This window comes from Serratia sp. TSA_130.1 (assembly GCF_052691795.1).
Map to the genome: position 1 here is coordinate 111,639 of NZ_JBQZFS010000005.1, position 56,380 is coordinate 168,018.

Annotated in this window: 51 protein-coding genes, 1 tRNA gene and 1 riboswitch (2 of these 53 only partly in view); of the genes, 28 read left to right on the forward strand and 24 right to left on the reverse strand. The window is 61.4% G+C overall.

Going from position 1 to position 56,380, the window contains the following annotated elements:
* A protein-coding gene (uxaC, locus tag ACUTQY_RS18000; protein WP_046687866.1) for a glucuronate isomerase crosses the window boundary here: on the forward strand, window positions 1–195 show its end. The gene continues 1,218 nt to the left of window position 1, outside the view; only the last 195 of its 1,413 coding nucleotides appear in the window; the start codon falls outside the window, past its left edge; its stop codon occupies window positions 193–195.
* 20 nt (window positions 196–215) lie between these two features.
* Window positions 216–1,703 carry a UxaA family hydrolase gene (locus ACUTQY_RS18005; RefSeq protein WP_033644529.1) on the forward strand — a complete coding sequence of 496 codons (1,488 nt, stop codon included), beginning with the start codon at window positions 216–218 and terminating at the stop codon, window positions 1,701–1,703.
* A gap of 52 nt (window positions 1,704–1,755) precedes the next feature.
* Here ACUTQY_RS18005 and sstT read toward each other — a convergent pair whose 3' ends face one another.
* From sstT to ACUTQY_RS18040, 7 genes are all read right to left on the reverse strand, one after another.
* Window positions 1,756–2,991, reverse strand: coding sequence for a serine/threonine transporter SstT (gene sstT, locus ACUTQY_RS18010; protein WP_028128305.1), 1,236 nt, complete (start codon window positions 2,989–2,991; stop codon window positions 1,756–1,758).
* Between the two features lie 263 nt (window positions 2,992–3,254).
* Complete coding sequence (locus ACUTQY_RS18015) at window positions 3,255–4,223, reverse strand: TerC family protein (protein ID WP_016930179.1); 969 nt, start codon at window positions 4,221–4,223, stop codon at window positions 3,255–3,257.
* A gap of 252 nt (window positions 4,224–4,475) precedes the next feature.
* On the reverse strand, window positions 4,476–5,207 hold the full coding sequence (locus ACUTQY_RS18020; protein ID WP_033644531.1) for a glutamine amidotransferase: 732 nt from the start codon (window positions 5,205–5,207) through the stop codon (window positions 4,476–4,478).
* Between the two features lies 1 nt (window position 5,208).
* The gene (locus tag ACUTQY_RS18025; RefSeq protein ID WP_046687865.1) at window positions 5,209–6,189 is read right to left on the reverse strand and encodes a Gfo/Idh/MocA family protein; all 981 of its coding nucleotides are present in this window, start codon (window positions 6,187–6,189) and stop codon (window positions 5,209–5,211) included.
* Window positions 6,190–6,239: 50 nt separating this feature from the next.
* Window positions 6,240–6,752: a M48 metallopeptidase family protein gene (locus tag ACUTQY_RS18030; RefSeq protein ID WP_042785417.1), complete on the reverse strand. Its 513-nt coding sequence runs from the start codon at window positions 6,750–6,752 to the stop codon at window positions 6,240–6,242.
* Window positions 6,745–7,068, reverse strand: a complete 324-nt coding sequence (locus tag ACUTQY_RS18035; protein ID WP_015379150.1) for a HigA family addiction module antitoxin — start codon at window positions 7,066–7,068, stop codon at window positions 6,745–6,747. The genes ACUTQY_RS18030 and ACUTQY_RS18035 overlap by 8 nt, the downstream gene beginning before the upstream one ends.
* Before the next feature lie 14 nt (window positions 7,069–7,082).
* Window positions 7,083–7,373 (reverse strand): type II toxin-antitoxin system RelE/ParE family toxin, encoded by a 291-nt coding sequence (locus ACUTQY_RS18040; protein WP_042785415.1) that lies wholly within the window; start codon window positions 7,371–7,373, stop codon window positions 7,083–7,085.
* Between the two features lie 230 nt (window positions 7,374–7,603).
* Between ACUTQY_RS18040 and rlmG the strand changes: the two genes are divergently transcribed.
* Entirely contained in the window at window positions 7,604–8,743 is a 1,140-nt protein-coding gene (gene rlmG, locus ACUTQY_RS18045; protein WP_046687864.1) for a 23S rRNA (guanine(1835)-N(2))-methyltransferase RlmG, read from the forward strand.
* A gap of 194 nt (window positions 8,744–8,937) precedes the next feature.
* Here the strand turns inward: rlmG and ACUTQY_RS18050 are convergent, their stop codons facing one another.
* Window positions 8,938–10,959: an oxidoreductase gene (locus tag ACUTQY_RS18050; protein WP_046687863.1), complete on the reverse strand. Its 2,022-nt coding sequence runs from the start codon at window positions 10,957–10,959 to the stop codon at window positions 8,938–8,940.
* Window positions 10,960–11,383: 424 nt separating this feature from the next.
* Here ACUTQY_RS18050 and ACUTQY_RS18055 point away from each other — a divergent pair, with 424 nt between their 5' ends.
* Window positions 11,384–13,003, forward strand: a complete 1,620-nt coding sequence (locus ACUTQY_RS18055; RefSeq protein ID WP_046687862.1) for an ABC-F family ATP-binding cassette domain-containing protein — start codon at window positions 11,384–11,386, stop codon at window positions 13,001–13,003.
* A 22-nt stretch (window positions 13,004–13,025) separates the two neighbouring features.
* Here ACUTQY_RS18055 and pdxR read toward each other — a convergent pair whose 3' ends face one another.
* The gene (gene pdxR / locus ACUTQY_RS18060) at window positions 13,026–14,498 is read right to left on the reverse strand and encodes a MocR-like pyridoxine biosynthesis transcription factor PdxR (RefSeq protein WP_033644537.1); all 1,473 of its coding nucleotides are present in this window, start codon (window positions 14,496–14,498) and stop codon (window positions 13,026–13,028) included.
* Between the two features lie 121 nt (window positions 14,499–14,619).
* Between pdxR and ACUTQY_RS18065 the strand changes: the two genes are divergently transcribed.
* From ACUTQY_RS18065 to ACUTQY_RS18075, 3 genes are read left to right on the forward strand one after another with little or no spacing between them, the layout of a single operon-like run.
* Window positions 14,620–15,885, forward strand: a complete 1,266-nt coding sequence (locus ACUTQY_RS18065) for a 4-aminobutyrate--2-oxoglutarate transaminase (RefSeq protein ID WP_033644538.1) — start codon at window positions 14,620–14,622, stop codon at window positions 15,883–15,885.
* 12 nt (window positions 15,886–15,897) lie between these two features.
* Window positions 15,898–17,352 carry an NAD-dependent succinate-semialdehyde dehydrogenase gene (locus ACUTQY_RS18070; protein ID WP_046687860.1) on the forward strand — a complete coding sequence of 485 codons (1,455 nt, stop codon included), beginning with the start codon at window positions 15,898–15,900 and terminating at the stop codon, window positions 17,350–17,352.
* A gap of 58 nt (window positions 17,353–17,410) precedes the next feature.
* A complete protein-coding gene (locus ACUTQY_RS18075; protein ID WP_103101387.1) occupies window positions 17,411–18,652 on the forward strand; it encodes an aromatic amino acid transport family protein in 1,242 nt (413 codons plus the stop codon).
* 73 nt (window positions 18,653–18,725) lie between these two features.
* Here ACUTQY_RS18075 and yfcF read toward each other — a convergent pair whose 3' ends face one another.
* On the reverse strand, window positions 18,726–19,361 hold the full coding sequence (gene yfcF, locus ACUTQY_RS18080) for a glutathione transferase (protein ID WP_046687858.1): 636 nt from the start codon (window positions 19,359–19,361) through the stop codon (window positions 18,726–18,728).
* A gap of 162 nt (window positions 19,362–19,523) precedes the next feature.
* On the opposite strand from yfcF, the gene ACUTQY_RS18085 reads away from it, so the two are divergent.
* Window positions 19,524–20,240: an HPP family protein gene (locus tag ACUTQY_RS18085; protein ID WP_046687857.1), complete on the forward strand. Its 717-nt coding sequence runs from the start codon at window positions 19,524–19,526 to the stop codon at window positions 20,238–20,240.
* On the opposite strand, the gene aac(6') is transcribed toward ACUTQY_RS18085, so the two are convergent.
* Window positions 20,241–20,681, reverse strand: a complete 441-nt coding sequence (gene aac(6') / locus ACUTQY_RS18090; protein ID WP_046687856.1) for an aminoglycoside 6'-N-acetyltransferase — start codon at window positions 20,679–20,681, stop codon at window positions 20,241–20,243.
* 175 nt (window positions 20,682–20,856) lie between these two features.
* Between aac(6') and ACUTQY_RS18095 the strand changes: the two genes are divergently transcribed.
* The gene (locus ACUTQY_RS18095) at window positions 20,857–21,492 is read left to right on the forward strand and encodes a hypothetical protein (protein ID WP_046687855.1); all 636 of its coding nucleotides are present in this window, start codon (window positions 20,857–20,859) and stop codon (window positions 21,490–21,492) included.
* A 593-nt stretch (window positions 21,493–22,085) separates the two neighbouring features.
* On the opposite strand, the gene ACUTQY_RS18100 is transcribed toward ACUTQY_RS18095, so the two are convergent.
* A tRNA-Ile gene (locus tag ACUTQY_RS18100) sits at window positions 22,086–22,161 on the reverse strand.
* A 146-nt stretch (window positions 22,162–22,307) separates the two neighbouring features.
* Here ACUTQY_RS18100 and mug point away from each other — a divergent pair.
* On the forward strand, window positions 22,308–22,796 hold the full coding sequence (gene mug / locus ACUTQY_RS18105; protein WP_096242606.1) for a G/U mismatch-specific DNA glycosylase: 489 nt from the start codon (window positions 22,308–22,310) through the stop codon (window positions 22,794–22,796).
* A 16-nt stretch (window positions 22,797–22,812) separates the two neighbouring features.
* Entirely contained in the window at window positions 22,813–23,265 is a 453-nt protein-coding gene (locus ACUTQY_RS18110) for a nuclear transport factor 2 family protein (RefSeq protein WP_084710309.1), read from the forward strand.
* Between the two features lie 55 nt (window positions 23,266–23,320).
* On the opposite strand, the gene rpoD is transcribed toward ACUTQY_RS18110, so the two are convergent.
* The 3 genes from rpoD to rpsU all read right to left on the reverse strand — a co-directional run bounded on the left by rpoD (window position 23,321) and on the right by rpsU (window position 27,420).
* Window positions 23,321–25,162 (reverse strand): RNA polymerase sigma factor RpoD, encoded by a 1,842-nt coding sequence (gene rpoD, locus ACUTQY_RS18115; protein ID WP_025304326.1) that lies wholly within the window; start codon window positions 25,160–25,162, stop codon window positions 23,321–23,323.
* A 157-nt stretch (window positions 25,163–25,319) separates the two neighbouring features.
* Window positions 25,320–27,068 (reverse strand): DNA primase, encoded by a 1,749-nt coding sequence (dnaG, locus tag ACUTQY_RS18120; protein WP_046687830.1) that lies wholly within the window; start codon window positions 27,066–27,068, stop codon window positions 25,320–25,322.
* A 136-nt stretch (window positions 27,069–27,204) separates the two neighbouring features.
* Window positions 27,205–27,420 (reverse strand): 30S ribosomal protein S21, encoded by a 216-nt coding sequence (gene rpsU / locus ACUTQY_RS18125; RefSeq protein ID WP_001144069.1) that lies wholly within the window; start codon window positions 27,418–27,420, stop codon window positions 27,205–27,207.
* Between the two features lie 325 nt (window positions 27,421–27,745).
* On the opposite strand from rpsU, the gene tsaD reads away from it, so the two are divergent.
* Entirely contained in the window at window positions 27,746–28,759 is a 1,014-nt protein-coding gene (tsaD, locus tag ACUTQY_RS18130) for a tRNA (adenosine(37)-N6)-threonylcarbamoyltransferase complex transferase subunit TsaD (protein WP_004937199.1), read from the forward strand.
* Between the two features lie 30 nt (window positions 28,760–28,789).
* Here the strand turns inward: tsaD and plsY are convergent, their stop codons facing one another.
* Window positions 28,790–29,434, reverse strand: coding sequence for a glycerol-3-phosphate 1-O-acyltransferase PlsY (plsY, locus tag ACUTQY_RS18135; protein WP_033644590.1), 645 nt, complete (start codon window positions 29,432–29,434; stop codon window positions 28,790–28,792).
* Window positions 29,435–29,541: 107 nt separating this feature from the next.
* Here plsY and folB point away from each other — a divergent pair, with 107 nt between their 5' ends.
* Both folB and bacA read left to right on the forward strand, forming a co-directional pair.
* Window positions 29,542–29,901 carry a bifunctional dihydroneopterin aldolase/7,8-dihydroneopterin epimerase gene (gene folB / locus ACUTQY_RS18140; RefSeq protein ID WP_015379095.1) on the forward strand — a complete coding sequence of 120 codons (360 nt, stop codon included), beginning with the start codon at window positions 29,542–29,544 and terminating at the stop codon, window positions 29,899–29,901.
* Window positions 29,902–30,033: 132 nt separating this feature from the next.
* Window positions 30,034–30,858, forward strand: coding sequence for an undecaprenyl-diphosphate phosphatase (gene bacA / locus ACUTQY_RS18145; protein ID WP_033644592.1), 825 nt, complete (start codon window positions 30,034–30,036; stop codon window positions 30,856–30,858).
* Window positions 30,859–30,898: 40 nt separating this feature from the next.
* Here the strand turns inward: bacA and ACUTQY_RS18150 are convergent, their stop codons facing one another.
* Both ACUTQY_RS18150 and ACUTQY_RS18155 read right to left on the reverse strand, forming a co-directional pair.
* Complete coding sequence (locus tag ACUTQY_RS18150) at window positions 30,899–32,143, reverse strand: multifunctional CCA addition/repair protein (RefSeq protein ID WP_033644593.1); 1,245 nt, start codon at window positions 32,141–32,143, stop codon at window positions 30,899–30,901.
* A gap of 122 nt (window positions 32,144–32,265) precedes the next feature.
* On the reverse strand, window positions 32,266–32,886 hold the full coding sequence (locus ACUTQY_RS18155) for a TIGR04211 family SH3 domain-containing protein (RefSeq protein ID WP_033644594.1): 621 nt from the start codon (window positions 32,884–32,886) through the stop codon (window positions 32,266–32,268).
* Window positions 32,887–33,163: 277 nt separating this feature from the next.
* Here ACUTQY_RS18155 and ACUTQY_RS18160 point away from each other — a divergent pair, with 277 nt between their 5' ends.
* The 3 genes from ACUTQY_RS18160 to hldE all read left to right on the forward strand — a co-directional run bounded on the left by ACUTQY_RS18160 (window position 33,164) and on the right by hldE (window position 38,862).
* Complete coding sequence (locus tag ACUTQY_RS18160; RefSeq protein ID WP_046687829.1) at window positions 33,164–34,471, forward strand: CYTH domain-containing protein; 1,308 nt, start codon at window positions 33,164–33,166, stop codon at window positions 34,469–34,471.
* Between the two features lie 45 nt (window positions 34,472–34,516).
* A complete protein-coding gene (gene glnE / locus ACUTQY_RS18165; RefSeq protein ID WP_046687828.1) occupies window positions 34,517–37,354 on the forward strand; it encodes a bifunctional [glutamate--ammonia ligase]-adenylyl-L-tyrosine phosphorylase/[glutamate--ammonia-ligase] adenylyltransferase in 2,838 nt (945 codons plus the stop codon).
* A 77-nt stretch (window positions 37,355–37,431) separates the two neighbouring features.
* Window positions 37,432–38,862 carry a bifunctional D-glycero-beta-D-manno-heptose-7-phosphate kinase/D-glycero-beta-D-manno-heptose 1-phosphate adenylyltransferase HldE gene (gene hldE, locus ACUTQY_RS18170; RefSeq protein WP_046687827.1) on the forward strand — a complete coding sequence of 477 codons (1,431 nt, stop codon included), beginning with the start codon at window positions 37,432–37,434 and terminating at the stop codon, window positions 38,860–38,862.
* Window positions 38,863–38,913: 51 nt separating this feature from the next.
* Here the strand turns inward: hldE and ubiK are convergent, their stop codons facing one another.
* A complete protein-coding gene (ubiK, locus tag ACUTQY_RS18175; protein WP_004937216.1) occupies window positions 38,914–39,189 on the reverse strand; it encodes a ubiquinone biosynthesis accessory factor UbiK in 276 nt (91 codons plus the stop codon).
* Window positions 39,190–39,336: 147 nt separating this feature from the next.
* Window positions 39,337–39,497: riboswitch (FMN riboswitch) on the forward strand.
* Window positions 39,498–39,606: 109 nt separating this feature from the next.
* Between ubiK and ribB the strand changes: the two genes are divergently transcribed.
* The gene (gene ribB / locus ACUTQY_RS18180) at window positions 39,607–40,260 is read left to right on the forward strand and encodes a 3,4-dihydroxy-2-butanone-4-phosphate synthase (protein WP_033636071.1); all 654 of its coding nucleotides are present in this window, start codon (window positions 39,607–39,609) and stop codon (window positions 40,258–40,260) included.
* Window positions 40,261–40,312: 52 nt separating this feature from the next.
* On the opposite strand, the gene ACUTQY_RS18185 is transcribed toward ribB, so the two are convergent.
* Entirely contained in the window at window positions 40,313–41,845 is a 1,533-nt protein-coding gene (locus ACUTQY_RS18185) for an alkaline phosphatase (RefSeq protein WP_046687826.1), read from the reverse strand.
* Between the two features lie 325 nt (window positions 41,846–42,170).
* Between ACUTQY_RS18185 and ygiD the strand changes: the two genes are divergently transcribed.
* The gene (ygiD, locus tag ACUTQY_RS18190; protein ID WP_033644599.1) at window positions 42,171–42,953 is read left to right on the forward strand and encodes a 4,5-DOPA-extradiol-dioxygenase; all 783 of its coding nucleotides are present in this window, start codon (window positions 42,171–42,173) and stop codon (window positions 42,951–42,953) included.
* A 47-nt stretch (window positions 42,954–43,000) separates the two neighbouring features.
* Here the strand turns inward: ygiD and ACUTQY_RS18195 are convergent, their stop codons facing one another.
* Both ACUTQY_RS18195 and ACUTQY_RS18200 read right to left on the reverse strand, forming a co-directional pair.
* Window positions 43,001–44,161, reverse strand: a complete 1,161-nt coding sequence (locus tag ACUTQY_RS18195; RefSeq protein ID WP_033644600.1) for a glutathionylspermidine synthase family protein — start codon at window positions 44,159–44,161, stop codon at window positions 43,001–43,003.
* A 3-nt stretch (window positions 44,162–44,164) separates the two neighbouring features.
* Entirely contained in the window at window positions 44,165–44,833 is a 669-nt protein-coding gene (locus ACUTQY_RS18200; RefSeq protein WP_033644601.1) for a DUF1190 family protein, read from the reverse strand.
* Between the two features lie 353 nt (window positions 44,834–45,186).
* Here ACUTQY_RS18200 and ACUTQY_RS18205 point away from each other — a divergent pair, with 353 nt between their 5' ends.
* From ACUTQY_RS18205 to dhaM, 4 genes are read left to right on the forward strand one after another with little or no spacing between them, the layout of a single operon-like run.
* Entirely contained in the window at window positions 45,187–46,287 is a 1,101-nt protein-coding gene (locus tag ACUTQY_RS18205) for a glycerol dehydrogenase (protein ID WP_046687824.1), read from the forward strand.
* Between the two features lie 50 nt (window positions 46,288–46,337).
* Window positions 46,338–47,408 (forward strand): dihydroxyacetone kinase subunit DhaK, encoded by a 1,071-nt coding sequence (dhaK, locus tag ACUTQY_RS18210; protein WP_033644603.1) that lies wholly within the window; start codon window positions 46,338–46,340, stop codon window positions 47,406–47,408.
* Window positions 47,409–47,417: 9 nt separating this feature from the next.
* Window positions 47,418–48,050, forward strand: coding sequence for a dihydroxyacetone kinase subunit DhaL (gene dhaL / locus ACUTQY_RS18215; protein ID WP_033644604.1), 633 nt, complete (start codon window positions 47,418–47,420; stop codon window positions 48,048–48,050).
* Window positions 48,051–48,061: 11 nt separating this feature from the next.
* A complete protein-coding gene (gene dhaM, locus ACUTQY_RS18220) occupies window positions 48,062–49,492 on the forward strand; it encodes a dihydroxyacetone kinase phosphoryl donor subunit DhaM (protein WP_033644605.1) in 1,431 nt (476 codons plus the stop codon).
* On the opposite strand, the gene dhaR is transcribed toward dhaM, so the two are convergent.
* Window positions 49,489–51,438 carry a dihydroxyacetone kinase operon transcriptional regulator DhaR gene (gene dhaR / locus ACUTQY_RS18225; protein ID WP_033644606.1) on the reverse strand — a complete coding sequence of 650 codons (1,950 nt, stop codon included), beginning with the start codon at window positions 51,436–51,438 and terminating at the stop codon, window positions 49,489–49,491. The genes dhaM and dhaR overlap by 4 nt on opposite strands.
* A 150-nt stretch (window positions 51,439–51,588) precedes the next feature.
* Window positions 51,589–53,106, reverse strand: a complete 1,518-nt coding sequence (gene hasF, locus ACUTQY_RS18230; RefSeq protein ID WP_046687823.1) for a multidrug efflux transporter outer membrane subunit HasF — start codon at window positions 53,104–53,106, stop codon at window positions 51,589–51,591.
* Window positions 53,107–53,453: 347 nt separating this feature from the next.
* On the opposite strand from hasF, the gene nudF reads away from it, so the two are divergent.
* The 5 genes in view from nudF to parE are tightly spaced (at most 46 nt apart) and all read left to right on the forward strand, a layout consistent with a single transcriptional unit that may run on beyond the window.
* Window positions 53,454–54,086 (forward strand): ADP-ribose diphosphatase, encoded by a 633-nt coding sequence (nudF, locus tag ACUTQY_RS18235; RefSeq protein WP_004937242.1) that lies wholly within the window; start codon window positions 53,454–53,456, stop codon window positions 54,084–54,086.
* Window positions 54,086–54,511, forward strand: coding sequence for a DUF1249 family protein (locus ACUTQY_RS18240; protein WP_033651295.1), 426 nt, complete (start codon window positions 54,086–54,088; stop codon window positions 54,509–54,511). The genes nudF and ACUTQY_RS18240 overlap by 1 nt, the downstream gene beginning before the upstream one ends.
* Window positions 54,512–54,538: 27 nt before the next feature.
* Window positions 54,539–55,366 carry a 3',5'-cyclic-AMP phosphodiesterase gene (gene cpdA, locus ACUTQY_RS18245; protein ID WP_004937250.1) on the forward strand — a complete coding sequence of 276 codons (828 nt, stop codon included), beginning with the start codon at window positions 54,539–54,541 and terminating at the stop codon, window positions 55,364–55,366.
* Window positions 55,366–55,950, forward strand: coding sequence for an esterase YqiA (gene yqiA, locus ACUTQY_RS18250; RefSeq protein ID WP_004937252.1), 585 nt, complete (start codon window positions 55,366–55,368; stop codon window positions 55,948–55,950). The genes cpdA and yqiA overlap by 1 nt, the downstream gene beginning before the upstream one ends.
* 46 nt (window positions 55,951–55,996) lie before the next feature.
* On the forward strand, window positions 55,997–56,380 hold the 5' end (the start) of the coding sequence (gene parE / locus ACUTQY_RS18255; protein ID WP_025304305.1) for a DNA topoisomerase IV subunit B. 1,512 nt of this gene lie beyond the right edge of the window; only the first 384 of its 1,896 coding nucleotides appear in the window; it begins with the start codon at window positions 55,997–55,999; the stop codon falls past the right edge of the window.

A 56,380-nucleotide genomic window follows, 5' to 3' on the forward strand; every position in this document is an offset into this window, starting at 1 on the left:
GTCGGCATGCTGACCGACAGCCGCAGCTTCTTGTCTTATACGCGCCATGAATACTTCCGCCGCATCCTTTGCCAGATGCTCGGCCGCTGGGTGGCGGACGGCGAAGCGCCGGCGGATATCGCGCTGCTGGGCGAGATGGTGAAAAACATCTGTTTCGACAACGCCAAAAACTATTTCGCCATTGAACTGGCGTAGCCGTTATCCGGGACCGGTTTATGCAAAGTACGATAAAGATTCACGAGCAGGATAACGTGGCGGTGGCGCTGCGCGATCTGGCTGCCGGAGAGCGCGTTGAGCTGGAAGGCGCGGTCGTCAAACTGGCGCAGCCGGTGGCGCGCGGGCACAAGTTTGCACTCGGCCCGATCGCCGAGGGTGAAGACATCATCAAATATGGCCAGCCGATCGGCCATGCGCTCGCGGCCATTGCGCCTGGGGAGCATATTCATTCGCAAAACGTCAAAACCAACCTGAGCGATCTGGACAGCTACCGTTACCAGCCGCAGTTCCCGACGCTGCCGCCGCAGGCGGCGGATCGCGAGGTGCAGCTGTACCGCCGGGCCAACGGCGAAGTGGGGATCCGCAACGAGCTGTGGATCGTGCCGACCGTCGGCTGCGTCAACGGTATCGCTCGCCAGATCCAGCAGCGCTTTTTGCAGCAAACACAGGCGGACGGGATCGACGGCGTGCATCTGTTCAGCCACCCGTTCGGCTGCTCGCAGCTGGGGCAGGATCATGCCAACACCCGCATCATGCTGCAGAACATGGCGCGCCATCCCAACGCCGGCGCGGTGCTGGTGATCGGGCTGGGGTGCGAGAACAATCAGGTGGATGCCTTTCGCGCCACGCTGGGGATAGGGGACGAGCGGCGGTTGCGCTTTATGGTGTGCCAACAGCAGGACGATGAAGTGGAGGCCGGGCTGGCGCTGTTGCACGAGCTGTATCGGGAGATGCGCCACGATCGCCGCGAGCCGGGCCGCCTGAGCGAGCTGAAGTTCGGCCTGGAATGCGGCGGTTCGGACGGGCTGTCGGGCATTACCGCCAACCCGCTGCTGGGGCGCTTTTCCGACTATGCGATCGCCAACGGCGGCACCACGGTGCTGACCGAAGTGCCGGAGATGTTCGGCGCCGAGCGCATTCTGATGAGCCGCTGCCGCGATGGAGAAACCTTCGACAAAACCGTCGACATGATCAACGATTTCAAACGCTATTTCATCGCCCATCAGCAGCCGATTTATGAGAATCCGTCGCCGGGCAACAAGGCCGGCGGCATCACCACGCTGGAGGAGAAGTCGCTTGGCTGCACCCAAAAGGCGGGGCTAAGCCAGGTAGTGGACGTGCTGAAATACGGCGAGCGGCTGCGCGTGCCGGGGCTGAATCTGCTCAGCGCGCCGGGCAACGACGCGGTGGCGACCAGCGCGCTGGCCGGCGCCGGCTGTCATATGGTGCTGTTCAGCACCGGGCGCGGTACGCCGTACGGCGGCTTTGTGCCGACGGTGAAGCTGGCGACCAACAGCGAGCTGGCGGCGAAGAAACCGCACTGGATCGATTTTGACGCCGGCAGCCTGGTTCACGGCGTGGCGATGGAGACGCTGCTCAGCCGCTTCATCGATCTGATTGTCGAGATTGCCAACGGGCGTCCGGCGCGTAATGAAACCAACGACTTTCGCGAGCTGGCGATCTTTAAAAGCGGGGTGACGCTGTAAAGCTGACAAAAAAGGCGCTCGAGGGAGCGCCTTTTTATGAAGCAACGCGCGATTAACGCACCTTCAGCGGGTCTTCGTTTGCCAGCCGCTGGTCTTCCGCCTGGCAGGCGGCGGCGGTGAACAGCACGTCGGTGGAGGAGTTGAGGGCGGTTTCCGCCGAATCCTGCAGTACGCCGATGATAAAGCCGACCGCCACCACCTGCATCGCCACGTCATTCGGAATGCCGAACATGTTGCACGCCAGCGGGATCAGCAGCAGCGAGCCGCCGGCCACGCCGGAGGCGCCGCAGGCGCACAGGGCGGCCACCACGCTCAGCAGCAGGGCGGTCGGGACGTCCACCGCGATGCCCAGCGTGTTTACCGCCGCCAGCGTCAGCACGGTGATGGTGATCGCCGCGCCGGCCATGTTGATGGTGGCGCCCAGCGGGATGGAAACCGAGTAGGTGTCCTCATTCAGGTTCAGCTTTTTGCACAGCTCCATGTTCACCGGGATGTTGGCGGCGGAGCTGCGGGTGAAGAAGGCGGTCACGCCGCTCTCGCGCAGGCAGGCGAACACCAGCGGATACGGGTTGCGGCGGATCTTCCAGTACACGATCAGCGGGTTGAGCACCAGCGCTACCAGCAGCATGCAGCCGATTAACACCATCAGCAGTTGCGCATAGCCCCACAGCGCGCCGAAGCCGGTTTCCGCCAGCGTGGAGGCCACCAGGCCGAAGATGCCGAGCGGCGCACAGCGGATCACCGCGCGCACCACCAGCGTGACCGCATGGGACATGTCGTTGATCAGCCCCTTGGTGGTTTCGGAAGCGTGGCGCAGCGCCAGCCCCAGCCCGACGGCCCACGCCAGAATGCCGATGTAGTTGGCGTTAATCAGCGCATGGAACGGGTTGGCCACCACGCTCATCAACAGGCCCTTCATCACGTCCACGATGCCGCCTGGCGGGGTGATGTCGGTTGCGCCGGTGGTCAGCGCCAGCGTGGAAGGGAAGATAAAGCTGACGACGACCGCCACCAGCGCCGCAGCGAAGGTGCCCAGCAGGTAGAGGAACAGGATGGGGCGAATGTTGGTTTTCTGCCCCTGTTTATGGTTGGCGATCGAGGCCATCACCAGTATCAGCACCAGCAGTGGCGCTACCGCCTTCAGCGCGCCGACGAACAGGGTGCCGAGCAGGCCGACGGCCGCCGCGGCCGCCGGCGAAACCAGCGCCACCAGAATGCCGGCCACCAGGCCGACCATGATTTGTTTAACCAGGCTGCCCTGAGTCATCCTTTGTAGTAGTTTTTGCATAGTGCTTCTCTTCCTGATGTTATCTGGCCGCCGCGGCGGGAACGACGCCGGGCAGCTTTATATGATTCTGTAACTAAGTGTGTTTGCCGAATCAGTATTCAGTAATCGAATGATGTTGGAAAGAGGCGAGGGTGAAATTCTGAGCGCGGATCAACACTTGATAACATACTGGTTACATTTGTGTGATCGTAATAACGTTTGGCGTTTTGGGGGAATTGCCAAACAATCGCGGGGCGACTAGCGCCCCGGATAACAGATTATGGTTATTTCTTCGCCAGGCGATCGTTGCGGCGATTGACCCAGGCGTTGATCAGCAAGGTGAGCGTCAGGATGCCCGCCACCACGCCGAGCGAGATACCGATCGGGATGTGGAAGAAGTCGATTATCAGCATCTTGATACCGATAAACACCAGGATCACCGACAGGCCGTATTTCAGCATCGAGAAACGTTCCGCCACGTTGGCCAGCAGGAAGTACATGGCGCGCAGGCCCATGATGGCGAACAGGTTAGAGGTCAGCACGATGAACGGGTCGGTGGTCACGGCGAAAATCGCCGGGATGCTGTCCACCGCGAAAATCACGTCGCTCAGTTCCACCAGGATCAGCACCAGCACCAGCGGGGTGGCGAACAGGATGCCGTTGCGGCGCACGAAGAAACGCTCGCCTTCCAGGCTGTCGGTCATGCGCAGGCGGCTGCGCAGCCATTTCACCAGCGGCTTGTCGCCGATTGCCGAGTCGTCTTCCTTCGCCAGCGCCATCTTGATACCGGTGAACAGCAGGAAAGCGCCGAACAGGTACAGCAGCCACTGGAACTGGCTGACCAGCCAACTGCCGGCGAAGATCATGATGGTACGCAGCACGATCGCCCCCAACACGCCGTAGATCAGCACCCGCCGCTGCAGGTTGGCCGGCACGGCGAAGTAGCTGAACAGCATCAGCCAGACGAACACGTTATCCACCGCCAGCGCTTTTTCGATCAGGTAGCCGGTCAGGAAGGCCAGCGCCTGGGTATCGGCGACGGCGCGCCCGGCGGTTTCATTCAGGTAGTACCAGAAACCGAAATTGAACAGCAGAGAGAGGCTGACCCACACCAGCGACCAACTGGCAGCCTGCTTCATAGTCATGGTGTGCGCGCCTTTACGGCCCTGCAACAGGAGATCGATTGCGAGCATCACGACTATGACGGCGGCGAAGCTGCCCCATAACCACGGTGTGCCAACGGAATTCATCATCAGAGGTATCCTTCAAAAACAAAAACGGCCAACGTCGGAAGACGCCAGCCGCTCTGTGAACGCTGCAAGCAAACCTCGCCTTCCGGCAAGGTCTCACTTACAACGTTGATGAAGGTGGTTACACCTTTGACATCAGGTTGCCCGGTAACCGGATGCTTGCGCATCGTAATGACGATTAACCGGCAATGAAGTTACTCCCCTTTGCAGAGCAGAAAGTAATGCAAAATGTGTCGGCGGTCAACGTGAATCGCGTTAGCCGGCCAACGCTTTTTGCGCGCCCAGGCTGACGACGAATCCCTGCAGCAGCAGGCGGCTGAACGGCGTGTCGCTAACCTGTTGTTGTTGTTGCTGATAGCGGGCCTGCTGCTCGGGATGCAGCTCGCCGAGCCACTGCAGATACTGGCTCATCACCGCGCCGTTGAATTCCGGGTGGAACTGGGTGGTCAGGGCATGATCGCCATAGCGCAGGATCTGGTGCGCGTCCTGCTGCGAACGCGCCAGCGTCTGCGCGCCGGCGGGCGGCGTCAGCACGCTCTGCGAGTGGATCAGGTTGGCTTTGAAGCGCGGCGGCAGCAGGGTGAGCCGCCGGTCTTCGGCCGCGGCGGGCAGCAGTTCGATCTCCAGCGTGCCCACCTCCATGCCCTGCGGGTGGTAACCCACTTCGCCACCGAGCGCGTAGGCCAACAGCTGGTGGCCGTAGCAGACGCCGAATAGCGGCAGTTTGATCGCCATCGCCTGGCGCAGCCACTCGGCCGCCGCCTCGCTCCACGGCAGCTGTTCGGTCACCATCGCCGGCGAGCCGGTGATGACCACGCCGCAATAGGCGGCCGGCGGCAACGGCCGCTCGCCGGCGGGCAAGTGTACGATGTGCGCGCGTTCGGCGTCGATATTGCCCTGTTGCAGGAACATGCCATCAAAGTTGGCCAATTCCTGACGAATGGCCTGCGGCGCGTCGCCGGTTTGCATCACGAGCAGCGGTTTCATCTCATTCTCCGTCGGCGGGGAAGACGACGCCGGTCTGGCGGCGGATATCGGTCAGCAGGCGGGCGACGATCAGCGAATTCTCCAGCCCCGGATGTTCCACCTGACGTTTCTCAACCAACTCGGCGAAGGCCAGCGCTTCATACAGCATGGTGTTGATGTGCTGCGGCTGGCTCAGATCCTGGCGGTTGCCGCCGCGCGGCGTCAGCGCCACGCCCTGGCACTCGGAAATCTTGTCGATAATCAGCGTGCCTTCCTCTCCCTGGATCTCGCTGGGGATCGCCGAGTCGCTGACCTTGGAATGGGAAAGCGTGACGTCGAAATCGCCGTAGTTCAGGCAGACGGTGCCGTGGGCGTCCACGCCGGTCTCCAGCAGCGTGGCGCTGGCGAGCACCGACTGCGGCGCGCCGAACAGCGCCACCGCGCTGGCCAGGCAGTAGTAGCCGATATCCATGATGGAGCCGTTGGAGAACTGCGGGTTAAACGTGTTGGGGTTCTCGCCGGCCAGGTAGCGCGGGTAGCGCGAAGAGTATTGGCAGTAGTTGATGAAGGCTTTGCGCAGCCGGCCGACTTTCGGCAATGCCTGCTGCAGCGCCAGAAAATTCGGCAGATAGGCGCTTTTGAACGCTTCGAACAGCACCACCTGATTTTCCCGCGCGCAGGCCGCCAGCTGTTCCGCTTCGCGCTGGTTGGAGGCCAGCGGTTTTTCACAGATCACGTGCTTTTTATGGCGCAGGAACAGCAGCGATTGCGGGCAGTGCAGGGAATTGGGGCTGGCGATATATACCGCGTCTATGGCGTCGGACTGGGCCATCGCCTCGAGCGAGTCGAAAAACTGCGTGACCTGATAGTTGGCGCCAAACGCCTGCGCCTGTTCCAGCGAGCGTGAATACACGGCGCTCAGCGTGAGTTTGCCGCTTTCATGGGCGGCATCGATAAAACGTTCCGTTATCCAGTTGGTGCCGACGACGGCAAAGCGAATCATGGCGAGCTCCGGTCCAGGCTTAAAACCGCAGATTATCACGCCCTCACTCGCTATGCATACAGCTCGCCGAACAGCGAAAGGTGCGTCAGATACAGCCGGGTATCGAACTCCAACTGGTGGTAATCCGGTTCCATATGGCAACACAGGCTGTAGAACGCCTTGTTGTGATCTTTCTCTTTCAGGTGAGCCAGCTCATGCACCACGATCATGCGCAGGAACGGTTCGGGCGCGACCTTGAACACCGTCGCCACGCGAATTTCCGCCTTGGCTTTCAGCTTTCCGCCCTGCACGCGGGAGATGGCGGTGTGCAGGCCCAGCGCGTGCTTCATGACGTGGATCTTGCTGTCGTAGGCCACCTTGCTCAGCGGCTGGGCGTTGCGCAGATACTGGTTTTTCAGATCGACGGTAAACTGATACAGCGATTTGTCGGTGGTGCAGTCGTGCACCTGCGGATAGCGCTGCAGCAGCACGTCTCCCAGCCGGTTCTGGTGGATCAATTGCTGCACCTGACTTTGCAGATGCGCCGGGTAGCCTTGCAGGTAGGCGAGTTCGATGTCATGCATGAGTGATATTGCGTCCCAGTATTTCTTTGATTGGCCGCAGCCGCACACGCTGCGCATCGGCCTGTCTGGCTTCCCAGCGATCGTGTGCCGCCTGCAGGTTTAGCCAAAAGTCGGCGGTCGTTTCGAACAGATCGGCAAACAGATTGGCCTCGGCAACGCTCATGCGTCGATGCCCGTTGCACAGGCGATTGACGGTGGCGCGGGTGACGCCCAATACCTTTGCCAGTTCTTCTTGGCCGATGCCTAACGGCGTTAAATATTCTTCCTGCAGCACTTCTCCCACCGTGGTGGGTTCGCGAGTCGTGGTTTCCAAAATAGGTTCCCCCTCGTTCAGGTATCTTGGTGAGGATCGAGGTAAATTTTTTCGGCGGCATCATGCCGCCACTGGAACATCAGCCGCCAGTGCATATTGACGCGCAGACTCGACCATCCCTGAAATGGCCCGGATAGCCGCTTGTAATAGTTACCCTTGGGGTGATGCAAATCACGCTCTTGCTGCGCGGCGGCTAACATATCGAGCTTTCTGGCCAACTGCCGCTCGAGCGCGCCGGGGATAAGACGGCTGCGCCTGCCTTCCAGATAGAACTGCTCCAGATAGCGATCGCGGAAAGATTTAATCATGCTTTCCCCCTTCCATAGGGACTGGCAGTGTAACATTTAAAGTTACACCCCGTCAGGTTAAAAAAACATCGGCATGGGTGCTCGGGAGGGAAAGGTTAATGTTGTTGAAGGAGAAAAGGGGCGCAGGTTTTCAGATACGCGGCGCAATACGCAATTTATCCGAAAAAACATTTTACTGACGGGCGTTTTTAGGGGATAAACAGCCCAAATTTTATCAGTCAGGAGGGGCAATGAGCCAACTCGATCTGGGAACACAGCAACTTGAGCTGGAGCGTTATCCCCAACAGGAAGAATCCACCCAACTGCAGGCGTGGGAAGCGGCGGACGAATATCTGCTGCAACAGCTTGAAAACGTAGATATCGGTGGCCGCCCGGTGCTGATTTTCAACGATAACTTCGGCACCCTGGCCTGTGCGCTGCACGCGCATCGTCCTTACAGCGTCAGCGACTCGTACATGAGCCAGCTGGCGACGCGTCACAACCTCAAGCTCAACGGTCTGGATCCTGAGCAGGTCACACTGTTGGACAGCCTGGCCGAGCTGCCGGCGGCGCCGGCGGTGGTGCTGATTCGCGTGCCGAAAGCGCTGGCGCTGCTGGAACAGCAGCTGCGCGCGCTGCGCCACGTCGTGACCGAAGACACGCTGATCGTCGCCGGCGCCAAAGCGCGCGACGTGCATACTTCGACGATGCAGCTGTTTGAAAAGGTGCTGGGCCCGACGCGCACCAGCCTGGCGTGGAAGAAGGCGCGCCTGATCTTCTGCCAGGCGGCGGACATCGTCCCGGCGGCGGCGGCGGAAACCACCAACTGGACGCTGGACGGCACCGATTGGCTGATCCACAACCACGCCAACGTCTTCTCGCGCGGCAGCCTGGATATCGGCGCGCGCCTGTTCCTGGATCATCTGCCGCGCGGCCTGAACGGCCATATCGTCGATCTGGGCTGCGGCAACGGCGTGATTGGCCTGACGGCGCTGGCGCAGAATCCGGACGCGCAGGTGACTTTCGTCGATGAATCCTACATGGCGGTGGCCTCCAGCGAGCTGAACGTGGAGCACAACCTGCCGCAAGAACTGGACCGCTGCCAGTTTGAGGTGAACAACGCGCTGGCGGGCATCGAGCGCGAAAGCGTGCAGGCGGTGCTGTGCAACCCGCCGTTCCACCAGCAACACGCCATTACCGATCACACCGCCTGGCAGATGTTCTGCGACGCCAAGCGCTGCCTGCAAGTGGGCGGCGAACTGCGCATCGTCGGCAACCGTCACCTCGACTACCATCAGAAGCTCAAACGTTTGTTCGGCAACTGCACGCTGGTGGCCTCGAACAAGAAGTTCGTGATCCTTCGAGCGGTGAAATCCGGCGCGCGTCGCTGAGCGTGAATAACAAGGGGCGCGATGCGCCCCTCAGGCTGTAGACAAAGGGGGAAAAAGCGTGGTTTTTCCCCCTTTGTGGTTATCAGCCGAAAATCAATAAATTGATTTTCCTTGTTTTCTATTCGCTGCTCTCTGCCACCCCGGCATAGGGATGAGGTTTGTCATCAATATCAGGGGCGCGGTGCGCCCCTTTTTTACAGCGCCATCGCCAGCCGCGTGCCCTGATCGATCGCGCGGCGGGCGTCCAGCTCGGCGGCCACGTCGGCGCCGCCGATCAGATGCACGGTTTTCCCCATCGCCAGCAGCGGCTGCTGCAGTTCGCGGCGCGGTTCCTGCCCGGCGCAAATGACCACCGTGTCCACCGGCAGGCAGCTGTCTTGCTCGGCGCGGGTGATGTGCAGCCCTTCGTCGTCGATCAGCCGATAGCTGACGCTATTGAGCATCTTCACGCCGCGCATCGCCAGGCTGGCGCGGTGGATCCAACCGGTGGTTTTCCCCAGGCCTTCGCCCACCTTGCTGGTTTTGCGCTGCAACAGGTAGATCTGCCGGGCGGCGCGCGGTGCCTGCGGGCCTTGCGCCGCCAGCCCGCCGCGTTGTTCAAGGCGGCCGTCGATGCCCCATTCGCGGTTGAATTCCGCCTGATCCAGGCTGCTGGAGACGCCGTGCTGGCTAAGGTACTCGGCGGTGTCGAAGCCGATGCCGCCGGCGCCGATGATCGCCACCCGCTGGCCGACCGGTTTTTTATCGCGCAGCACATCCAGATAGCTCAGCACCTTGGCGTGCCCGATGCCGGGAATATCCGGGGTGCGCGGCACGATGCCGCAGGCGAGGATCACCTCATCGAATTCGCTTAAATCCGCCGCCTCGACTTTGGCGCCCAGTTTGACCGTCACTTCACGCAGCGCCAGCTGACGGCGGAAGTAACGCAGGGTTTCATGGAATTCTTCCTTGCCGGGGATTTGCTTGGCGATGTTGAACTGGCCGCCGATCTGCTCGGCGGCGTCGAACAGCGTTACCTGATGACCACGGCTGGCGGCGGTGGTGGCAAACGCCAGCCCGGCGGGGCCGGCACCGACCACCGCCAGTTTTTTCGGCTTTTCCGCCATCGTCAGCGGCATTTCGGTTTCACGGCAGGCGCGCGGGTTGACCAGACAGGAAGTCAGCTTGCCTTCAAAGATCTGGTCGAGGCAGGCCTGGTTGCAACCGATGCAGGTATTGATCTCGTCGGCGCGCCCCTCGGCGGCTTTCTGCACAAAGGCGGCGTCGGCGAGGAACGGACGCGCCATCGACACCATGTCGGCGCAGCCGTCCGCCAGCACCTGCTCGGCCACCGCCGGATCGTTGATGCGGTTGGTGGTGATCAGCGGGATGCTGACCTTGCCCATCAGCTTGCGGGTCACCCAGCTGAATCCGGCGCGCGGTACCATGGTGGCGATGGTCGGGATGCGCGCTTCGTGCCAGCCGATGCCGGTATTGATGATCGTGGCGCCTGCCTGTTCGACCGCCAGCGCCAGCTGCTCGATCTCCTGCCAGCTGGAGCCGTCTTCCACCAGATCGAGCATCGACAGCCGGTAGATCAGAATGAATTCCGGGCCCACGGCCTGGCGTACTGCCCTGACGGTTTCGACGGCGAAGCGCATGCGGTTGGTGAAGCTGCCGCCCCATTGGTCGTCGCGCTGATTGGTGCGCGTCGTCAAGAATTGGTTGATCAGATAACCCTCGGATCCCATCACCTCAACGCCGTCATAGCCGGCCTGCTGCGCCAGCGCCGCGCAGCGGGCGAAGTCGGCGATAGTCTGCTCGATCTCCGCTGCGCTGAGCGCGCTCGGCGTAAACGGGTTGATCGGCGCCTGCAGCGCGGAAGGGGCCACCAGCTTGGGTTGATAGCTGTAGCGGCCGGTGTGCAGGATCTGCAGCGCAATTTTGCCGCCCGCCCGGTGGACGGCTTCAGTCACCGGGCGGTGGTGAGGCAATTGCTCCTCGCTGTTGAGGATCGAACCGCCGCGAAACACCACGCCCTGTTCGTTCGGGGCAATACCGCCGGTGACGATCAGCGCCACGCCAGCGGCGGCGCGCTCGGCATAGAACGCGGCCAGGCGCTGCGGGCCGTCGGGCAGCTCTTCCAGGCCGGTATGCATCGATCCCATCAGCACCCGGTTTTTCAGGGTGGTGAAGCCGAGATCCAGCGGCGCCAGCAGGTGAGGGTAATTGCTCATTGCACTCTCCATCGTTCATCCCCCGCCTCTTTCAACCTGCAGCGTTGTTGCCTGCGTTCGCTCGCCCCAGTCACTTACTTGAGTAAGCTCCTGGGAACGCCCGAACTTGCCGCCTAGCTGCAGGTTGAAAGCGATTGGGGATGAGCATCTGTTATTATTATGTGAACACAAGTGGTCGGATGAGATAAATCTAGCCGTTGTCGCGCCGCTTGGGAATCTGCGTTGCGCCGAATGTGATAGATGTCATGAATCTCAGACTCTGTTTGCATAACGAACAAAAGATCGGTTAGCCTTTACGCGTTGTAAATTCCTTCTCTCTGCGGAGCCATTACCGAAAATGAACACCCACACCTGTTGATATCGTGTCCCACGCTGTGCGCTCTCGCGCCCTGTGGGGATGTTTTGATCTCATTCAGGAGTGCTTATGGCTCATTCAGCGCAGTCCCCTTATTTCGTTTTACATCAACTGACCTGCCAATTTGCTGACGGCGAAACGCTGTTCGGCCCGCTGGATCTTGCTTTCGACCGGCAGCGCTGCGGCCTGGTAGGGCGCAACGGCGTCGGCAAAACCCAGCTGCTGCGCCTGATCGCCGGGCTGGATCAACCGGGCAACGGGCACGTCGAATCCCATGCCGCATTGGCTTACGTTGCGCAGCAGCTGGAGATCGCCGCGGACACCACGCTGGCCCAGCTGCTGGGCTATGGCGAGGTGTTCGCCGCGCTGGCGCGTCTCGAGCAGGGGCAGCCGCTGGCGGACGATATCGATCGTCTGGAAGGGCGCTGGGATCTCAACGATCGTCTGCAAAACGCCTTTGTCGCCGCCGGGCTGCCGGCCTTCGATCCGTTGCGATCCGCAAGCTCTCTGAGCGGCGGCGAGCGGATGCGCGCGGCGCTGTGCGGCGCGTTGCTGGGCGAAGCGGATTTTCTGCTGCTGGACGAACCGACCAACCACCTCGACAGCGTCGGGCGCGCCTGGCTGTATCAGCAACTGGATCAGTGGCGGGGCGGGTTGCTGATCGCCAGCCATGACCGGCAGCTGCTGGCGCACATGGAGCGCATCGTCGAACTGACGCCCGGCGCGCTGCGCAGCTACGGCGGCAACTATGATGACTACCGTCGCCAGCGCGATACGGAGCAGCAGGCGGCGCGCGCCGATCTGGAGCATGCGCGCGAGGAGCGCCGCCGCACCCGCGCCCGCCAACAGAAAGAGCACGACATGAGCCAGCGGCGCTCGGCGCAAACGCTGCGCGTCGTCGATACGCTGAATATCGCCTCTTTCGAGCGGGTGGCCTACAAGTCGGCGGCGAAAGAGAGCCTCGGCACGCTGCGCAAACAGCATCAGGATCGGCGCGACAGCCTCGATGCGGCGGTGCGCGAAGCCTACCAGCGGGTGGAAGAGGAACAGCCGGTGTTGCTGGCGCTGCCGGGCAGCGAAGTGAACGCGAACAAGCAGGTGCTGGTGCTCGAGCGGCTGCAGCTGCCGTTCGTCAGTGCGCCGCCGCTCGATCTGCGTATCGACGGCCCGATGCGCGTGGCGTTGACCGGCCCCAACGGCTGCGGCAAATCCACTTTGCTGAAGACTATTCTCGGCCGGCTGGCGACGCTTTCCGGCCATTGTCATTGTCCGCTGTCGACCGCCTACCTCGATCAAACCCTGTCGCAGCTCGACCCGAATCTGTCGGTGATGGAGCATCTGGGGCTGCAGGATTCACCGTTGGCGGAAGGCGCGTTGCGCACCCGGTTGGCGCAGTTGCAGCTTGGCGCGGATCGCATCGCGCTGCCGCTGGGCTCGCTGAGCGGCGGCGAACGGCTCAAGGCGGCGTTGGCCTGTGCGCTGTGGCGGCGACAACCGGCGCAGCTGCTGTTGCTGGACGAGCCGACCAACCACCTGGATCTGGCGTCGTCGCTGGCGATCGAAACCGCCCTGGCGGATTTCCCCGGCGCGATGCTGGTGGTGTCGCACGACGAAGACTTCCTGCAGGCGCTGCGGCCGACGCACCGCCTGAACCGGCAAGCGGACGGCTGGCGGCTTCAGGCCTGGTGAGGCAGGTGGGCGGCGCTCTGACTTAGTGCGGGGCGTTGATGCACGCCAGCAGTTGGGTAAAGGCGGCGGCCATCTGCTCTTCCGGCACGCAGGCAAAACCCATCAGCAGGCCGCGCCGCCGATTGGGCAGCATGTAGTAGCGCGACAGCGGCCGCACCAGCACCCCTTGCGCGCCGGCGGCGGCGGCGATCGCCACGTCGTCGGCCTCGTCCGGCAGGTTGAGGATCAGGTGCAATCCGGCGTTGCTGTTGAACTCGCTGAGCGCCTGTTTGCCGAGGTGCCGTTCGATCAAGCCGGTCAGGAAGGCGCGCCGCCGGGCGTACAGCAGCCGCATGCGGCGGATATGCGCGGTGTAGTGCCCCGCCTGGATGAACTCCGCCAGCGCGCTCTGGATCAGCAGGTGCCCGCCGCGGTACAGCTCGGCGTGGGCGGTTTTCAGCGCCTGCACCAGTGGCGGCGGCAACACCACATAGCCGAGGCGCAGCGCCGGGTAGAGTGTTTTGCTGAAGGTGCCGATGTAAATCACCGGCGCGTCGGCTTCCAGCCCTTGCAGCGCCGGGATCGGTTGGCCGGAAAAGCGGAATTCGCTGTCGTAGTCGTCCTCGACGATCCAACCGCCGGCGTTGCGCGCCAGCGCCAGCAGCCGTTGGCGGCGCGCCAGGCTCATCACCGAGCCGAGCGGATACTGGTGCGACGGGGTGACGAAGATCAGCCGCGGCGGGTTGGTCGGCTGCTCCGGCGGCACCAGCCCGGCTTCGTCCACCGCCAGCGGGCAGATGTTCAGCGCATTGATGCGCAGGATATTGCGGATCCCCCAATAGCCCGGCTCTTCGATCCAGGCGTCATCCCCCGGATTGCACAACATGCGCGTCACCAGATCGATCGCCTGATGGATGCCCTCGGTGATCAGGATCTGTTCCGGCGAACAGCGCACCGAGCGCGCCACCCGTAAATACTCCACCAACGCATGCTGCAGCTCCGGGCTGCCGCCCTGATTGCTGTAGGTCAGCCGCTGCGGCGTCGGGCGGCGGCTGAGGCGCGCCTGGATCTTGCTGAACAGCTGATGGGGAAAGGCGTTGACGTCAGGCACGCCGGGAATGAACGCCCCCCACTGTTTGGGGCTGGCGCTGGCGTGGTGCAGCAGCGTGGCGCCGCGCTCCGACAGTTCGACGCGCCGCGGTTGCCCGCTGCCGTCCGCCGGGGCGCCGCCGGTGGAGAGGCAGCTGTCCGGCACCGTGTCGGCGACGAAGGTGCCGCTGCCGGCGCGCGCCGACACGTAGCCTTCCGCCAGCAGTTGTTCATAAACGGTTAACACGGTGTTGCGGGACAGGCTGAGTTCCTGCGCCAGATCGCGTGAGGCGGGCAGGCGGCTGGAGGGCGGCAGGCTGCCGTCGAGAATGCTGGTGCGGATCGCGTTGTAAAGCCGCTTGTGCAGCTTGTCATCGGGCTGTTCGCCGAGGCGCTGCAGCAACAGATCACCACTCAATGAGCGCAATTGGATCCCTCAATTATTCGTAACTGGCACTCGATTATAGGGCCACATCCTGTGTAAATAAACGGCATTGTTTCACGAATGTGAACGAAACGTGTAACTGGCACCGACCGGAGAGAACAGCATGAAAAACGCAGAATTGAACCAACGCCGTCAGGACGCCACCCCGCGCGGAGTGGGCGTGATGTGTGGTTTTTACGCCGAGCGCGCAGAGAACGCCACGCTGTGGGATGTGGAAGGCAAAGAAGTGATCGACTTTGCTTCGGGGATCGCCGTGCTGAACACCGGGCACCGTCACCCGAAGGTGATCGCCGCAATTGAAAAGCAGCTGCAGGCCTTCACCCACACCGCCTATCAGATCGTTCCTTACGAAAGCTATGTTTCTTTGGCGGAGCGCATCAACCAGCGCGCGCCGATCGCCGGCCCGTGTAAAACCGCTTTCTTCACCACCGGCGCGGAAGCGGTGGAAAACGCGGTGAAGATCGCCCGCGCTTACACCGGCCGTCCGGGCTTGATCACCTTCGGCGGCGGCTTCCACGGCCGCACCTATATGACCATGGCGCTGACCGGCAAAGTGGCGCCTTACAAACTGGGCTTTGGCCCATTCCCCGGCTCGGTGTTCCACGGCCAGTATCCGAACGCGCTGTACGGCGTGACCACCGAAGACGCGATGAACAGCCTGGATCGCCTGTTTAAAGCGGATATCGATCCCAAGCAGGTGGCGGCCATTGTGCTGGAGCCGGTGCAGGGCGAGGGCGGTTTCAACGTGGCGCCGGCCGATTTCATGCAGGCGCTGCGCACGCTGTGCGACCAGCACGGCATCCTGCTGATCGCCGACGAAGTGCAGACCGGCTTCGCCCGTACCGGCAAGCTGTTCGCCATGGAGCACTACAGCGTTAAGCCCGATTTGATCACTATGGCGAAAAGCCTGGCGGGCGGCATGCCGCTGTCGGCGGTGGCGGGCCGCGCCGAGGTGATGGACGCGCCGGCGCCGGGCGGGCTGGGCGGCACCTATGCCGGTAACCCGCTGGCGGTGGCCGCCGCGCACGCGGTGCTGGACGTGATCGACGAAGAGCAGCTGTGCCAGCGCGCTCAGCGCTTGGGTCAGCACCTGGTGGAAGTGCTCCAGCAGGCGCGCAAAACCAGCCCGGCGATCGCCGATGTGCGCGCGCAGGGATCGATGGTGGCGGTGGAGTTCAACGATCCGGCTACCGGCAAGCCTTCGGCGGAGATCACCCGTCAGGTGCAGCAGAAGGCGATGGAGGAAGGGCTGCTGCTGTTGAGCTGCGGCGTGAACGGCAACGTGATCCGCTTCCTCTACCCGCTGACCATCCCGGACGATCAGTTCACCAAGGCGATGGGCATTCTGTCCCGCGCGCTGGCCCACTAAGGAGCGATCGGCATGAAATTGAATAATCCCGAGCTGTTGCGCAGCCAGTGTCTGATCAACGGCGAGTGGTGCGATGCCCTGAGCGGCAAACGTGAAGCGGTGATCAACCCGGCCACCGGCGTCGAACTGGCCAGCATTCCGCTGGTCAGCGAAGAGGAAACCCAGCAGGCGATCGCGGCGGCGCAGCGGGCGCAAAACGACTGGAAACAGCTGACCGCCAAGCAGCGTTCCGCGCTGCTGTTGGCCTGGGCCGACAAGGTGCTGGCCGCACAGGAAGATCTGGCGCAGCTGATGACCGCCGAGCAGGGCAAATCGCTGGCGGAAGCGCGCGGCGAAGTGGCGTACGCCGCGTCGTTCATCACCTGGTTCGCCGAAGAGGCCAAGCGGGTGGACGGCGCGGTATTGCAGGCGCCGCAGGCTTCGCAGCGTCTGGTGGTGGTGAAGCAGCCGATCGGCGTGTGCGCGGCCATCACCCCGTGGAATTTCCCGGCGGCGATGATCACCCGCAAGGTGGCGCCGGCGCTGGCGGCCGGTTGCGCCATCATCGTCAAACCGGCCGAGCAAACGCCGCTGACCGCGCTGGCGTTGGCGAAGCTGGCGCAGGACGCCGGCATTCCCGCCGGCGTGTTGCAGGTGGTGACCGGCGAAGCGGCGCAGGTGGGCAAGGTGCTGTGCGACAGCCCGGTGGTGCGCAAGCTGAGCTTTACCGGTTCGACCGAGGTCGGCCGCATCCTGATGGCGCAGTGCGCGCCGAGCATCAAGAAACTGTCGCTGGAGCTGGGCGGCAATGCGCCGGTCATCGTGTTTGACGACGCCAATCTGGACGCGGCGGTAGCGGGCATCATGGCCTCCAAGTTCCGCAACAGCGGCCAGACCTGCGTGTGCGCCAACCGTATCTACGTGCAGGACGGCATCTACGAGCGGCTGGCGGAGAAACTGGTGGCGGCGGTCGAGCAGTTGAAAGTGGGAGACGGCAGCCAGGAAGGCACCACCCAGGGGCCGCTGATCGACAGCGATGCGGTGGCGAAGGTGCAGAGCCATATCGACGACGCGCTGATCAAAGGGGCGCAGATCGCCACCGGTGGCCAGCCGCACGCGCTGGGCGGCACCTTCTTCCAGCCGACGGTGGTGACCGGCGTGACGCAGAAGATGCGCTTCGCCAAAGAAGAGACCTTTGGGCCGGTGGCGCCGCTGTTCCGCTTCCATGACGAGGCGGAAGCCATCGCCATGGCCAACGACACCGAATTCGGCCTGGCCGCCTACCTGTTCACGCAGAACGCCCCGCGCCAGTGGCGCGTGCCGGAAGCGCTGGAGTACGGCATGGTCGGCATCAACACCGGGCTGATTTCCAACGAAGTGGCGCCGTTCGGCGGCGTGAAACAGTCAGGGCTCGGGCGTGAAGGATCGCGCTACGGGATAGAAGAATATCTGGAGCTGAAATACCTGTGTATCGATGTGAGCTGTTGAGCGTCAGGACGTTAACCCATCCCGGCGGCCAGCGTCGCCGGGCGATAAAGGATGATGCATGTCTGATAATATCTCTGTTTCTCCGGCGCTTGCCGCCGGGGTGCGAGCACCTGCACCCGCCAAATCGTTAAGTTTCCTCGAAGGGGTGGCGATGATCGTCGGCACCAACATCGGCGCCGGCGTGCTCTCCATCGCCTACGCCTCCAGCAAGGCCGGCTTTCTGCCGCTGCTGTTCTGGCTGGTGCTGGTGGGAAGCCTGACCACCATCACCATGCTGTACGTTGCTGAATCTACGTTGCGCACCCGCGCGCATCTGCAGCTGAGCGGGCTGGCGAAGCGCTACGTCGGTGGCCTGGGCGCCTGGCTGATGTTCGCTTCGGTATGCGTCAACAGCGTCGGGGCGCTTACCGCCTACATGACCGGCAGCGGCAAGCTGCTGCAATCGCTGTTCGGCATCTCCCCGGCGCTGGGCAGCCTGCTGTTCTTCGTGCCCGCCGCCGGCGTGCTGTACCTCGGTTTGAAAGCGATTGGCCGCGGCGAGAAGTTCATCAGCATCGGCATGGTGGTGATGTTGACCGCCCTGGTGGCGGCGACGCTGCTGAAAGACACCACCCAGATGCGCAACCTGTTGGACGGCGACTGGCGCTATATGGTGCCGGTGTTCAACGTGGTGGTGTTCTGCTTCTCGGCGCAGTACATCGTGCCGGAAATGGCGCGCGGCTTTGCCGACAAACCGGAGCAACTGCCGAAGGCGATCATTGTCGGCATGGTGGTGACGTTCATTTTGCTGGCGGCGGTGCCGATGTCGGTGATTGCGCTCAGCGGGCTGAATGACATCTCCGACGTGGCCACCATTTCCTGGGGCCAGGCGCTGGGGCAGTGGGCGTTCTTCTCCGCCAACATCTTTGCGCTGTGCGCGATGCTGACCTCGTACTGGGGATTGGGCGGCAGCTTCCTGACCAATATTTTCGACAAGTTCCGGCTGGGCAACGACGAGCTGCCGCTGCGCCGCTTCGGCGTGCTGCTGCTGGTGGTGGTGCCGCCGTTCGCGCTGGCCTACAGCGGGCTGGTGTCGTTCGTCAACGCGCTCTACTTCGCCGGGGTGTTCAGCGGGGTGATCCTGTCGATCATGCCGATGCTGATCCTGCGCGGCGCGCGCAAACACGGCGACCAAACCCCACGCTGGCAGTGTAACTGGATCACGCATCCGCTGCTGCAGATCAGCATTGTGTTGCTGTACCTGGCCAGCGCGGTGTACGCCATCGCTTCATTGTTAGGCTATCTGCCCTCTGGATGGTGATTTGCCTTCCCTCAAGCAGTGATGTTGTTTCTCGGCATTGAGAACGGCGGCGTCGTGGCCGCCGATTTTTTTCTCACGCGCGCCGCTTTTCCGACAACGCCAGCCAGGCCTGCACCGACGGGCGCTGCCACTGCTTGTGCGCATAGTGGCGCACGCGCTCCGGCACCGGATCGCCGTGCATCACCAGCCGGTTGAGCATCAGCGCCAGATCGGTGTCGGCGATGCACCACTCCCTGAACAGATTGTCCTGCCCGTGGCTCAGCAGCTTTTCCACGGCGGCGATCAGCTTGCGCGCGGCCTCCTGCGCGGCTTCGGACAGCGGCGGGAACTTGCCGTTGTTGAACACCACCTCGGTCGAGCGCTCGGCGCGGATCGGCAGCAGATCGCTGCGCAGCCAGGCCTGGATCTCGCGCGCCTTGGCGCGCAGCTTCACGTCGCGCGGGTATACGGCGTGGGCCGGGTGGATGTCTTCCAGGTATTCGGCGATCGCCGAAGACTCCGAGAGCTGGAACTCGCCGATCGCCAGCGTCGGCACCCGGCGGGTGAGCGACAGCGCCGCGTAGGCCGCCTCTTTGTTCTCTTCTTTCGCCAGGTCCACCGGCTTCACGGTGAACGGAATGTCTTTTTCCGTCAGCACGACAAAGGCGGACATGGCGTACGGGCTGAAAAATTCACTGTCGGTGTAAAGTTCGATGATCGGTTGAGACATCGGCGGTTCCTCGGGGTTAAGGGGGGAACATTCATCATTGTTGAGGGGAGGCTAAAAATCAATCTGTTAGCCTAAAAGTTCTTTTATGACGCGGCGGACGGCGGCGCTGGCGCGACGTGATATATTTGTTGCCAACACGTGAATTGAGCCGTATCGGGTAACATGAAGACGCAGTGGATAGAACGGGTAAGAGTGGGAGTTGCGCGCCTGTGGCCGCACCCGCTGGCGGTGGGCAAGCGAGAGATGCTGATTTCCAGCGTCGGCGCCGGTTTGGGGCTGATGCTCGCCGGCTGGATCAGCCACTTTATTTTGGGTGAGGTGAACCTGTGGTTTATCGCGCCGATGGGCGCTTCGGCGGTGCTGCTGTTCGGCGTGCCCAACAGCCCGCTGGCGCAGCCCTGGTCGATCGTCGGCGGCAATGCGCTGGCGGCGACGGTGGGCGTCAGCGCCGGTCTGCTGATCCCCGATCCGGGCCTGGCCTGCGGCGTGGCGGCGGCGGTGGCCATCGGCCTGATGTTCAAGCTGCGCTGCCTGCATCCGCCGGGCGGCGCGGTGGCGCTGACCGCCATCCTCGGCGGCCCCGGCATTCACCAGATGGGCTATCACTTTGTGCTGTACCCGGTGCTGCTGAACTCGGTGCTGCTGGCGGCGCTGGCCATTCTGTTCAATAACCTGGCCGGGCGACGCTACCCGCACGCGCTGGCGCCGGCGGAGGCCAAGCCGGCCAATCTGCCGATCGATGCCGTTTCCATCACCCGCGCCGATCTGCACGAGGCGCTGATGGAGGGGGATCTGTTCGATATCGATGAGGACGATCTGCAGGAGATCCTGCTGCGCGCCGAGCAGCTGGCGCATCAGCGGCAAAGCAAGATCGCCTGATCAGCCCAGCATTTTGCGGTAAAACACCACCCGTTCCGTTTCGGCAAAGCCCAGCGCCGCATGCAGGCGTTGGGAGTCCAGATTGGCGATGTCGGTATCCGACGCCAGCTCGCTGCACCCCTGTTGCTTCGCCCACTCCTGCACCTGCGCGATCAGGCGCGCGGCCCAGCCCTGGCGGCGGGCGCGTTCGACGGTGTAAATCCCTTCCAAAAACGCCACCGGCGACGATTCGCAGCCGTTGACGTAATCGTAGCGCAGCGCGATCTCGGCAAAGCCAACGAAAGCGCCGTCCAGCCCCCGCGCCATAAACGCGGTGTGGTGCGGCGAAGCCAATATTTCGCGCATTTCTGCGCGGTGTTCTTCCCGCAGGCAGGTGGGCCACAGCGCCGAGCGCAGCGCCAGCCAGGCATCAAGGTTGTCGTGGTCGCAGTTGACGATCATGCAGGGGCCTTATGAGTCGGAATAAATCAGGAATGCCGAGAGGGAAGTGTGGCACGGCAGCGGGAAACAAAAAAGCCATTATGCCGAGGGGCGCCCTTCATTAGGATGAAAGGGGTGTTGATATTTTAAGCGAAGTTAGTATAGGGTACGGCCAGGGCGCTGATAAGGGATTGTTATGGATGCGAAAGCCGTAGCTCAAGGAATTCTTGAGGGAATAGAGTCTTTACCAAGGAGCATTGCCTATAGTGCTCGTGGGACATGGCAGGGAGCAGGGCTCGGCGGTCGAGAGCTTAAGCGCCGCAATGAAATCGAAACGGAACGGTTCATCAAGGTCGTTCGTGCCGGCTATGGTATCGAAGCCCCGCTACGTGAGCTGATAGCGGTGATTATCCGTGACTGCTATCAGCGGATGGATCTGCAAACACAAACCGTGCTAAGCCAAAAATTAAACCATGTAGAGGGTTATCTTACAGGACGTATGGGGACGCAGTTCATTCTGGTTCAGCAAATCACACACCATATTTTGAAAAAGGTTATCGGCAGCACACTTTTCAAATGGGTATTCAAAGGTGTCACCATTGCTGGGCTAAACATCATTCTTTTACAAGGAATTATTGAACAGGCCTCCGTTTCTTCGCGTCGTTTGCGGGAACAATATCCCTCAACGTACCATAAGCTCACGCCACGAAATTTGGACATGATCTACTTTCTGGCGGAGGAGTATCTTGAACCCTTTGTTGCCTATACCAGCAAATCGAAAATGTTCTGTGAAGGTGTGAATCATGAGCTATCTAAAGTCTTGGGGCAGTAAGCTCGGTAAAGGATTGTCGCACCTTGTGGAAGCGATTTTGGGCGGGATATTTTCTGTCGCTGCGTTTGGCTCACTGTTCTGGTTCGACGAATGGTGGCAACGAATTCTGAGCGCGGCAATATTCCTGTTGCTGGTGTTTGTCACTATTGCTTTGTGTAGCCTTGTGAGAGGCGAGCGATAGCGGATAGATCAATCAAAAGCCAGCGGTTGGATTTTAACTAATGGTTAAGTGATGATGACTTCCTATCGTTAAGTAATAAAATCAATGAACTGGCTAAAATCCTTTCTTGTGAAGTTCGTTAAATTTGTTGGCCGACAAACTGCTGACTTGGCTGAGTCCATAGTCATTGGCCTGTTCTCTATAGCGGCATTTGTTGCCTTGTTCTGGTTTGATGAGTGGTGGAAATCTATCGCTGCGGCTGTCGCGATCTTCTTTGCCGGCTTCCTGGTAAGTCTGTCTATAGGCTGGTTAAGAGGGGAAAGATAGCTGAGAGTGTTGGCATACTGCCGCCATTTTACCGCCACTGTGAGCAAGAAATAAAAAAGCCACTTCGAGAAAAGTGGCTTTTTTATATGATTTTAAAGCTAAAATTTGGTGGCCCCTGTTGGGTTTGAACCAACGACCAAGCGATTATGAGTCGCCTGCTCTAACCACTGAGCTAAGGGGCCAAGCCGCGAGATTATAGGGAATCCTTAAGCGGCGGTCTACTGTTACCCGCCCGTATGTTGCTTTTCTGCGCAGTTCTAGCCTGTTGTAATTGCTGGCGGATTTTGCGATAACCGCAGTAAATCCCTGCAATGGACTCACGATACTCATGGAACTTCTGGCGCCTGGCCTGCGGGTGGTGTTTTGCGGCATCAACCCCGGCCTTTCTTCCGCCCATCAGGGCTACCCTTTCGCCAACGGCAGCAACCGCTTCTGGAAGGTGATCCATCAGGCCGGCTTTACCGAGAGCCAGTTGGCACCGGAGCAGTGGCAGCAGTTGAAGGACAACGGCTGCGGCATTACCGCTCTGGTGGCGCGCCCGACGGTGGCGGCCAGCGAGCTGTCGCGCGACGAGTTGCGCAGCGGCGGCGAGGCGCTGCAAGAGAAGATCCTGCGCTATCAGCCGCGCGCGCTGGCGATTTTGGGCAAGCAGGCGTTCACCACCGCCTTTGGGGTGAAAAACGCGCCCTGGGGCAAGCAGACGCTGACGCTGGGGGAAACCGAGGTGTGGGTATTGCCCAACCCCAGCGGATTGAACCGCGCCACGCTGGAGCAGCTTACCGCCAGCTATCGCGAGCTGTTCCTGGCGCTGCAATGACATAAGGGAGTATGCGATGACATCGATGATGAAAGGTTGTGTGATGGCGCTGCTATTGGTGACCGGTGCTGCGCAGGCGGGGCATTCGCCGCAGGAAGCGCGCAACAAGCAGAACGTGCTGGAGTTTTATCGGCAGGGGCTGAACAACAAGGATTTTGCGGCGGCGCGGCCGTTTTTGGGCGAGCAGTACAAGCAGCATAACCCTAATGCCAAAGACGGCGTGGCGGGTTTTCGTCAATTTGTCGAGCTGCTGAAAACGCGTTACCCCAACTCGCACAGTGAGGTAAAACAGGCGTTCGTCGACGGTGACTATGTGATTTTGCATGTGGAAGTCAGCGGGCGCGAGGCCGGCAAGACAGCGGCGATCATCGATATCTTCCGTCTCGACGGCGCCGGAAAAATCGTCGAGCACTGGGACGTGACGCAGCCGGTGCCGGAGAAGACCGCCAGCGGCAACAGCATGTTCTGAGGCATAAAAAAACCCCGGCAGGCCGGGGTTTTTGTTTTGAGTGCAACCGCCGGACTTAGTCGTCCAGGAAGCTGCGCAGCACTTCGGAGCGGCTTGGGTGACGCAGCTTGCGCAGCGCCTTGGCTTCGATCTGACGAATACGCTCACGGGTAACGTCAAACTGCTTGCCAACCTCTTCCAGCGTGTGGTCGGTGTTCATGTCGATGCCGAAACGCATGCGCAGCACTTTCGCTTCGCGCGCGGTCAGGCCGGCCAGCACGTCGTGGGTGGCGGAACGCAGGCTTTCCGAGGTCGCGGAATCCAGCGGCAGCTCGAGGGTGGTATCCTCGATGAAGTCGCCCAGATGCGAATCTTCGTCGTCGCCGATCGGCGTTTCCATCGAGATTGGCTCTTTGGCGATCTTCAGCACTTTGCGGATCTTGTCTTCCGGCATCAGCATGCGCTCGGCCAGCTCTTCCGGCGTCGGCTCGCGGCCCATCTCTTGCAGCATCTGGCGCGAAATACGGTTGAGCTTGTTGATGGTCTCAATCATATGCACCGGGATACGGATGGTGCGCGCCTGGTCGGCGATGGAGCGGGTGATAGCCTGACGGATCCACCAGGTGGCGTACGTCGAGAACTTGTAGCCGCGGCGGTATTCGAACTTGTCTACCGCTTTCATCAGGCCGATGTTGCCTTCCTGGATCAGATCCAGGAACTGCAGGCCGCGGTTGGTGTATTTCTTGGCGATGGAAATAACCAGACGCAGGTTTGCCTCAACCATCTCTTTCTTCGCGCGGCGAGCTTTCGCTTCACCGATCGACATGCGACGGTTGATGTCTTTGACCTGCTCGATGGTCAGGCCGGTTTCTTCTTCGATCTGACGCAGTTTCTGCAGGCTGCGCTGCACGTCTTCAGCCACGTCTTTCAGCTTTTCCGACCATGGCTTGGCCATCGCCAGTGCGGCTTCGAACCAGGAATCGCTGGTTTCGTTGCCGGCGAACAGGGTGACGAAGTTTTTCTTCGGCATTTTGCACTGTTCAACGCACAGCTTCATGATGATGCGTTCCTGGGTGCGAACGCGGTCCATCATGGTGCGCATGCTGTTGACCAGGAAGTCGAACTGTTTCGGCACCAGTCGGAACTGCTTGAACACTTCAGACAGCTTCAGGATCTCGTCCGCGGCGCTGGCGTGGCTGCGGCCGTTCTTTTTGATCACCAGACGCGTCGCTTCATACTGATCGCGCAGTTCGGCGAACTTCTGACGCGCCAGCTCAGGATCGATGCTGTTGTCGTCTTCGGTGTCGTCGTCTTCGGCATCCTCATCTTCTTCGTCGTCGTCTTGCTCTTCGCTCGACAGTTCGGAACCGATGTGGGTCGCGGTTGGGGCGATGTCCTCTTCCGCGTTAGGATCGACGAAGCCGGTGATCAGATCGGACAGGCGCGCTTCGCCCGCTTCGACGCGATCGTACTGCTCAAGCAGATAGGTAATGGCTTCCGGGTATTCGGCAACCGAGCACTGCACCTGGTTGATGCCGTCTTCGATGCGCTTGGCGATGTCGATTTCGCCTTCGCGCGTCAGCAGTTCGACGGTACCCATTTCGCGCATGTACATACGCACCGGGTCGGTGGTGCGGCCGATTTCGGATTCCACGCTGGACAGAACCTGTGCGGCGGCTTCTTCCGCATCTTCGTCCGTGCTGTTCGAGTTTTCGGCGAGCAGCAGGTCATCGGCGTCCGGTGCTTCTTCCATCACCTGGATGCCCATGTCGTTAATCATCTGGATGATGTCTTCGATCTGATCGGAGTCGACGATATCTTCCGGCAGATGGTCATTGACCTCAGCATAGGTCAGATAGCCTTGCTCCTTACCACGGGTGACAAGTAGCTTCAGCTGTGACTGCGGGTTTTGCTCCATAAGACGGTATCCACACTTCAGAGTATTTAGGTTGGTGTCGGTCGGCGAAACCGCCAACAATAGCATTTGGGGCGTTTTCGTTATCGCCGCGGCCCACTATGGCGGCACTGTGCAGGGCTCTGCCCTCGCAATTATCGGCACTTAAGCCGTTTGGTATTCAGTTTTTCTTCGCTAAAACCTGGTTGAGGGAACGGACTTCTTCACGTTCCTCCGGGCTCAGGCCGCGCGTTCTGGCCTGCGCGATCAGCGTTTCCAGCCGTTGCTCGAGCACCGAGTCGTACAGGCTGGCCAACGTATCCAAAAAGGTCTGTTCGACCATGTCCTCAACGATCATATGGTTCCAGGTCGCCAAGGTTTCAAGCTGCTGGCTGAATTTGTTGTCGCGATACAGCTCCAGCAATTGCCCGGTTGTCAGGCCCGGCTGCGCCAAACAGGTCTGCACCAGTTCGACGAACAGCGGCAATCCCGCCTGTTTGGTCTGCTCCAACCCTTCCAGCGAAGGGATAAGTGTAGCCAACTGCGGATTTTGCACCAGTAACCCTATCAGTATACGCATGGTTGTGCGTTTTAGCTGGGGCGCCTGATAAGGATTCGCATTTTCAGCCTGCTTGGGCATCAGCTTGTCGAGCTGGCTGTCGTCCAGCAGCCCCAGCTTGTTGCCGAGCTCCTGACGCAGGTACAAGCGCAACGTTTCGCCCGGCACCTGAGTAATCAGCGGCAGCGCCAGCGTGCTCAGCTTGGCGCGCCCGTCCGGGCTGCTCAAATCCACCTGCGGCAGCAGGCTTTCGAACAGGAAAGTGGACAGCGGCTGCGCCTGCTCCATTCGCTGCTCGAAGGCTTCTTTGCCTTCCTTGCGCACCAGGGTGTCCGGGTCTTCGCCATCGGGCAAAAACATGAACCGCAGCTGGCGCCCGTCGTTCAGGTACGGCAGCGCGGTTTCCAGCGCCCGCCAGGCCGCTTCGCGGCCGGCGCGGTCGCCGTCGTAACAGCAGACGACGTTGTCGGTGGCGCGGAACAGCAGCTGAATGTGTTCAGCCGTCGTCGAGGTTCCGAGCGAGGCGACGGCATAATCGATGCCGAATTGCGCCAACGCCACCACGTCCATATACCCTTCCACCACCAGCAGTCGCTGCAGGGTAGGGTGATTCTGCTGTGCTTCATACAGGCCGTACAGCTGGCGGCCCTTATGGAAAACTTCGGTTTCCGGCGAGTTCAGGTACTTGGGCATGCCGTCGCCCAGCACGCGGCCGCCGAAGGCGATGACGCGCCCGCGCTTGTCGCGGATGGGGAACATCACCCGTTCGCGGAAACGGTCGTACGAACGCCCCTGATCGTTAGTCACCAGCATGCCGGCATCGTTCAATGCGCGGCGCGAGTCGGCGTCGCGGCCGAAACGCTTCAGGGCGTTGTCCCATCCCGCCGGCGCGAAGCCGATGGCGAAATGGCGAATAACGTCGTCACTTAATCCGCGCTGCTGCAAATAGCTGCGCGCCGGCGCCCCGGAGGACTGCTGCAGTGACTGTTGATAGAACACGCTGAGCTGTTCCATCAGTTGGTATAGGCTCTGGCGCTGATGGCGTTCGATCTGGGTCGGCCCGGTGCCCGCTTCGTAAGGCACTTCCAACCCGTGCATGGTCGCCAGCTCTTCGATGGTTTCGACAAACTCGAGTCGGTCGTAATTCATCAAAAAGTCGACGGCGTTGCCGTGCGCACCACATCCAAAACAGTGATAAAACTGCTTTTCGCCATTAACGGTAAATGAAGGCGTCTTTTCGTGGTGGAACGGACAGCACGCGTGGTAGTTCTTGCCTTGCTTCTTGAGCTTCACGCGGGCGTCGATCAAATCGACGATGTCGGTGCGAGCCAGCAAGTCATTGATAAATACGCGCGGAATTCGTCCAGCCATAAGCCCTTACTTCATTAGCCTATAAACGAGAACAAGCCGCGCATTCCTTTCGGAAAGCACGGCCTTCGTATGCAACTACTCGGTCTGCGCGATTTTGAAAATCAGAAATTCACGCGGTGGGGTTGCCCCCGAAGAATTAATACAGACGAGTGCGGCGTGCGTTTTCGCGAGCCAGTTTCTTCGCGTGACGTTTCACAGCAGAAGCTTTAGCGCGTTTACGTTCGGTAGTTGGTTTTTCATAAAACTCACGACGACGAACTTCAGCTAAAACACCTGCTTTTTCGCAAGAGCGTTTGAAACGACGCAGAGCAACGTCAAATGGCTCGTTTTCACGTACTTTAATTACCGGCATGTGCCTCTCACCTCAATAAAATTCGGTTTGTTGCTGGCCAAGCGCCAGCCTTTTCAAAATGGTGCGGAATTTTACTCCAATGGATGCTGCTTTGTAAAGCATCACAGCAAATTGAAACCCGCGTCGCTCTGCCGCAACGTGCGCAATTTTGCACCGGGCGCTGATTATAGACTAATCAGAAAAAAATGCTCGTGTTTAATCGCTCGGGCATTTTCTGGATGAATCATCGACATAGGCGCAAGCCGGTGACAAGATGCGCCGCATCGGCGGTAAATGCGGCGGAATGTGGTAGACTGGCGGCCGCACGTGAATGATGGGAAATGTAATGCGAGTACTGGGTATAGAAACGTCCTGCGATGAAACCGGAATTGCAGTGTATGACGATCAAACCGGTTTGTTGGCCAACCAATTATACAGCCAGGTGAAGCTGCACGCCGACTACGGCGGCGTGGTGCCGGAACTGGCCTCCCGCGATCACGTGCGCAAAACCGTGCCGCTGATTCAGGCGGCGCTGAAAGAGGCCAACCTGACCCCGGCCGATATCGACGGCGTGGCTTATACCGCCGGGCCGGGCCTGGTAGGCGCGCTGCTGGTCGGCGCTACCGTCGGGCGCGCGCTGGCGTTCGCCTGGAACGTGCCGGCGGTGCCGGTGCACCACATGGAAGGCCACCTGCTGGCGCCGATGCTGGAAGATAACCCGCCGGCGTTCCCGTTCGTCGCGCTGCTGGTCTCCGGCGGCCACACTCAGCTGATCAGCGTCACCGGCATCGGTGAATATGAACTGCTGGGCGAGTCGATCGACGATGCCGCCGGCGAAGCGTTCGACAAAACCGCCAAGCTGCTCGGCCTGGATTATCCCGGCGGGCCGATGCTGTCGAAGATGGCGCAGCAGGGTACGGCGGGGCGTTTCACCTTCCCGCGGCCGATGACCGATCGTCCGGGGCTGGACTTTAGCTTCTCCGGCCTGAAAACCTTCGCCGCCAACACCATCCGCTCCAACGGCAACGACGATCAGACGCGTGCCGACATCGCCCGCGCCTTCGAGGATGCGGTGGTGGATACGCTGGCGATCAAATGCAAACGCGCGCTGGAGCAAACCGGCTTCAAACGCCTGGTGATGGCCGGCGGCGTGAGCGCCAACCGCACGTTGCGCGCCAAACTGGCGGAGATGATGCAGAAACGCGGCGGGGAAGTGTTCTATGCCCGCCCGGAATTTTGCACCGACAACGGCGCGATGATCGCCTATGCTGGCATGGTGCGGCTGAAGAGCGGCGCCAACCCGGAGCTGAGCGTGTCGGTGCGGCCGCGCTGGCCGCTGGCGGAACTGCCTGCGGTATAAAACAAAGGGCCGGATTATCCGGCCCTTACGTTATTCGTCTTTCGGCTGGTCGCCGTTATCCTCATCCGCGTCGTTTTTCTTCTTGCGGAACTTGCCCCAAATCTTGCCTTCCTGGCCGCGCCACAGGCGCTGAATATTGTCGTGATGCCGCATCAGGATCAGGCAGGAGAGCATCGCCACCGGGAAGGTGAACTGCGGTTTGAACCACCAGACGTAGAACGGGGCGATCAGCGCGCTGACGATGGCGCCGAGCGAAGAGTAGCCGCTGAGCAACACCGTCAGCAGCCAGGTGCCGGTCATCAGGCCGGTCAGATCCCAGCCGATAGGCGCGATGGCGCCAAATGCCGTCGCCACGCCTTTACCGCCGCGGAAGTGGAAGAACACCGGATAGATGTGCCCAAGACAGGCGGCGATCGCCGTCAGGCCCAGATACAGCGGCGGCACATTGAGTTTGTAGGCCAGCCAGACCGGCAACATCCCTTTCAGAATATCGAACACCAGCACCGCCGCCGCCGCCAGCCGGCCGCCGATGCGCAGGACGTTGGTCGCCCCGGGGTTTCCTGAGCCATGTTCACGCGGGTCCGGCAGCCTGGCGATCCGGCAAACCAGGATCGCGCTCGAAATCGAGCCGCACAGATACGCGAAGATAATCATGCCAAGCGCGGTAGCACTCATAACGCGGTTCCGTTTAATAATGGTCGTTTTACTCGCAACATCTATGGATAATACGCACATTCCGCTGGAAGTGGTATCCGGCAAGGCCAAAAACAGAGAATGACGTGATGGATATCGTATTTATTGAAGAGCTTACCGTAATTACCACCATTGGCGTTTATGAGTGGGAACAGGGCATTCGTCAGAAGCTGGTGTTCGATATCGAAATGGGCTGGGATAACCGGCCGGCCGCCGCCAGCGACGACGTAAATGACTGTCTGAGCTATGCCGACGTCAGCGATGCCGTGATCCAACACGTGGAGTCGAACCGGTTCGCGCTGGTGGAGCGCGTGGCGGAGGAAATATCTGAAATTTTGCTCCAGCGCTTCAATTCCCCCTGGGTCCGTATTAAGGTCAGCAAACCGGGCGCTGTAGCACATGCCAATCGGGTCGGCGTGATCATTGAGCGCGGCACCCGTCCCGCATGATTTTATGTCATCTGCTTGCAACGAAAGACCGTTAACCTGGTCTTAATCCTGAGAATTGTTTTAGCGGCATTGTCTTTAAGCATTGCCGCTTTTTTATGTGATAGCCGTTATTTTATGGGGTGAGCGAAGCACATGGCAGACATGCATTCACTGTTTATTGCGTTTGTTCTTGGGGTTGTCGAGGGATTAACCGAATTTTTGCCGGTGTCTTCCACCGGGCATATGATCATCGTCGGCGAGTGGCTGGGCTTTACCGGCGACAAAGCCAAAACCTTTGAAGTCATTATCCAGCTGGGGTCGATCCTGGCCGTCGTCGTGATGTTCTGGCGCCGGTTGTTCGGTCTGATCGGCATCCATTTCGGCGGCAAGCCGGTGGAGCACGAAGGCAAAACCAGCGGCCAGCTGAAGCTGGGGCACATCCTGCTGGCGATGATCCCGGCGGTGGTGCTGGGGCTGGCCTTCCATGATTTCATCAAGTCGCTGTTTGCGCCGAAAAACGTGATGTACGCGTTGGTGGTCGGCGGCCTGCTGCTGCTGGCGGCGGAATGGCTGAAGCCGAAGAAGCCTAGCGCGGAAGGGTTGGATGACATCACTTACCGTCAGGCGTTCATGATCGGCTGCTTCCAGTGTCTGGCGCTGTGGCCGGGCTTCTCCCGTTCGGGTTCCACTATCGCCGGCGGCATGCTGGTGGGCGTGAACCGCTATGCGGCGTCCGAGTTCTCCTTCATTCTGGCTGTGCCGATGATGATTGGCGCCAGCGGCCTGGATCTGTACAAGAGCCTGCACTTCCTGACCTGGGGCGACCTGCCGATGTTCGCCGTCGGTTTCGTCACCGCCTTCGTGGTGGCGCTGGTTGCGATCAAGACCTTCCTGTCTCTGATCAAACGCATCTCGTTCGTGCCGTTCGCTATCTACCGCTTTATCGTGGCGGCCGTGGTTTACATGGTGTTCCTGTAAGCCTTCACACCAAGAAAAAACCCCGCTCCGCGGGGTTTTTTTATGCCTGATCGTTGATGATGGTTTGGGTGAGCTTCCACTCGGCCAGCGCCTGCTGGCGGCGGCGTTTGAGCTCGTCGCGGATCGCGGTGCCCTGCAGCCCGCTGGCCACCACCTCTTTAATCGATACCGCGTTCGCCACCTGATACGCCTGGCGCAGATAGTCGCCCTGTGGATAGGGATTCTCCTCAAAGCCGGTACGGCCGCGCGCGTCCGCCTCGCTGGTCAGGATCATCTGCTCCAGCCGGTGCGGCTTGCGCCAGACGTCGATGGCGTCGAACAGCTTCAATAGGGTCTCCGGCCGCAGCTTGTTCACGGTGTGGATCAGATCATGGTACTCGGCCACCAGCTTGCTCAGATCGCGCACCGGGTTGGGCACCCGCAGCCGCTGGCACAGCGCCTCAACCAGCCGCACACCGGCCGGGCCGTGGCCATGGTGATGCGGCCAGAACTCTTTTGGCGTCAATCCCTTGCCGAGGTCATGGCACAGGGTGGCGAAGCGCACGTCCACCTCCGGCGTGAGGCGGGCGGCGATCGCCAACGCCATCAGCGTGTGCACGCCGGTGTCGATTTCCGGGTGCCACTTGGCGGGAGCCGGCACGCCGAACAGCGCGTCGATTTCCGGGAACAGCACCGCCAGCGCATCGCAGTCGCGCAGCACCTGAAAATAGACCTGCGGGCTCTGGCTTTGCAGCGCCTTTTCAGTTTCTTTCCAGACGCGTTCGGCGGTCAGCGCGGCCAGTTCACCGCTGTGCGCCATCCGGCGCATCAGGGCGAGCGTTTCGTCGGCGATGCGAAAACCCAGATGGGCGAAGCGGGCGGTGAAGCGCGCCACGCGCAGTACGCGCAGCGGATCTTCGCCGAAGGCGTCGGAAACGTGGCGCAGCACGCGCGCCTGCAGATCGGCCACGCCGCCGTAAGGATCAATCAGCTCCCCCTCGGCGGAACGGGCGATGGCGTTGATGGTCAGATCGCGCCGCAGCAGATCCTCCTCCAGCGTGACGTCCGGCGCGGCATAGCAGGTAAAACCGGTGTATCCCTGGCCGGATTTGCGCTCGGTGCGCGCCAGCGCGTACTCCTCGTGGGTGTCGGGATTGAGGAATACCGGAAAGTCTTTGCCGACCTGCTGGTAGCCCAATGCCAGCAGCTCGGCCGGCGTGGCGCCCACCACCACCCAATCATGATCGACCACCGGAATGTCGAGCAGGCTGTCGCGAACGGCGCCGCCGACCAGATAAATCTGCACTGTTGACTCCTGAATATCGTGTAAGGCTCTGTCTATCAGATTACATGAATTGGCCGCGGGATGTCGGCGCCAATGAAAAGGGCGCCCGCAGGCGCCCATACTCAAACTGAACGATACTGAGATCAGTTCATCCAGCGATTGTTGTTCTTGCGGCGCGGGATCAGGTGCGGCAACAGCAGGCCCAGCAGCAAGCCGACGCCGGCGACGCCGCCGCCGTACATGAACCACTGCAGAATAATGGTGCGCTGTTTGTCGTCGAGCTGCAGGTTAACGGCGTTAACCTTCTTCTGCGCGACCACCAGCTGGTTTTTCAGATCCTGGTTTTCCTTCTGCAGGCTGCTGATGGTGCTGTCGCTGCCCGCGACTTTTTCCTGCATTTCCGCCGTGCGCTGGTTCCAGGTGTTATCGATGTTGGCCAGCTTGTCGGTCAGGGTTTTCACCTGCTGTTCCAGCTCGGGCACGCGGGTGCGCAGGCTCGGCGTCTGGCTGAGCTGATCGAGTGGGATCCAGGTGGTGCGGCCTTTCGGATCGCGGATCTGGCCGTAGTTGGTGCTGTCGTTGACGCTCAGCAGGGTGACTTCTTCACCGGCGTTCAGAGTGCCGACAATACGGTACTGATTACCTGGGCCGCTATGGACGTAAGTGCTTAACTCATCGGAGATATAGCGTTTATCTTCGGCATGTGCGCCCCAAGTGATGCTGAAGCTCAGCGCGGCAAGGCAAATCAGGCGTAATTTCTGCATTAGTTCATCGTTTCTTGGTGAATTTATGGAACGATAGTAGAGCGTTCAGTCTGACGACGCAACGCCAAAACCGGAATGAGAACTATCTTACTGTGGCTGATTCTGTGAGTTGCGCGGCGTTTTATAACGTAACAGGTTTTTTCTACAGTTAGCAGGGTTAAGGCGCCGGGAATCGCGGTAAGATAACGGCAACTGTGCGTCATTGGGCAGTATGCGGCGGCCGAACGCGCCGCGCTGAAACAGACGTGAATGCATAACTTATTGGTGTTAAAGAATTATGACCGTTGAAATTGAACTGAAATTCATCGCCGCGCCGCAAGCGGTGGCCGCTCTGCCGCAATGGCTTGCCGCCTGGCCGCATCAGCATTCCGCGCCGCAAAAACTGACCAACATTTACTTCGAAACGGCCGATAACTTCCTGCGCAATCACGACATGGGGCTGCGCATTCGCGGTTTCGACGATCGTTATGAGATGACCATCAAAACCGCCGGTAAAGTGGTGGCCGGCCTGCACCAACGTCCGGAATACAACGTCGCTATCGCCGAGCCGCAGCTGGCGCTGGCGCAGTTTCCTGCCGACATCTGGCCACAGGATTGTGATATCGCGGCGCTGCAGCAGGCGTTGCAGCCGCTGTTCCGTACCGACTTTGCGCGTGAAAAGTGGGTGGTCACTTACGGCCAAAGCGAGATCGAGATTGGCTTGGATCAGGGAGAGGTGCGCGCCGGTGACCTCAGCGAAGCCCTGAGCGAGATCGAACTGGAGCTGCTGAAAGGCAACACCGCCGATCTGCTGGCGTTGGCCGGCGAGCTGGCGGCCCATGGCGGGCTGCGTCAGGGCAGCCTGAGCAAGGCGGCGCGCGGCTACCACCTGGCGCAGGGCAATCCGCCGCGCGAGGTGCGCCCGCTGCGGGTGCTGAAGCCGGCGGCGAAGGCGACCGTGGAGCAGGGGATGATCGCCGCCTTCGAGCTGGCGCTCAGCCATTGGCAGTACCATGAGGAGCTGTGGCTGCGCGGCGATGCGCAGGCGCGCGGGGCGGTCCTCGAAGCGGTCGGCACTATCCGCCAGGCGCTGGTGATCTTCGGCGGCCTGGTGCCGCGCAAGGCCAGCGCCGATCTGCGCGCCCGCCTGACCGAGCTCGAACCGCTGTTGGCGGACAAAGCCGCGCAACCGGAGAACCTGTGCTACAGCGCGGCCTATCTGCAATGTAAGTTGGCGCTCACATCATGGCTGGTGCGCGGCGCCTGGCGGCCGTTTATCGACGCCAAAGGGCAGGCCAAACTGGACGGTTCTTTCAAACGCTTCAGCGACATCATGCTGGGGCGCAGCGGCGCGGAGCTGAAAGAAGCCTTCAGCCGTACGCTGAACGAAGATGAATATCAGGAACAATTGCCGCGCCTGACGCGTCAGATTTCGGCGCTGGTCCTGCTGTCGGGCGCTTACCCCGACGAGCAGACCGGGCCTTATATCGACGCCTGGCGCGAGCTGCAGGCGGCGCTGAGCGAGCGCCGCCAGGGCTGGTATGAAGCCAGCCGCAAACAGGCCTTATCGCATGCGCCATTCTGGTTAAACGGCGCGCTTCGTTAATCCAGCCGGCCCGCCAGCCGTGGGCCGCAGAACGGGTCAAACACTATGTCGCCACTTTCAGCCGCGTTACAGGCTCAGGCACAGCAGGTTGTGCAGCGTTTTCAGGAAGTTCACGGCGCGGACTGCGCCTTTAGCGAGCAAGAGCAGTGGGTGCTGGCGTCGAGCGACTTCGTCAGCGACGCGCTGCTCGCCCAGCCGGCCTGGCTGGCGACGCTGCGCGAACAGCCGCCGGCGCCCGGCGAGTGGCAACACTACGCCGCCTGGTTGCAGGACGAGCTGGAAGAGGTGCGCGACGAAGCGCAACTGATGCGCACGCTGCGTCTGTTTCGCCGCGAAACGCTGGTGCGCATCGCCTGGGCGCAGGCGCAGGGGCTGTGTGCGACCGAAGAAACGTTGCTGCAGCTGAGCGGGCTGGCGGAGACGCTGATCGTCAGCGCGCGCGACTGGCTGTACCAAACCTGTTGCCGCGAGTGGGGCACGCCGTGCAATGCCGACGGCGAACCGCAGCCGCTGCTGGTCCTCGGCATGGGCAAGCTGGGCGGCGGCGAACTGAACTTCTCGTCGGACATCGATCTGATCTTCGCCTACCCGGAAAACGGCCAGACTCAGGGCGGACGGCGCGAGCTGGACAATGCTCAGTTCTTCACCCGCCTTGGCCAGCGGCTGATCAAGGCGCTGGATCAACAGACCATCGACGGCTTTGTCTATCGCGTCGACATGCGGCTGCGGCCGTTCGGCGACAGCGGCCCGTTGGTGATGAGCTTCGCGGCGCTGGAAGATTATTATCAGGAGCAGGGGCGCGACTGGGAGCGCTATGCGATGGTGAAGGCGCGCCTGATGGGCGGGGCGGAAGACGCCTACAGCCAGGAGCTGCGTAAAACGCTGCGGCCGTTCGTGTTCCGTCGTTACATTGATTTCAGCGTCATTCAGTCTCTGCGCAACATGAAGGGCATGATCGCCCGTGAAGTGCGGCGGCGCGGCCTGAAGGACAACATCAAGCTGGGCGCCGGCGGCATTCGCGAAATCGAATTCATCACCCAGGTATTCCAGCTGATCCGCGGCGGCCGTGAACCGGCGCTGCAGGGGCGTTCGCTGCTGCCGACGCTGCAGGCGGTGGGCGAGCTGGGGCTGCTGGAAAGCAAGCAGGTGCGGGCGCTGAGCGCCGCCTACCTGTTCCTGCGGCGGCTGGAGAACCTGCTGCAGGCGATCGGCGATCAGCAAACCCAGACGCTGCCGCAGGAGGCGCTCGATCAGGCCCGGTTGGCCTACGGCATGGGGTTGGCGGATTGGCCGGCGCTGATGGCGGCGCTGGACGTGCACATGCAGGCGGTGCGCGCGGTGTTCGACGACCTGATCGGTGACGATAGCCCGGATGTCGGCGAAGATCCCGATTACCAGCACTATCACAGTCTGTGGCAGGACGCGCTGGAGGAGAACGAGCTGGCGCCGCTGACGCCGCACCTTGACGAAGAGGCGCGTCGACAGATGCTGCGCACCATCGCCGATTTTCGTCACGACGTCGACAAGCGCACCATCGGCCCGCGCGGCCGCGACGTGCTCGATCAGCTGATGCCGCGCCTGCTGGCGGAGGTATGCCCGCGGCAGGACGCGCCGACCGCGCTGGTGCGGCTGGCGCAGCTGCTGCTGAGCATCGTCACCCGCACTACCTATCTCGAACTGCTGGTGGAGTACCATGCGGCGCTCAGCCATCTGATCCGCCTGTGCGCCGCGTCGCCGATGGTCGCCAACCAGCTGTCGCGTTACCCGCTGCTGCTGGACGAGCTGCTGGATCCGGCCACGCTGTATCAGCCGGTGGCGCTGGACGCCTACCGCAGCGAGCTGCGGCAGTATCTGCTGCGGGTGCCGGAAGACGACGAAGAGCAAAAGCTGGAGGCGCTGCGTCAGTTCAAACAGGCGCAGCAGCTGCGCATCGCCGCTGCGGATATCGCCGGCGCGCTGCCGGTGATGAAAGTGAGCGATCACCTGACTTATCTGGCTGAGGCGATCATCGACGCGGTGGTGCAACAGGCCTGGAGCGACATGGTGGCGCGCTACGGCCAGCCCACCCATTTGCAGGAGCGGGAGGGGCGCGGCTTTGCGGTGATCGGCTATGGCAAACTGGGCGGCTGGGAGCTGGGGTACAGTTCCGATCTCGATCTGGTGTTCCTGTTGGATTGCCCGCCGGAGGTGATGACCGACGGCGATCGCTGCATCGACGGCCGCCAGTTCTACCTGCGGCTGGCGCAGCGGGTGATGCATCTGTTCAGCACCCGCACGTCCTCGGGCATTCTGTATGAGGTGGACGCGCGCCTGCGGCCTTCCGGCGCCGCGGGGATGCTGGTCAGCACCGTCGAGGCGTTCGCCGACTACCAGCAAAACGAAGCCTGGACCTGGGAGCATCAGGCTCTGGTGCGCGCGCGCATCGTGCACGGCGATCCGGCGCTGCATCAGCAGTTCGACGCGATCCGGCGCGAGATCCTGTGCAAAACGCGCGATGCGCAGACCCTGAAGCGCGAAGTGCGCGAGATGCGCGAAAAGATGCGCAACCATCTCGGCAACAAGCAGCGCGATCTGTTTGATATCAAGGCCGATGAGGGCGGCATTACCGACATCGAATTTATCGCCCAATATCTGGTCTTACGCTATGCGCCGGGTGAACCGCGCCTGACGCGTTGGTCGGACAACGTGCGCATCTTCGAGCTGATGGCCAATTACGACATCATGCCGGATGAAGAGGCGCGCGCGCTGACCCAGGCCTATGTCACCATGCGCGACGAGATCCACCACCTGGCGCTGCAGGAACATTCCGGCAAGGTCGGCAGCGGGCTGTTTGCCGCCGAGCGCGAGCAGGTGCGCGCCAGCTGGGCCAAATGGCTGGATTAATACCTTTTTGCGGGTATTCCGGCGGTCTGTGGTAATATCTGCGCCACTAAAATTTTGTTCTTTTTTGGAGTTATCGGATGAAAGTTACGCTGCCTGATTTTCGCCGCGCCGGTGTGCTGGTGGTCGGTGACGTCATGTTGGATCGCTATTGGTATGGGCCGACCAGCCGCATTTCACCGGAAGCCCCGGTGCCGGTGGTCAAGGTCGATACCATCGAAGAGCGTCCCGGCGGCGCGGCTAACGTGGCGATGAACATCGCTTCGCTGGGCGCCACTTCCCGTCTGGTGGGCCTGACCGGCATCGACGATGCGGCGCGGGCGCTGAGCGCCAAGCTGAATGAAGTCAACGTGCGCTGCGACTTCGTCTCGGTGCCGACCCATCCGACCATTACCAAGCTGCGCGTGCTGTCGCGCAACCAGCAACTGATCCGTCTCGACTTCGAAGAAGGCTTCTCCAACGTTGATCCGCAGCCGATGCTGGAGCGCATTCAGCAGGCGCTGCCGCAGATCGGCGCGCTGGTGCTGTCCGATTACGCCAAGGGCGCGCTCAGCCAGGTGCAGGGCATGATCCAACTGGCGCGCGCCGCCAAGGTGCCGGTGCTGATCGATCCGAAAGGATCCGATTTCGAGCGCTATCGCGGCGCGACGCTGCTGACGCCGAACCTGTCCGAGTTCGAAGCGGTGGTGGGCCACTGTAAGGATGAAGCGGAACTGGTGGAACGCGGCATGAAGCTGGTGACGGATTTCGAGCTGTCGGCGCTGCTGGTTACCCGTTCCGAACACGGCATGACGCTGCTGCAGCCGGGCGTTGAGCCGCTGCACTTGCCGACCCAGGCGCAGGAAGTGTTCGATGTGACCGGCGCCGGCGACACCGTGATCGGCGTGCTGGCCGCCTCGCTGGCCGCCGGCAACTCGCTGGAAGAGTCCTGTTTCCTGGCCAATGCCGCCGCCGGCGTGGTGGTGGGCAAGCTCGGTACCTCCACCGTGTCGCCGATCGAACTGGAGAACGCGGTGCGCGGCCGCGCCGAGACCGGTTTTGGCGTGATGACCGAAGCGCAGTTGAAACAGGCCGTCGCGCAGGCGCGTCAGCGCGGCGAAAAAGTGGTGATGACCAACGGCATCTTCGACATTCTGCATGCCGGCCACGTCTCTTATCTGGCCAATGCTCGCAAGCTGGGCGATCGCCTGATCGTGGCGGTGAACAGCGATGCGTCGACCAAACGCCTGAAAGGGGAAAAACGCCCGGTCAACGCGCTGGAGAACCGCATGATTGTGCTGGGCGCGCTGGAAGCGGTGGATTGGGTGGTGCCGTTCGAGGAGGACACGCCGCAGCGCTTGATCGCCGACATCTTGCCGGATCTGCTGGTGAAAGGCGGCGATTACAAGCCGGAAGAGATTGCCGGCAGTGCGGAAGTGTGGGCCAACGGCGGCGATGTCAAAGTGCTGAACTTTGAAGACGGCCTGTCGACCACCAACATCATCAAAGCGATCAAAGACGGGCGCGGCTAACGCCGGGCGACGTAAAGAACAAGGGCGCGCGGTGCGCGCCCTTGGCGGGAATTATTCGTCTTCCTGTTTGGCGGCCGGCGCCGCGCTCAGCTTGCTTTCCAGCTCGGCCATGCGCTGTTCCAACAGCGCCAGCTTTTCGCGGGTGCGCAACAGCACCTGAGTCTGCACGTCGAACTCTTCGCGGTTAACCAAATCCAGGCGGGTCAACTGCGACTGCAGCACCTGACGGATTTTTTTCTCAACGTCTTCCCCGAATTCACGAACGCCTTTAGGCATGGACTCATGAACCTGGCGTGCGATTTGTTCGATTTTTTTCGGGTCAATCATGGCGTATCCCTTTCAGAGTTTAATAGCTGCCGCTTAGTGTAATGCGAGTTGCCCGCCGGATAAACACCATTAAGCGCATTCGCCGCGCGTGGCCGAATTGTGCTTTTGCCAATTGCCCTGTCTATCCATTAGCGTTATAGTCATCTTGCTTATTCTCAGGGCGGGGTGAAAGTCCCCACCGGCGGTAAATCACCTTCTACGGTGAAAGCCCGCGAGCGCTCAGCCAGCCTGTAAAGGCCGGTTAGAGGTCAGCAGATCCGGTGTAATTCCGGGGCCGACGGTTATAGTCCGGATGGGAGAGAGTAACGGTATCTGCCGGGCATGCGCCCGCTTGCGTTATTTTTTTAGCTATTGCTAGCTACTCCTCAAGATCGCCCTGGTTCTGGTAATCCATAATTTTTAATGAGGTTTTTTACCATGAATCAGACGCTACTTTCAGACTTCGGCACGCCGACAGAACGCGTTGAACGCGCGATCGACGCACTGCGCAACGGGCGCGGCGTGATGGTGCTCGATGATGAAAACCGTGAAAACGAAGGTGACATGATCTTCGCCGCGGAGACCATGACCGTTGAGCAGATGGCGCTGACCATTCGCCACGGCAGCGGCATTGTGTGCCTGTGCATCACCGAAGAACGCCGTCAGCAGCTTGAGCTGCCGATGATGGTGACCAACAACTCCAGCCAGTTCCAGACCGCCTTCACCGTGACCATCGAAGCGGCGCAGGGCGTAACCACCGGGGTTTCCGCTTCCGATCGCCTGACCACCATCCGTGCGGCGGTGGCAGACAGCGCCAAGCCGAGCGACCTGAACCGTCCGGGCCACGTGTTCCCGCTGCGCGCGCAGCCGGGCGGCGTGCTGAGCCGTCGCGGCCACACCGAAGCGACCATCGATCTGGTCTCCATGGCCGGTTTCAAACCTGCCGGCGTGCTGTGTGAACTGACCAACGACGATGGCAGCATGGCGCATGCGCCGGAAGTGATCGCCTTCGCCAAACAGCACGACATGGTGGTGCTGACCATCGAAGATCTGGTGGCCTACCGCCAGGCGCACGAGAAAAAAGCCAGCTGATAGCCGGCCGCTTTCAACGATAAAAAAGCCGCGTAATGCGGCTTTTTTGTATCTACCGTTCTGACAGGCGTTCGCTGATGCGGCTGGCGTAATTCATCACGTGGAAGGTGTAGTTCTCCTCAACCGTACCCTGGAACAGATGTGCCCAGGGGCCGATGGCGTAGATGCCGAGATCTTCCCCGCCGTGCGTCTCGCTTTTCAGCGGCACCAGCGCCGGCTGAATAAAGTCGGGCGCGGTGGTTTGCTCCATGGTCAATGCCGGGCGCTCGGTCAGCGGGATCGCGCCGCCGGGGCCGTTGGCGAAACCGAGGGTGGTGTAGGGCTTGCCGTCGCTGCCCAGCCGAGGTTTACCGTCGACGCCGACGGAAATGCCGAGGATAGGATTGCCGCGCTTGGCATAGCCGGCGATGGTCAGCGTGTGGCTGTGATCGCCGGTCACGATCACCAGCGTTTCGTCCAGCTTGACCTTGCCGACAATGGTTTTCACCGCCTCGTTCAGGGCGACCGCGTCGCTTAGCGTGCGGTAGGCGTTGCCGTTATGGCTGCCGTGATCGACGCGCCCGCCTTCCACCAGCAACAGATAGCCTTCGGGATTCCTGGCCAGAATATCGATGGCCTTGCCGGTCATTTCCGCCAGCGAAGGCTCTCCCGCCGCGTCTTGCCGCCGGTCATGCTCGAAGTTCATGTGCGACGGCTCGAACAGGGCCAGCAAATGGTCGACGTTGCCCGGTTCGATTTTGTCGAACTGGGCCTGATTCCAGACGTATTGTCCGCGCTCGCCGTAGCGTTGCAGCCAGGCCTGCGTCAGGTCACGGCCGTCCCTTCTGGCGCCTTTCTTGCCGGGATATTCCGGATCGCTCACGCTGTCGGGCAGGAAGTTGGCGCGCCCGCCGCCCATCGCCACGTTCAGGCCGTTGCTGTATTTCATTTCCACCAGCTGGCGCGCGATGTCGCGGCAGCCTGCGGCCAGGGCATCCGCCGGCATTTTGGCGTCAGACTCCCAGTCGCGGTTGGCGATATGGGCATAGGTGGCGCCCGGCGTGGCGTGGGTAATGGTCGCGGTCGTCACGGCGCCGGTGGACATGCCGAGCGTTGCGGCCATCTCCCACAGCGTGGTGACGGCCTTGGTTTGCTGATCCTCGCAGTTGTTGAGGGCGGCCGTATGGTTGAGACCCATCAGATCGTTGATGGTTTTGACGCCGGTGGTCATCGCCACCGCGCTGGGCGCGGAGTCGGTGATTTGGGCGTCGGCGGAATAGGTTTTGGCTGCCGCCAGATAGGGGAAGGCTTCCCAGGCCAGCACGTTGGATTCGCCGTCCACGCCGCGCTGCTGTCCTTCAAAAATACGGGCGGCGGTCACGGTGGAAAACCCCATGCCGTCACCGACCACCAGAATGACGTTTTTAGCGCGGTTGGTGTTTGGGGTCTGTTTCAGTCGCTGTTGCAGCTGAGCTTGCGCCTGAAGGAAGTAAGGGTCTTCGCGCTGCGTCAGCGGCGCGTTGTCCGTCGCTTTGGCGGCTGCCGCCCCGGTGGCTAACAAGGACATGGAAAGCGCCAGGCGGGTTGCCAGTGTGAGTCTGAACATGAATTCCTCCTTGGTGAGACGTGATTCCCGTAGCGCCGACGGGCTGCCAACACCCTGTCGACGGCAGGAGGAGTGTATCGATTGTGTTAACAAAAAATACATAAATTGTTCACAATTTAGATCTGTGTGGCAGTAATGCCATGGTATTCATGATTTTTATTAATCATTTGAAAATCATTCATTTTTTAACTTTTTGTTTGCCGGTGCATTTTTGCGATTTTTAATTCAAATTTATTGAATATCTTCATCACGGTTATCCGGCTGTGTTGCTGCGGCAAAGCGCGTAATGTAACGCCATAGCACAATTTGAACTAAGGATCGCTCTATGAACACCTCTCGTATGCCGGCACTGTTTCTTGGCCACGGTAGCCCGATGAACGTGCTGGAAGACAACCGCTACACCCAGGCATGGCGTGCGTTGGGTGAGTCATTGCCGCGTCCGAAGGCGATCGTGGCGGTTTCTGCGCATTGGTATACCCGCGGCACTGCGGTCACCGCGATGGAAAAACCCAAAACCATTCACGACTTCGGCGGGTTCCCGCAGGCGCTGTTTGATACCCGCTACCCTGCGCCGGGTTCCCCCGCGCTGGCTGCGCAGCTGCAGCACATTCTGGCGCCGGTGCCGGTAACGGCGGATCTCGGCGAGTGGGGGTTGGATCACGGCACCTGGGGCGTATTGATCAAGATGTATCCCAATGCCGATATCCCGGTGGTGCAGCTCAGCGTCGACGGCACTCAGCCGGCGGCTTACCACTATGAGCTGGGCCGCAAACTCGCGGCGCTGCGGGATGAGGGCGTGATGATCGTCGCCAGCGGCAACGTGGTACACAACCTGCGCATGGTGAAATGGCAGGGCGATACCAGCGCCTATCCGTGGGCGGAGTCTTTCAATAACTTTGTCCGGGATAACCTGCGTTATCGGGGCGATAACCACCCGCTGGTGGATTTCATGCGCCATGAGGGCGCGGCGCTGTCGAACCCGACGCCGGAACACTATCTGCCATTGCTGTATGTGCTCGGCGGCTGGGATGGAAAAGAGGCCATCAGCGTGCCGATCGACGGTATCGAAATGGGAGCGCTGAGCATGCTGTCGGTGCAGGTGGGCTAAAGAAAAACGCCAGTCAGAGACTGGCGTTTTTGCCTTCAGCGGGGCGATCAGCCGAGGATGGTGTGCGGATAGAAGCGCGACAGATCCTGCGTGATCAGTTCGCGATCTTCGCGCAGGCCGATGCCGCAGGGTTGATCGTTCACCAGCCAGCTGCCGATCAGCGTGTAGCTGTCTTCGAACTTCGGCAGCGGATGGAACTGCTGCACGATCATGCCTTCTTCACCGTACGGCCCATCGACGCGCGCCACTTCCTGACCGTTTTCGACGATCTGGATATTGGCGCCTTCGCGTGAGAACAGCGGTTTGGTGACGTAATGATCCATCGGCGGATGATCGTCTTGCGCGAAATAAGCCGGCAGCAGGTTAGGGTGATTCGGGAACATTTCCCACAGCAGCGGCAGCAGCGCCTTGTTGGAGATGATGCTTTTCCAGGCCGGCTCCAGCCAGCGCACGCCGGCGTCTTCCAGCTTTGTGGAGAACATCTCGCGCAGCATGAATTCCCACGGATAGAGCTTGAACAGGTTGCCGATCACCTGATCCTGCAGATCGGTGAACTGGCCTTTCTCGCCGAGGCCGATCTCTTCCATGAACAGGAACTCGGTCGGCAGACCGGCTTCCTGCGCGCAGTCCTGCAGGTATTGCACCGTGCCGCGATCTTCTTCGCTGTCCTGGCAGCAGGCCAGGTGCAACAGGCCGAAGCCGTGATGCGCTTTCAGCTCGGCGAAACGCTCGATCAGTTTCTCCTGCAGGCTGTTGTACTGATCCGATTCCGGATCCAGCTTGCCGGCGTTGATCTGGTCTTCCAGCCACAGCCATTGGAAGAAGGCCGCTTCATACAGTGAGGTGGGCGTATCGGCGTTGTTCTCCAGCAGCTTCGGCGGATTGACGCCGTCGTAGGCCAGATCGAGACGCGAATACAGCGACGGCTGGTTGGTGCGCCAGGAGCTGCGCACGAATTCCCAGGTGTGTTTCGGGATGCAGAACTTGGCCATCAGCTCGTCGCTGGCGACCACTTTCTCCACCACCTGCAGGCACATCTGATGCAGCTCGGCGGTGGCATTTTCGATCTCTTCAATCTGCGCCAGCGTGAACTGGTAATAGGCGTCTTCACACCAGTACGGCTCGCCGTACATGGTGTGGAAACGGAAGCCGAACTCGGTCGCTTTTTCGCGCCAGTCCGGGCGCTCGGTAATGGCAATACGTTTCATGCATCAACCGCCCATGCTGCGAGAGCCGGAGTTGGAGGTGGCGCTGCTGCGCTGCATGCTGGTCTGCTTGGCCACGGTCTCGCCGAAACCGCCGCGGGTCACGGTGTTGGTGACCGCAGGCTTCGGCGCCATGGCGGTTTTCGGCACCGTCATGGTGCGACCGCCGGCGGTGGCCGGGCCGTAGCTCTTGCCGCTGGCGTCGACAAACTTGCCGTTCGCCGGGCTGGCGGCGTTCTTGGAGGTGAACAGCGGCTGCTGCGCGAAACCGGAACCGCCCATCAGGCGGCCCATCATGTAGCCCGCCATCAGCGGCATCCAGAAGCTGCCGCTGCTTTGCGATTCCGCCGCCATGCCGGCCTGCGCCGGAGCCGGCGCCTGGGTGCACTGCGCTTCGCCGAACTCGGCGACGCAGTCTTCGCGGGTGGCGTATTTCGGCGCGGTTTTCGCCGCTTCTTTCAGGGCGTTGTTGTAGGCGGTGGTGCACTGCTCGCTCATCGAAGGGTTGGCGCGCGAACAGTCATCGGCATTCTGATACAGGGAGACCGTTTCATCGCTCTTCTCGCAGCCGGCCAGCATAAAGACGGCGCTGATCGCCAAGGCCACGGGCGCGACACGGTAGCTGCGCCAGGATTTGCGGAACGTCTCTTGGTTGATGTTTTTTGTCCGTTTCATCGTTATCAATCCCATCATGCGGGCTGTTTTCGCCCTTTCCCAGTAGTGGCGCTAAGGATAGGGGAAACATGGTCAAAATTAAAGCTGAAACGCCCGCAGAATCCACTCTTTACGCAGTTATACGTTGGGGTGTGCGCCAGTTCGCTTTCGCGGCGAAAAAACGCGCATTGGCGTTTCATCATGAAACGTTATCGCTATGATGATGTTCCATAATGGAACAAAAATCGCGTGGCTCGCCAGGCGGGCGGCAGGCGCTCATAGTCGAAGCACAACAACAAGCCGGCGGCGAAGTCGGCGCGTCATCACCTGATATCTGAACGTTACCATCGCCAACTCCCTACAAGGATCCGGTTATGTTGAGAATCATCCAGTCACCAGGCAAATACATTCAGGGCGCCAATGCGCTGGCCGCCGTCGGCGAATACGCCAAATCCCTCGCCGACCATTATTTCGTGATCGCCGACGACTTCGTGATGCAGTTGGCGGGAGACACCCTGATGGGCAGCCTGCAGCAGCACGGCGTGAAACATCATGCGGCCCGCTTCAACGGCGAGTGCTGCCGTAAAGAGATAGACCGGCTTGGCCGCGAGCTGCAGACCCACGGCTGCCGCGGGGTGATCGGCGTCGGCGGCGGCAAGACGCTCGACACCGCCAAGGCCGTCGCCCACTACCAACGGCTGCCGGTGGTGCTCATTCCCACCATCGCCTCCACCGATGCGCCGACCAGCGCGCTGTCGGTTATCTACACCGAACAGGGCGAATTCGCCGAATACCTGATCTACCCGCGCAACCCGGACATGGTAGTGATGGACAGCGCCATCATCGCCAAAGCGCCGGTACGCCTGCTGGTAGCCGGCATGGGCGACGCGCTCTCCACCTATTTCGAAGCGCAGGCCTGCTTCGACGCTCAGGCCACCAGCATGGCCGGCGGCAAATCGACGCTGGCGGCGCTCAGTCTGGCGCGGCTGTGTTACGACACGCTGCTGGCCGAAGGGGTGAAGGCCAAGCTGGCGGTCGAGGCCGGCGTGGTGACGGAAGCGGTGGAACGCATCATTGAGGCCAATACGTATCTGAGCGGCATCGGCTTCGAGAGCAGCGGGCTGGCGGCGGCGCACGCCATTCACAACGGTTTCACCGTGCTGGAGGAGTGTCACCACCTGTATCACGGCGAAAAAGTGGCGTTCGGCACCCTGGTGCAGCTGGTGCTGCAGAACAGCCCTATGGCGCAGATTGAAACCGTGCTGGCGTTTTGTCATGGCATCGGCTTGCCGATCACGCTGGCGCAGATGGGCGTTACCGGCGACGCGGCGACGAAGACGATGGCGGTGGCCGAGGCCAGCTGCGCCGCCGGCGAAACCATTCACAACATGCCGTTCAAGGTCACCCCTGCCGGCGTGCAGGCGGCGATCCTGACGGCGGATCGGCTCGGCGCCGCCTGGCTGCTGCGTCATTGATACCGTTGGGGCGCGGTGCGCCGCGCCCCTGGCTTACAGAGGAAACCATCGTGAAAAAACTGATTAATCAGGTCGAGTCGGTGTTGGAAGAGCAGTTGCAGGGGCTGGCGGAGGCTCATCCCGAGTTGCTGGTGCATGCGGATCCGGCGTTCGTCACCCGCGCCGACGCGCCGGTAGCGGGCAAAGTGGCAATTCTGTCCGGCGGCGGCAGCGGCCACGAGCCGATGCACTGCGGTTTCGTCGGTGAAGGGATGCTCGACGGCGCCTGTCCGGGCGAGATTTTCACCTCGCCGACGCCGGATAAAATGTACGAGTGCGGTCAGGCGATCGACGGCGGCGCCGGGGTACTGCTGCTGATCAAGAACTACACCGGCGACGTGCTCAACTTCGAAACCGCCACCGAGCTGCTGCACGACAGCGGCGTCGCGGTGGCGACGGTGCTGGTGGATGACGACGTGGCGGTCAAGGACAGCCTGTTTACCGCCGGGCGGCGCGGGGTGGCCAACACCGTGCTGATGGAGAAATTGCTGGGCGCCGCCGCGGCGCGCGGCGACGATCTGGACAGCGTGGTGACGCTGGGGCATCGCATCAACAACCACGGGCATTCGATCGGTATCGCGCTGGGCGCCTGTACCGTCCCCGCCGCCGGCAAACCGTCGTTCACCCTGGCGGAGAACGAGATGGAGTTCGGCGTCGGCATTCACGGCGAGCCGGGCATTGCGCGCCGTCCGTTCACCACGCTCAACGCGGCGGTGGATGACATGTTCCATACGCTGATCGACCACGGCCACTATCAGCGCACGATCCGCGTCTGGGATCGCCAACAGGGTGAGTGGCGCGACGAGATGCAGACCAAGCAGCCGCTGACGCGCGGCGATCGGGTGATCGCGTTGGTCAACAACCTGGGCGCCACGCCGCTGTCCGAGCTGTACGGCGTGTACCATCGGCTGGCGGAGCGCTGCGCCGAGGCGGGCATCATCATCGAACGCAACCTGGTGGGCGCGTATTGCACTTCGCTCGATATGCAGGGCGTGTCCATCACGTTGTTGAACGTGGACGACGAACTGTTGTCCTTGTGGGATGCGCCGGTGAAAACGCCTGCGCTGCGTTGGGGTTGCTGAGGAGGAATTATGGCGTTGACCAAACCACAGGTCGTCGATTGGCTGATGCGTTGCGGCGAAGTGTTCAGCCGAGAGCGCGATTTTCTTACCCAACTGGACACCGAGATCGGCGATGCCGACCACGGCCTGAACATGAATCGCGGTTTCAATAAGGTGGTGGAAAAGCTGCCGTCGGTGGCGGACAAGGATATCGGCTTTATCCTGAAAAACACCGGCATGACGCTGCTGTCGAGCGTAGGCGGCGCCAGCGGTCCGCTGTTCGGCACCTTCTTCATCCGCGCGGCGCAGGCGGCGAACGCCAAGCAAAGCCTGGATCTGGCGGAGCTGCATCAAATGATGCAGGAAGGGGTGGAAGGCGTGGTGATGCGCGGCAAGGCGGAGCCGGGCGACAAGACCATGTGCGATGCCTGGTGGCCGGTGGTGGAAAGCCTCGGCCAGTCCGCGCAGCAGAACCTGAGCGTGGCGGAGGCGCTGCAGCGCGCCGCCGACAGCGCCGAGCGGGCGGTGGAGAGCACCATCACCATGCAGGCGCGCAAGGGGCGGGCCAGTTACCTGGGCGAGCGCAGCATCGGCCACCAGGATCCCGGCGCCACTTCGGTGATGCTGATGATGAAAACGCTGGCCGAGGTCGCCGGCAGTTAGCAGGAGGCGAGATGATTAATATCGTGGTGGTGTCGCACAGCGCGTTGCTGGCGCGCGGCGTTGAGCAACTGGCGCGGCAGATGATGCGCGGCGACGGCTGCAAGTTGGCGCTGGCGGCGGGCGTGGATGACGAAGAGCACCCGATCGGTACCGACGCGGTCAACGTCATGGAGGCGATCGAAGCGGTCGCCGACGGCGATGGCATTCTGGTGCTGATGGATCTGGGCAGCGCGCTGCTCAGTGCCGAAACCGCGCTCGATCTGCTGGATCCGGAGTTGGCCGCCAAGGTGCGGCTGTGCGCCGCGCCGCTGATCGAAGGCACGCTGGCGGCGGTGGTGGCCGCCAACTCCGGCGCTTCGCTGGAGCAGGTGGTGGCGGAGGCGCAGGGGGCGCTGCAGGCCAAGCAGGCGCAATTGGGCGAGGCTTCACCGGCCGCGAAGCGCGCGGCCTTGCCGCTGGCGCAGGGCAAAAGCGCAACCTGGACGGTGCAGAACCCGCACGGACTGCACGCGCGCCCGGCGGCGCGGCTGGTCGAAGCGCTGGCGCCGTTCAAGGCTGAGCTGGTGCTGGAAAAACAGGGGCAGTGCGTCGATCCGCGCAGCCTCAATCAGCTGGCGCTGCTGCAGGTGCGCCACGGCGACACCATCCGTTTGATCGCCGACGGCGCGCAGGCGGACGAGGCGCTGGCGGCGTTCAAAACGCTGGCGGAGCAGCATTTCGGCGAGACGGTCTCCGAGCGGCAGCAGCCTTCGCTGCACGGCATTCCGGTGGCGGAAAGCGTCACCAGCGGGCCGGTGTTCCAGGCCCGCAGTGTCTGGCCGTCAGCCGCCGAGCGCCGGATCGGCGCGGACGAGGTGTTGGGCGAACAGCAACGCCTGCGGGAGGCGCTGCAGCACACGTTGAGCGATCTCAACCGGCTGGCGGAGCGCACCGGCACGCTGATCGGCAAGCCGCAGGCGGCTATCTTCGGCGCCCACAGCATGCTGCTGGACGATCCGGATCTGCAGCAGGCGGCTTACACCCGCATTGCGCAGCAGTTGTGCAGCGCCGAGCAGGCTTGGCGGCAGGTGCTGGAGGCGATCGCCGAAGAGTACCGCGAGTTGGATGACGACTACATGCGGGCGCGCGAACTGGACGTGCGCGACATGCTGCGCCGCACGCTGTGCCACCTGCAGGGGCAGCCGCTGCCGACCATTGCGCTCGCAGAGCCGTCAATACTGGTGATGGATGAGCTGATGCCCTCAGAGGTAGTGATGCTGGATCGCCGACTAGTGCTCGGCATCTGCCTGAGCGGCGGCAATGCCCTCTCGCACAGCGCCATTCTGGCGAAGGCGATGGGCATTCCGATGGTGGTCGGCATGCAGGATTGCCTGAGCAAAACCCGCAGCGGCCAGAAGGCGATGCTGGACGCCGCGCGCGGGGTGTTGCAGCTCAGCCACTAGGCGCGCAGCTTGAACTGGCGGATGTCGATCCCGTGCTGTTTGATCTTCCGCCACAGCGTGGTGCGGCCGATGCCCAGCAACTGCGCCATTTCCGTCAGTTGGCCGCGGCTGACGGTCGCCGCCCGCAGGATCGCCTGGCGCTCCATGTCCGTCAGCGTCAACAGCGGTGCGCCGGGCTGCGGATCGCTTTCCAGCAGCGACGGTTGGCCGAGCAGGTGCGCCGGCAGGTCCGCCAGCTGGATGTGGTGGCCGTGGCAAATCATTGCCGCGCGCTCCACCACCCCTTTCAGTTCCAAATCGTTGCCCGGCCACAGATAGAGCGCCAGCTGAGCCATCACCTCGTCATCCACCTGGAAGCGACACTGAAAATGTTGCTCCAGCGTGCGCAGATGATGTTTGACCAGCAGCGGAATATCGCTCAGCCGCTGACGCAGCGGCGGGATTTGGATCTCGAACGCCTGCAGGCTGTAAAACAGCTGGCGGCGGAAGCGGTTTTGCTGCACCAGCAGCGGCAGGTCGGCGGCGCTGCCGGCGATCACCCGCACATCGACCGGGATCACCCGGCTGGAATTGAGGCGGATCACCACGCCGGTTTTCAGCACCTGCAGCAGCGCCGACTGCATCTCCGCCGGCAGGTATTCGATCTGTTCCAGGTACAGCGTGCCGCCGTTAGCCAATTCGAATTTACTGAGCTGGCCCGCCTCTTCTTCGCTGGCGTCGCTGCCCAGCAGCTCACGCAGCCCCTGCGCCTGCGGCAGCAGTTGGCAGTTGAGGGCGATATACGGCCCGGCGGCGCGTTCGCCGGCGTTGTGGATAGCCTGGCTGAGCAGCTCTTTGCCAACGCCTTCTTCTCCGCGCAACAGGATCGGATGCTGGCCTTTGGCCGCCTGCTGCCCGTAACGGATCAGTCGCCGCATTTCCAGCGAGGCGGAAGGCATCTGTTCGAAGCTGTGGCTGACGCGCCCCAGCTGGCTGCTGACATATTGGCGCAGCCGTTCGAGCGGGTGCAGCAGGGCGATGAAACTGCAGCGATCGCCGTCGAAAATCGGCTTGAGCGTCAGCAAGGCGGCGATAAACTGCCGCTGGCTTTCGAAGGTGACTTCGACGTGTTGCAGCGGTTGGCGATCGGCGATGGCGCGCTTGAGCAGCGCGGGCAGCGTCAACAGCTGCGCCAACGGTTTGCCCTGGCTCTGCTGTTCGTCCAGCTTCAGCAGGCCGGCGGCGCGTTGGTTGATGTATTGCAGGTAGCCGCGGTGATCCCAGGCCATGACGCCGTCGTCGACGCCGTCCAGCAGGCCGTAAAGCTGATTCAGATGGCGGTTGGATTCCGCCAGCAGGCCGTCGGCGTTCAGCGAGTTGCCGATTTCGCGGGCGATGGCCAGCGTCAGCGACAGATCGCCGGCGGCGCAGTCGGCCAGCAGGCAGCCCAGCGCGATCGAGCCGCGCTGGCGGCCGCTGTTGTCGTAGACCGGCGTGGCGCAGAACGACCAGCCGTGCAGCGCTCGGCGCACGTGTTCTTTACCGCTCACCCGCACCGGGTGGCCTTCCGCCGCCGCCAGCGCCGGGGCATTGGTGCCTATCTGTCCTTCGGCCCAGTAAGCGCCGGGGGCGAATCCCAGTTGCTGCAGATGTTCCCAGGTTTGGGCGTCGCCGCAGCGCCACAGCATGCAGCCGCTCTCGTCGAGGATCATCAGCAGGCAACGCCGCGGCTCCATGTATTCACAGGCGTCTTCCAGCGCCGCCTGGCCGAGCGTCAGCAGATCGTTCTTGCGGCGGCAAATCGATTCGAAGGTGGCGCCCTGCGCACGGTGCGGCGCTTGCCAGACATCGGGCTGCATCAGGCTGCGGCAACGCAGCCAGGAGGCGTACACCGCCGGCGTCGGGCGCAGCGGCGGCGGCAGTTCGCCGTCGTTAATCAGTTGCTGCCAACGTGAATCGTTGTCCATCGAACCTCATCCAACTGCGAAAACGAGAGTGACGATGATATCACCTGGCGCAGCGGCGGCTGTGAGGCGGCGGGCAGAAGCGGGGAAAATCGGGACAAAAAAAACGGGGCGCGGCGCAGGCCGGACCCCGTGTTTATCAGCGTGCGGACATCAGTTGCGGAATGGGTTGCCGCTGTGGCGAGCCGGTTGGCTGGTGGTAACGGCCGGCGCGGATGCGCGAGTGGCCGCCGGTGCCGGCGCCGCAGTCTGTTGCATCGGCGCATTGTCCTGATAACCGTCCGCATAGGCGTCCTGCGCGCGGTTTTGCGGTGCGACGGCGTCAGGCGCGGTCGATACCGGCTTGCCCAACGCGCCGTTCAGCAGCAGCAGATCGTTCTGGTTCAGCGTGCCGAGCGCCGACTTGATGTTCAGCTGGTTGATCAAATAGGTATAACGCGCATCGGACAGCTGACGTTTGGCGTTATACAGCGTGGTGGTGGCGTCCAGCACATCGACGATGGTGCGGGTACCGACCTGATAACCGGCTTCCATCGCGTCCAGGGAGCTCTGTGCGGAGATCACCGCCTGTTTGTAGGCGTTGATGCTGCTGATCGAAGCGTTAACGTTGTTGAACGATGAACGCACGGTCTGCACCACGCTGCGGTGAGCGCTTTCCAGCTGCTCGCTGGCGCCGACGAAGCCGTACTGCGCTTGTTTAACCTGCGAGTTGGTCGCGCCGCCGCTGTACAGCGGCAGGTTGAAGCTGATGCCCACTTTATTTTGGCCCGCATCGGAGTCGCTGTAGCGTGCGGCATTCGCGCCGCCGGTGTTTGAGCCGTTGTATTTGGTATTGCTGATGCCGGTTGACGCGCTGACGTCAATCGTCGGCATATAGCCGGTCTGTGCGGCACGGATCTGTTCGCGCGCCAGATCCTGGCTCAGGCGGGCGGACAGCAGGCTCAGGTTGCGCGCCTCCGCTTCTTTCAGCAGGTTGTTCACCGCTTCCGGGCGCTGGGTGCTGAAGCGATCGGTGTTCAGCGAGGCCAGCTCCGGGTAGAAGGCCCCGGTCACCTGGCGCAGCGTTTCCAGCGCGTTATCCAGATCGTTGCGGGCGGAGACTTCGGCCGCCAGCACGGTGTCATAGTTCGAGCGGGCGTTCTGCACGTCGGTGATCGCCACCAGGCCCACGTTGAAGCGTTGGGTGGTTTGATCCAGCGTGCGGTACACCGCGTCTTTCTGCGCCTGGGTGTACGACAGCGTGTCGATCGCCTTCAGCACGTTAAAGTAGGCGGTGGCGGTGTTGAGAATCAGCGACTGCTCTGCGGTCTGGAAGGTGACGTCGGAGATGCCGGCGCTCTTTTCCTGCAGCGTCAGCTGGCGCCATTTCGACATGTCGAAGAGGGTCTGCGTCAATGCCAGCGAACCGCTGGTGACGTTGCTGTTAACGCCATTGCTGTCACGATAACCGTTGGTGTAATCGTAACCTGCGGTTAAACCGAGCTGCGGCAGCAGCGGGCTGCGCGCTTCATTGATCTTTTCGAATGCGGCGTCGCGGTCAGCAGCACTTTTGCGCAGATCCGGGTTACTTTCCCTGGCCTGTTTGTAGACCTGCAGCAGGTTCTCTGCCTGGCTCATTGCACTGAAGCCGCCCAGGCTCAGTCCGATAAGAAGGGGGAGCAGTTTCTTCATTTGCATTCCTTGTTGTGCAGCAATATTGCTATGTTAGCGCTGACGATAGACGAAATAGTTGCCGATTCTAGCAGAGTCTGCGGTACGCATCAGGTGGCTGAATGTGCCATCTCACGTAACTTTTACCTTTCAGACCGCCCATTTACCTTGGCGTACTGCCCGGGCCGACTGCAGCTGATATTATGGCTGACAATCAGGATTGTTTCCCGCTATTACCCGCGAGCGCACAAACGCGCCGCGTCCGGCGGCGAAAAACAGCCTAACATAAAGCGGCGGCGGTGAGACCCGCTGTTTCTGTCATCAAAACCGTTTATTTTATCGGCATACTCACGCAGGAGAATTCGCGCATGAACCGTTCGCAGCCGTCACCCGTCACCTTCGATAAAAAAGATGTAGAAATTATTGCACGCGAGACGCTGTACCGTGGTTTTTTTTCACTCAATTTATACCGGTTTCGCCATCGCTTGTTCAATGGCGAAATGAGTCCTGAAATCACGCGTGAAATTTTCGAGCGCGGCCATGCGGCGGTGCTGCTGCCCTACGACCCGGTGCGCGATGAAGTGGTGCTGATTGAACAACTGCGCATCGCCGCGGTCGATACCAGTAATTCGCCCTGGCTGCTGGAAATGGTGGCGGGTATGATCGAAACCGGCGAAAGCGTCGAAGACGTGTGCCGCCGCGAAGCGCAGGAAGAAGCCGGCGTGGTGGTCGGGCGCTGCAAGCCGGTGCTGAGCTATCTGGCCAGCCCCGGCGGCACCAGCGAACGCTTGTCGATCATGGTCGGCGAGGTGGACGCCGGCACCGCCGAAGGCATCCACGGCCTGGCGGAAGAGCATGAAGATATTCGCGTCCATGTGGTCAGCCGCGAGCAGGCTTACCGCTGGGTGGAAGAGGGCGCGATCGATAACGCCGCATCAGTGATTGCATTGCAATGGCTGGCGTTGCACCATGAATCGTTGAGAAAAGAGTGGGCCAACTAATGAAACAGCGCTATACCCCTGATTTCCCCGAAATGATGAGATTGTGCGAAACCAACTTCGCGCAATTGCGCCGCTTGCTGCCGCGCAACGACGAAGCGGGCGAAACGGTGACTTATCAGGTGAACGGCGCTAGCTATCGTTTGACCATTGTTGAGTCCACGCGTTACACGTCGCTGGTGGAGATCGAGCAGATCTTTCCGGCGGTCAGCTACTGGAGCCTGCCCGCGATGACGGTGCGGTTATACCATGACGCCATGGTTGCGGAAGTGTGTTCCAGTCAGCAGATCTACCGCTTTAAAGCGCGTTATGATTATCCTAATAAAAAGTTGCATCAACGCGACGAAAAGCATCAAATTAACCAGTTTCTTGCTGATTGGCTGCGCTACTGTTTGGCGCATGGAGCGATGGCGGTTCCGGTTTGTTAGACAGACTGAAATAACAAAGGACACCATTTGGAAAGCCTGTTTAAACTGCCCGTGGCGAGTGGGGCCGCGGTCAGGATTCTACAAATAACAGATACCCACCTTTTTGCCGGCGAACACGAGACGTTGCTCGGCATCAATACCTATCGCAGCTATCACGCGGTGCTGGACGCCATTCAGGCGCAGCGCCGCGATGTCGATTTGATCGTCGCCACGGGAGATTTGGCGCAGGATCATTCGCAGGAGGCGTACCGCCACTTCGCCGCCGGCATCGCGCAACTGCCGGCCCCGTGCGTGTGGCTGCCGGGCAACCACGATTTCCAACCGGCGATGGTCGACGCGTTGGCCGCCGCCGGCATCGCCCCTTCCAAGCAGGTGCTGCTGGGCGATAACTGGCAGGTGCTGATGTTGGACAGTCAGGTGTTCGGCGTACCGCACGGCGAGCTGAGCGAATACCAGCTCGAGTGGATGGAGCGCTGCCTGCAGGCGCACCCCGAGCGTTACACGCTGTTGCTGCTGCACCACCATCCGCTGCCTTCCGGCTGCACCTGGCTCGATCAGCACAGCCTGCGCAACCCGCATATGCTGGGCGCGATCCTGTTGCGCTACCCGAAGGTGAATACCGTGGTGTGCGGTCATATTCACCAGGATCTGGATCTGGAATGGCAGGGCCGGCGTCTGTTGGCGACGCCGTCCACCTGCGTGCAATTCAAGCCGCACTGCACTAACTTTACCATCGACGACGTCTCCCCCGGCTGGCGTTACCTCGATCTGCTGCCGGACGGCCGCGTCGAGACGCAGGTGTTCCGCCTGGAAAACGACGATTTCCGCCCCGATATGGACTCGGATGGATACTGATGCCTTCGACACTGCTCTACCTGCACGGTTTCAACAGCTCGCCGCAGTCGGCCAAGGCGGTGGCCTTCAAGGCCTGGCTGGCCGAACACCATCCCGCTATCGAGATGCTGGTGCCGCAGTTGCCGGCCTTTCCGGCGGAGGCCGCCGAAATGCTGGAAAATCTGGTGCTGGAACGCGCCGGACAAACGCTCGGATTGGTGGGGTCCTCGCTGGGCGGCTATTACGCCACCTGGCTGTCGCAGTGTTTTTCGCTGCCGGCGGTGGTGGTCAACCCGGCGGTCAAGCCGTTTGAGCTGCTGGTCGACTATCTCGGCGCCAACGAGAACCCCTACACCGGCCAGCAATATGTGTTAGAGTCTCGTCACGTTTACGATCTGAAAGTGATGCAGATCGATCCTTTGGAGTCGCCGGATTTAATCTGGCTGCTGCAGCAAACGGGCGATGAAATTCTCGATTACGGCCAGGCAGTGGCGTATTACACCGCGTGTCGGCAAACGGTGGAGTCGGGTGGAAACCACGCCTTCGTCGGTTTCGAGCACTACTTCCCCCAGATTGTGGATTTTTTAGGGCTAAACGCGGTCTGACGGACCGTTCCGGCACCTCCCTTTAACCACGAAAAAATAATCAACGATGACTCAATCCAGCTATAACGCTGATGCCATTGAAGTACTCAGCGGTCTAGAACCAGTGCGCCGTCGTCCCGGCATGTATACCGACACGACGCGCCCAAACCACCTCGGCCAAGAGGTGATCGATAACAGCGTCGACGAAGCGTTGGCCGGACATGCCAAGCGTATCGACGTGATCCTGCACGCCGATCAGTCGCTGGAAGTGATCGACGACGGCCGCGGCATGCCGGTGGACATCCACCCGGAAGAGGGCGTGCCGGCGGTTGAGTTGATCCTGTGCCGACTGCACGCCGGCGGTAAATTCTCGAATAAAAACTACCAGTTCTCCGGCGGCCTGCACGGCGTTGGGATCTCGGTGGTCAACGCCCTGTCGAAGCGGGTGGAA

Bases quoted from the DNA above. Each gene is read 5' to 3' on its own strand.
- ACUTQY_RS18005 (WP_033644529.1), top strand. From the start codon at position 216: ATGCAAAGTACGATAAAGATTCACGAGCAGGATAACGTGGCGGTGGCG.
- sstT (WP_028128305.1), bottom strand. From the start codon at position 2,991: ATGCAAAAACTACTACAAAGGATGACTCAGGGCAGCCTGGTTAAACAA.
- ACUTQY_RS18015 (WP_016930179.1), bottom strand. From the start codon at position 4,223: ATGATGAATTCCGTTGGCACACCGTGGTTATGGGGCAGCTTCGCCGCC.
- ACUTQY_RS18020 (WP_033644531.1), bottom strand. From the start codon at position 5,207: ATGAAACCGCTGCTCGTGATGCAAACCGGCGACGCGCCGCAGGCCATT.
- ACUTQY_RS18025 (WP_046687865.1), bottom strand. From the start codon at position 6,189: ATGATTCGCTTTGCCGTCGTCGGCACCAACTGGATAACGGAACGTTTT.
- ACUTQY_RS18030 (WP_042785417.1), bottom strand. From the start codon at position 6,752: ATGCATGACATCGAACTCGCCTACCTGCAAGGCTACCCGGCGCATCTG.
- ACUTQY_RS18040 (WP_042785415.1), bottom strand. From the start codon at position 7,373: ATGATTAAATCTTTCCGCGATCGCTATCTGGAGCAGTTCTATCTGGAA.
- rlmG (WP_046687864.1), top strand. From the start codon at position 7,604: ATGAGCCAACTCGATCTGGGAACACAGCAACTTGAGCTGGAGCGTTAT.
- ACUTQY_RS18050 (WP_046687863.1), bottom strand. From the start codon at position 10,959: ATGAGCAATTACCCTCACCTGCTGGCGCCGCTGGATCTCGGCTTCACC.
- ACUTQY_RS18055 (WP_046687862.1), top strand. From the start codon at position 11,384: ATGGCTCATTCAGCGCAGTCCCCTTATTTCGTTTTACATCAACTGACC.
- ACUTQY_RS18065 (WP_033644538.1), top strand. From the start codon at position 14,620: ATGAAAAACGCAGAATTGAACCAACGCCGTCAGGACGCCACCCCGCGC.
- ACUTQY_RS18070 (WP_046687860.1), top strand. From the start codon at position 15,898: ATGAAATTGAATAATCCCGAGCTGTTGCGCAGCCAGTGTCTGATCAAC.
- ACUTQY_RS18075 (WP_103101387.1), top strand. From the start codon at position 17,411: ATGTCTGATAATATCTCTGTTTCTCCGGCGCTTGCCGCCGGGGTGCGA.
- yfcF (WP_046687858.1), bottom strand. From the start codon at position 19,361: ATGTCTCAACCGATCATCGAACTTTACACCGACAGTGAATTTTTCAGC.
- ACUTQY_RS18085 (WP_046687857.1), top strand. From the start codon at position 19,524: ATGAAGACGCAGTGGATAGAACGGGTAAGAGTGGGAGTTGCGCGCCTG.
- ACUTQY_RS18095 (WP_046687855.1), top strand. From the start codon at position 20,857: ATGGATGCGAAAGCCGTAGCTCAAGGAATTCTTGAGGGAATAGAGTCT.
- mug (WP_096242606.1), top strand. From the start codon at position 22,308: ATGGAACTTCTGGCGCCTGGCCTGCGGGTGGTGTTTTGCGGCATCAAC.
- ACUTQY_RS18110 (WP_084710309.1), top strand. From the start codon at position 22,813: ATGACATCGATGATGAAAGGTTGTGTGATGGCGCTGCTATTGGTGACC.
- rpoD (WP_025304326.1), bottom strand. From the start codon at position 25,162: ATGGAGCAAAACCCGCAGTCACAGCTGAAGCTACTTGTCACCCGTGGT.
- dnaG (WP_046687830.1), bottom strand. From the start codon at position 27,068: ATGGCTGGACGAATTCCGCGCGTATTTATCAATGACTTGCTGGCTCGC.
- rpsU (WP_001144069.1), bottom strand. From the start codon at position 27,420: ATGCCGGTAATTAAAGTACGTGAAAACGAGCCATTTGACGTTGCTCTG.
- tsaD (WP_004937199.1), top strand. From the start codon at position 27,746: ATGCGAGTACTGGGTATAGAAACGTCCTGCGATGAAACCGGAATTGCA.
- plsY (WP_033644590.1), bottom strand. From the start codon at position 29,434: ATGAGTGCTACCGCGCTTGGCATGATTATCTTCGCGTATCTGTGCGGC.
- folB (WP_015379095.1), top strand. From the start codon at position 29,542: ATGGATATCGTATTTATTGAAGAGCTTACCGTAATTACCACCATTGGC.
- bacA (WP_033644592.1), top strand. From the start codon at position 30,034: ATGGCAGACATGCATTCACTGTTTATTGCGTTTGTTCTTGGGGTTGTC.
- ACUTQY_RS18155 (WP_033644594.1), bottom strand. From the start codon at position 32,886: ATGCAGAAATTACGCCTGATTTGCCTTGCCGCGCTGAGCTTCAGCATC.
- ACUTQY_RS18160 (WP_046687829.1), top strand. From the start codon at position 33,164: ATGACCGTTGAAATTGAACTGAAATTCATCGCCGCGCCGCAAGCGGTG.
- glnE (WP_046687828.1), top strand. From the start codon at position 34,517: ATGTCGCCACTTTCAGCCGCGTTACAGGCTCAGGCACAGCAGGTTGTG.
- hldE (WP_046687827.1), top strand. From the start codon at position 37,432: ATGAAAGTTACGCTGCCTGATTTTCGCCGCGCCGGTGTGCTGGTGGTC.
- ubiK (WP_004937216.1), bottom strand. From the start codon at position 39,189: ATGATTGACCCGAAAAAAATCGAACAAATCGCACGCCAGGTTCATGAG.
- ribB (WP_033636071.1), top strand. From the start codon at position 39,607: ATGAATCAGACGCTACTTTCAGACTTCGGCACGCCGACAGAACGCGTT.
- ACUTQY_RS18185 (WP_046687826.1), bottom strand. From the start codon at position 41,845: ATGTTCAGACTCACACTGGCAACCCGCCTGGCGCTTTCCATGTCCTTG.
- ygiD (WP_033644599.1), top strand. From the start codon at position 42,171: ATGAACACCTCTCGTATGCCGGCACTGTTTCTTGGCCACGGTAGCCCG.
- ACUTQY_RS18195 (WP_033644600.1), bottom strand. From the start codon at position 44,161: ATGAAACGTATTGCCATTACCGAGCGCCCGGACTGGCGCGAAAAAGCG.
- ACUTQY_RS18200 (WP_033644601.1), bottom strand. From the start codon at position 44,833: ATGAAACGGACAAAAAACATCAACCAAGAGACGTTCCGCAAATCCTGG.
- ACUTQY_RS18205 (WP_046687824.1), top strand. From the start codon at position 45,187: ATGTTGAGAATCATCCAGTCACCAGGCAAATACATTCAGGGCGCCAAT.
- dhaL (WP_033644604.1), top strand. From the start codon at position 47,418: ATGGCGTTGACCAAACCACAGGTCGTCGATTGGCTGATGCGTTGCGGC.
- dhaM (WP_033644605.1), top strand. From the start codon at position 48,062: ATGATTAATATCGTGGTGGTGTCGCACAGCGCGTTGCTGGCGCGCGGC.
- dhaR (WP_033644606.1), bottom strand. From the start codon at position 51,438: ATGGACAACGATTCACGTTGGCAGCAACTGATTAACGACGGCGAACTG.
- hasF (WP_046687823.1), bottom strand. From the start codon at position 53,106: ATGAAGAAACTGCTCCCCCTTCTTATCGGACTGAGCCTGGGCGGCTTC.
- nudF (WP_004937242.1), top strand. From the start codon at position 53,454: ATGAACCGTTCGCAGCCGTCACCCGTCACCTTCGATAAAAAAGATGTA.
- ACUTQY_RS18240 (WP_033651295.1), top strand. From the start codon at position 54,086: ATGAAACAGCGCTATACCCCTGATTTCCCCGAAATGATGAGATTGTGC.
- yqiA (WP_004937252.1), top strand. From the start codon at position 55,366: ATGCCTTCGACACTGCTCTACCTGCACGGTTTCAACAGCTCGCCGCAG.